The 49,752-nt window shown below is 64.8% G+C and carries 65 protein-coding genes and 1 tRNA gene; 12 read left to right on the forward strand and 54 right to left on the reverse strand.

Features of this window, described 5'->3' with window-relative positions:
* Positions 1–116: 116 nt before the first annotated feature.
* Together ASE59_RS11600 and ASE59_RS11605 are read right to left on the reverse strand one after the other, a co-directional pair.
* The gene (locus ASE59_RS11600; protein WP_056456218.1) at positions 117–902 is read right to left on the reverse strand and encodes a 3-hydroxybutyrate dehydrogenase; all 786 of its coding nucleotides are present in this window, start codon (positions 900–902) and stop codon (positions 117–119) included.
* Positions 903–904: 2 nt separating this feature from the next.
* Complete coding sequence (locus ASE59_RS11605) at positions 905–2,065, reverse strand: patatin-like phospholipase family protein (RefSeq protein WP_056456220.1); 1,161 nt, start codon at positions 2,063–2,065, stop codon at positions 905–907.
* Between the two features lie 128 nt (positions 2,066–2,193).
* On the opposite strand from ASE59_RS11605, the gene ASE59_RS11610 reads away from it, so the two are divergent.
* Genes ASE59_RS11610 through ASE59_RS11625 form a run of 4 tightly spaced genes read left to right on the forward strand, consistent with a single transcriptional unit; the run spans position 2,194 to position 4,172 of the window.
* On the forward strand, positions 2,194–3,066 hold the full coding sequence (locus tag ASE59_RS11610) for a neutral zinc metallopeptidase (protein WP_056456222.1): 873 nt from the start codon (positions 2,194–2,196) through the stop codon (positions 3,064–3,066).
* Positions 3,066–3,533 (forward strand): GreA/GreB family elongation factor, encoded by a 468-nt coding sequence (locus tag ASE59_RS11615; RefSeq protein ID WP_056456224.1) that lies wholly within the window; start codon positions 3,066–3,068, stop codon positions 3,531–3,533. Before ASE59_RS11610 ends, ASE59_RS11615 begins: the two co-directional genes overlap by 1 nt.
* Entirely contained in the window at positions 3,530–3,982 is a 453-nt protein-coding gene (locus ASE59_RS11620; protein WP_056456226.1) for a YaiI/YqxD family protein, read from the forward strand. Before ASE59_RS11615 ends, ASE59_RS11620 begins: the two co-directional genes overlap by 4 nt.
* 10 nt (positions 3,983–3,992) lie before the next feature.
* The gene (locus ASE59_RS11625) at positions 3,993–4,172 is read left to right on the forward strand and encodes a hypothetical protein (protein WP_056456228.1); all 180 of its coding nucleotides are present in this window, start codon (positions 3,993–3,995) and stop codon (positions 4,170–4,172) included.
* A gap of 82 nt (positions 4,173–4,254) precedes the next feature.
* Here the strand turns inward: ASE59_RS11625 and ASE59_RS11630 are convergent, their stop codons facing one another.
* Positions 4,255–5,244, reverse strand: coding sequence for an NADP-dependent oxidoreductase (locus ASE59_RS11630; protein ID WP_082458300.1), 990 nt, complete (start codon positions 5,242–5,244; stop codon positions 4,255–4,257).
* 106 nt (positions 5,245–5,350) lie between these two features.
* Complete coding sequence (locus ASE59_RS11635; protein ID WP_056456230.1) at positions 5,351–6,652, reverse strand: DUF2171 domain-containing protein; 1,302 nt, start codon at positions 6,650–6,652, stop codon at positions 5,351–5,353.
* A gap of 214 nt (positions 6,653–6,866) precedes the next feature.
* Here ASE59_RS11635 and ASE59_RS11640 point away from each other — a divergent pair.
* The 3 genes from ASE59_RS11640 to epsC all read left to right on the forward strand — a co-directional run bounded on the left by ASE59_RS11640 (position 6,867) and on the right by epsC (position 8,432).
* A tRNA-Ala gene (locus ASE59_RS11640) sits at positions 6,867–6,942 on the forward strand.
* Between the two features lie 199 nt (positions 6,943–7,141).
* Positions 7,142–7,405 carry a hypothetical protein gene (locus ASE59_RS11645; protein WP_056456232.1) on the forward strand — a complete coding sequence of 88 codons (264 nt, stop codon included), beginning with the start codon at positions 7,142–7,144 and terminating at the stop codon, positions 7,403–7,405.
* A 109-nt stretch (positions 7,406–7,514) separates the two neighbouring features.
* Positions 7,515–8,432, forward strand: a complete 918-nt coding sequence (gene epsC, locus ASE59_RS11650) for a serine O-acetyltransferase EpsC (protein WP_082458302.1) — start codon at positions 7,515–7,517, stop codon at positions 8,430–8,432.
* A gap of 152 nt (positions 8,433–8,584) precedes the next feature.
* Here the strand turns inward: epsC and guaA are convergent, their stop codons facing one another.
* The 36 genes from guaA to ASE59_RS20710 form a co-directional block, all read right to left on the reverse strand.
* Positions 8,585–10,141, reverse strand: a complete 1,557-nt coding sequence (gene guaA / locus ASE59_RS11655; protein ID WP_056456235.1) for a glutamine-hydrolyzing GMP synthase — start codon at positions 10,139–10,141, stop codon at positions 8,585–8,587.
* 83 nt (positions 10,142–10,224) lie between these two features.
* Positions 10,225–12,348 (reverse strand): prolyl oligopeptidase family serine peptidase, encoded by a 2,124-nt coding sequence (locus ASE59_RS11660; protein WP_056456237.1) that lies wholly within the window; start codon positions 12,346–12,348, stop codon positions 10,225–10,227.
* A 167-nt stretch (positions 12,349–12,515) separates the two neighbouring features.
* Entirely contained in the window at positions 12,516–12,938 is a 423-nt protein-coding gene (gene rplQ / locus ASE59_RS11665) for a 50S ribosomal protein L17 (RefSeq protein WP_056456239.1), read from the reverse strand.
* Positions 12,939–13,169: 231 nt separating this feature from the next.
* On the reverse strand, positions 13,170–14,234 hold the full coding sequence (locus ASE59_RS11670; RefSeq protein WP_056456241.1) for a DNA-directed RNA polymerase subunit alpha: 1,065 nt from the start codon (positions 14,232–14,234) through the stop codon (positions 13,170–13,172).
* A 93-nt stretch (positions 14,235–14,327) separates the two neighbouring features.
* Positions 14,328–14,717, reverse strand: a complete 390-nt coding sequence (gene rpsK, locus ASE59_RS11675) for a 30S ribosomal protein S11 (protein WP_055763349.1) — start codon at positions 14,715–14,717, stop codon at positions 14,328–14,330.
* A 108-nt stretch (positions 14,718–14,825) separates the two neighbouring features.
* Positions 14,826–15,194 carry a 30S ribosomal protein S13 gene (gene rpsM, locus ASE59_RS11680; RefSeq protein WP_056456243.1) on the reverse strand — a complete coding sequence of 123 codons (369 nt, stop codon included), beginning with the start codon at positions 15,192–15,194 and terminating at the stop codon, positions 14,826–14,828.
* 352 nt (positions 15,195–15,546) lie between these two features.
* Positions 15,547–16,188: an adenylate kinase gene (locus ASE59_RS11685; protein WP_056456245.1), complete on the reverse strand. Its 642-nt coding sequence runs from the start codon at positions 16,186–16,188 to the stop codon at positions 15,547–15,549.
* Between the two features lie 30 nt (positions 16,189–16,218).
* Entirely contained in the window at positions 16,219–17,589 is a 1,371-nt protein-coding gene (gene secY, locus ASE59_RS11690; protein ID WP_056456247.1) for a preprotein translocase subunit SecY, read from the reverse strand.
* A gap of 241 nt (positions 17,590–17,830) precedes the next feature.
* Entirely contained in the window at positions 17,831–18,361 is a 531-nt protein-coding gene (gene rplO, locus ASE59_RS11695; protein ID WP_056456249.1) for a 50S ribosomal protein L15, read from the reverse strand.
* Between the two features lie 96 nt (positions 18,362–18,457).
* The gene (gene rpmD / locus ASE59_RS11700; RefSeq protein ID WP_055996081.1) at positions 18,458–18,634 is read right to left on the reverse strand and encodes a 50S ribosomal protein L30; all 177 of its coding nucleotides are present in this window, start codon (positions 18,632–18,634) and stop codon (positions 18,458–18,460) included.
* Positions 18,635–18,639: 5 nt separating this feature from the next.
* On the reverse strand, positions 18,640–19,365 hold the full coding sequence (gene rpsE / locus ASE59_RS11705) for a 30S ribosomal protein S5 (RefSeq protein ID WP_056456251.1): 726 nt from the start codon (positions 19,363–19,365) through the stop codon (positions 18,640–18,642).
* Positions 19,366–19,368: 3 nt separating this feature from the next.
* Positions 19,369–19,725: a 50S ribosomal protein L18 gene (rplR, locus tag ASE59_RS11710; protein WP_056456253.1), complete on the reverse strand. Its 357-nt coding sequence runs from the start codon at positions 19,723–19,725 to the stop codon at positions 19,369–19,371.
* Positions 19,725–20,258 (reverse strand): 50S ribosomal protein L6, encoded by a 534-nt coding sequence (gene rplF, locus ASE59_RS11715; RefSeq protein WP_056394562.1) that lies wholly within the window; start codon positions 20,256–20,258, stop codon positions 19,725–19,727. The genes rplR and rplF overlap by 1 nt, the downstream gene beginning before the upstream one ends.
* Positions 20,258–20,653, reverse strand: a complete 396-nt coding sequence (gene rpsH / locus ASE59_RS11720) for a 30S ribosomal protein S8 (RefSeq protein ID WP_033921102.1) — start codon at positions 20,651–20,653, stop codon at positions 20,258–20,260. Before rpsH ends, rplF begins: the two co-directional genes overlap by 1 nt.
* Before the next feature lie 11 nt (positions 20,654–20,664).
* A complete protein-coding gene (gene rpsN, locus ASE59_RS11725; RefSeq protein ID WP_055756896.1) occupies positions 20,665–20,970 on the reverse strand; it encodes a 30S ribosomal protein S14 in 306 nt (101 codons plus the stop codon).
* Positions 20,971–21,030: 60 nt separating this feature from the next.
* Positions 21,031–21,615: a 50S ribosomal protein L5 gene (gene rplE / locus ASE59_RS11730; protein WP_055996091.1), complete on the reverse strand. Its 585-nt coding sequence runs from the start codon at positions 21,613–21,615 to the stop codon at positions 21,031–21,033.
* Positions 21,608–21,922: a 50S ribosomal protein L24 gene (gene rplX, locus ASE59_RS11735; protein WP_056456256.1), complete on the reverse strand. Its 315-nt coding sequence runs from the start codon at positions 21,920–21,922 to the stop codon at positions 21,608–21,610. The genes rplE and rplX overlap by 8 nt, the downstream gene beginning before the upstream one ends.
* Complete coding sequence (rplN, locus tag ASE59_RS11740) at positions 21,922–22,290, reverse strand: 50S ribosomal protein L14 (RefSeq protein ID WP_055996097.1); 369 nt, start codon at positions 22,288–22,290, stop codon at positions 21,922–21,924. The genes rplX and rplN overlap by 1 nt, the downstream gene beginning before the upstream one ends.
* 360 nt (positions 22,291–22,650) lie before the next feature.
* The gene (gene rpsQ, locus ASE59_RS11745; protein WP_055763313.1) at positions 22,651–22,923 is read right to left on the reverse strand and encodes a 30S ribosomal protein S17; all 273 of its coding nucleotides are present in this window, start codon (positions 22,921–22,923) and stop codon (positions 22,651–22,653) included.
* 11 nt (positions 22,924–22,934) lie between these two features.
* Positions 22,935–23,138, reverse strand: coding sequence for a 50S ribosomal protein L29 (gene rpmC, locus ASE59_RS11750; RefSeq protein WP_056456258.1), 204 nt, complete (start codon positions 23,136–23,138; stop codon positions 22,935–22,937).
* 2 nt (positions 23,139–23,140) lie between these two features.
* Positions 23,141–23,572, reverse strand: coding sequence for a 50S ribosomal protein L16 (rplP, locus tag ASE59_RS11755; RefSeq protein WP_055790394.1), 432 nt, complete (start codon positions 23,570–23,572; stop codon positions 23,141–23,143).
* A gap of 12 nt (positions 23,573–23,584) precedes the next feature.
* Positions 23,585–24,295, reverse strand: a complete 711-nt coding sequence (gene rpsC, locus ASE59_RS11760; RefSeq protein WP_055996103.1) for a 30S ribosomal protein S3 — start codon at positions 24,293–24,295, stop codon at positions 23,585–23,587.
* Positions 24,295–24,672 (reverse strand): 50S ribosomal protein L22, encoded by a 378-nt coding sequence (gene rplV, locus ASE59_RS11765; protein ID WP_056456260.1) that lies wholly within the window; start codon positions 24,670–24,672, stop codon positions 24,295–24,297. The genes rpsC and rplV overlap by 1 nt, the downstream gene beginning before the upstream one ends.
* The gene (gene rpsS / locus ASE59_RS11770) at positions 24,672–24,950 is read right to left on the reverse strand and encodes a 30S ribosomal protein S19 (RefSeq protein ID WP_055996110.1); all 279 of its coding nucleotides are present in this window, start codon (positions 24,948–24,950) and stop codon (positions 24,672–24,674) included. The genes rplV and rpsS overlap by 1 nt, the downstream gene beginning before the upstream one ends.
* Before the next feature lie 3 nt (positions 24,951–24,953).
* The gene (gene rplB, locus ASE59_RS11775) at positions 24,954–25,802 is read right to left on the reverse strand and encodes a 50S ribosomal protein L2 (protein ID WP_056456262.1); all 849 of its coding nucleotides are present in this window, start codon (positions 25,800–25,802) and stop codon (positions 24,954–24,956) included.
* A 1-nt stretch (position 25,803) separates the two neighbouring features.
* The gene (locus tag ASE59_RS11780) at positions 25,804–26,121 is read right to left on the reverse strand and encodes a 50S ribosomal protein L23 (protein ID WP_056456264.1); all 318 of its coding nucleotides are present in this window, start codon (positions 26,119–26,121) and stop codon (positions 25,804–25,806) included.
* Positions 26,114–26,740, reverse strand: coding sequence for a 50S ribosomal protein L4 (gene rplD, locus ASE59_RS11785; protein WP_056456266.1), 627 nt, complete (start codon positions 26,738–26,740; stop codon positions 26,114–26,116). The genes ASE59_RS11780 and rplD overlap by 8 nt, the downstream gene beginning before the upstream one ends.
* A gap of 2 nt (positions 26,741–26,742) precedes the next feature.
* Positions 26,743–27,468, reverse strand: a complete 726-nt coding sequence (gene rplC / locus ASE59_RS11790; protein WP_055763659.1) for a 50S ribosomal protein L3 — start codon at positions 27,466–27,468, stop codon at positions 26,743–26,745.
* 323 nt (positions 27,469–27,791) lie between these two features.
* Complete coding sequence (gene rpsJ / locus ASE59_RS11795; RefSeq protein WP_033921125.1) at positions 27,792–28,100, reverse strand: 30S ribosomal protein S10; 309 nt, start codon at positions 28,098–28,100, stop codon at positions 27,792–27,794.
* A 153-nt stretch (positions 28,101–28,253) separates the two neighbouring features.
* On the reverse strand, positions 28,254–29,447 hold the full coding sequence (gene tuf, locus ASE59_RS11800) for an elongation factor Tu (protein WP_056456268.1): 1,194 nt from the start codon (positions 29,445–29,447) through the stop codon (positions 28,254–28,256).
* Between the two features lie 201 nt (positions 29,448–29,648).
* Entirely contained in the window at positions 29,649–31,742 is a 2,094-nt protein-coding gene (gene fusA / locus ASE59_RS11805) for an elongation factor G (RefSeq protein WP_056456270.1), read from the reverse strand.
* A 95-nt stretch (positions 31,743–31,837) separates the two neighbouring features.
* Entirely contained in the window at positions 31,838–32,308 is a 471-nt protein-coding gene (gene rpsG, locus ASE59_RS11810) for a 30S ribosomal protein S7 (protein WP_055763657.1), read from the reverse strand.
* A 100-nt stretch (positions 32,309–32,408) separates the two neighbouring features.
* On the reverse strand, positions 32,409–32,780 hold the full coding sequence (gene rpsL, locus ASE59_RS11815; protein WP_055757399.1) for a 30S ribosomal protein S12: 372 nt from the start codon (positions 32,778–32,780) through the stop codon (positions 32,409–32,411).
* A 272-nt stretch (positions 32,781–33,052) separates the two neighbouring features.
* On the reverse strand, positions 33,053–33,325 hold the full coding sequence (locus ASE59_RS11820; RefSeq protein ID WP_056456272.1) for a hypothetical protein: 273 nt from the start codon (positions 33,323–33,325) through the stop codon (positions 33,053–33,055).
* A gap of 63 nt (positions 33,326–33,388) precedes the next feature.
* On the reverse strand, positions 33,389–33,814 hold the full coding sequence (locus tag ASE59_RS19210; protein ID WP_162235312.1) for an MAPEG family protein: 426 nt from the start codon (positions 33,812–33,814) through the stop codon (positions 33,389–33,391).
* A gap of 32 nt (positions 33,815–33,846) precedes the next feature.
* Positions 33,847–34,092 (reverse strand): hypothetical protein, encoded by a 246-nt coding sequence (locus ASE59_RS20710; RefSeq protein ID WP_056456275.1) that lies wholly within the window; start codon positions 34,090–34,092, stop codon positions 33,847–33,849.
* On the opposite strand from ASE59_RS20710, the gene ASE59_RS19215 reads away from it, so the two are divergent.
* Both ASE59_RS19215 and ASE59_RS11835 read left to right on the forward strand, forming a co-directional pair.
* Complete coding sequence (locus ASE59_RS19215; RefSeq protein WP_235515743.1) at positions 34,016–34,540, forward strand: GFA family protein; 525 nt, start codon at positions 34,016–34,018, stop codon at positions 34,538–34,540. The genes ASE59_RS20710 and ASE59_RS19215 overlap by 77 nt on opposite strands.
* A complete protein-coding gene (locus tag ASE59_RS11835; RefSeq protein ID WP_235515744.1) occupies positions 34,423–35,049 on the forward strand; it encodes a peptidylprolyl isomerase in 627 nt (208 codons plus the stop codon). The genes ASE59_RS19215 and ASE59_RS11835 overlap by 118 nt, the downstream gene beginning before the upstream one ends.
* A 30-nt stretch (positions 35,050–35,079) precedes the next feature.
* Here ASE59_RS11835 and ASE59_RS11840 read toward each other — a convergent pair whose 3' ends face one another.
* The 4 genes from ASE59_RS11840 to ASE59_RS11855 form a co-directional block, all read right to left on the reverse strand.
* On the reverse strand, positions 35,080–35,706 hold the full coding sequence (locus ASE59_RS11840) for a glutathione S-transferase family protein (protein WP_056456279.1): 627 nt from the start codon (positions 35,704–35,706) through the stop codon (positions 35,080–35,082).
* Between the two features lie 41 nt (positions 35,707–35,747).
* A complete protein-coding gene (locus tag ASE59_RS11845; RefSeq protein WP_056456281.1) occupies positions 35,748–36,626 on the reverse strand; it encodes a dienelactone hydrolase family protein in 879 nt (292 codons plus the stop codon).
* Between the two features lie 111 nt (positions 36,627–36,737).
* Positions 36,738–37,400 (reverse strand): DUF1013 domain-containing protein, encoded by a 663-nt coding sequence (locus tag ASE59_RS11850; protein ID WP_156360055.1) that lies wholly within the window; start codon positions 37,398–37,400, stop codon positions 36,738–36,740.
* A 132-nt stretch (positions 37,401–37,532) separates the two neighbouring features.
* Positions 37,533–38,522 (reverse strand): NAD(P)H-quinone oxidoreductase, encoded by a 990-nt coding sequence (locus ASE59_RS11855; protein WP_056456471.1) that lies wholly within the window; start codon positions 38,520–38,522, stop codon positions 37,533–37,535.
* 83 nt (positions 38,523–38,605) lie between these two features.
* Here ASE59_RS11855 and ASE59_RS11860 point away from each other — a divergent pair, with 83 nt between their 5' ends.
* The 3 genes from ASE59_RS11860 to ASE59_RS11870 all read left to right on the forward strand — a co-directional run bounded on the left by ASE59_RS11860 (position 38,606) and on the right by ASE59_RS11870 (position 42,285).
* Complete coding sequence (locus ASE59_RS11860) at positions 38,606–38,803, forward strand: DUF1192 domain-containing protein (protein WP_056456286.1); 198 nt, start codon at positions 38,606–38,608, stop codon at positions 38,801–38,803.
* 113 nt (positions 38,804–38,916) lie between these two features.
* The gene (clpA, locus tag ASE59_RS11865; RefSeq protein WP_056456288.1) at positions 38,917–41,235 is read left to right on the forward strand and encodes an ATP-dependent Clp protease ATP-binding subunit ClpA; all 2,319 of its coding nucleotides are present in this window, start codon (positions 38,917–38,919) and stop codon (positions 41,233–41,235) included.
* A gap of 399 nt (positions 41,236–41,634) precedes the next feature.
* Positions 41,635–42,285 (forward strand): GGDEF domain-containing protein, encoded by a 651-nt coding sequence (locus tag ASE59_RS11870; RefSeq protein WP_200913250.1) that lies wholly within the window; start codon positions 41,635–41,637, stop codon positions 42,283–42,285.
* Positions 42,286–42,328: 43 nt separating this feature from the next.
* Here ASE59_RS11870 and pal read toward each other — a convergent pair whose 3' ends face one another.
* The 10 genes from pal to ruvC all read right to left on the reverse strand — a co-directional run bounded on the left by pal (position 42,329) and on the right by ruvC (position 49,647).
* Entirely contained in the window at positions 42,329–42,856 is a 528-nt protein-coding gene (gene pal, locus ASE59_RS11875) for a peptidoglycan-associated lipoprotein Pal (protein WP_056456290.1), read from the reverse strand.
* Between the two features lie 72 nt (positions 42,857–42,928).
* Entirely contained in the window at positions 42,929–44,251 is a 1,323-nt protein-coding gene (gene tolB / locus ASE59_RS11880; RefSeq protein WP_056456292.1) for a Tol-Pal system beta propeller repeat protein TolB, read from the reverse strand.
* 13 nt (positions 44,252–44,264) lie between these two features.
* On the reverse strand, positions 44,265–45,245 hold the full coding sequence (locus tag ASE59_RS11885; RefSeq protein WP_056456294.1) for a hypothetical protein: 981 nt from the start codon (positions 45,243–45,245) through the stop codon (positions 44,265–44,267).
* A gap of 4 nt (positions 45,246–45,249) precedes the next feature.
* Positions 45,250–45,681 (reverse strand): protein TolR, encoded by a 432-nt coding sequence (gene tolR / locus ASE59_RS11890; RefSeq protein ID WP_056456296.1) that lies wholly within the window; start codon positions 45,679–45,681, stop codon positions 45,250–45,252.
* Positions 45,682–45,684: 3 nt separating this feature from the next.
* Complete coding sequence (tolQ, locus tag ASE59_RS11895; protein WP_414899179.1) at positions 45,685–46,374, reverse strand: protein TolQ; 690 nt, start codon at positions 46,372–46,374, stop codon at positions 45,685–45,687.
* Entirely contained in the window at positions 46,374–46,832 is a 459-nt protein-coding gene (locus ASE59_RS11900; RefSeq protein WP_056456300.1) for a YbgC/FadM family acyl-CoA thioesterase, read from the reverse strand. Before ASE59_RS11900 ends, tolQ begins: the two co-directional genes overlap by 1 nt.
* Before the next feature lie 60 nt (positions 46,833–46,892).
* Complete coding sequence (locus tag ASE59_RS11905; RefSeq protein WP_056456302.1) at positions 46,893–47,219, reverse strand: hypothetical protein; 327 nt, start codon at positions 47,217–47,219, stop codon at positions 46,893–46,895.
* Between the two features lie 9 nt (positions 47,220–47,228).
* Positions 47,229–48,248, reverse strand: coding sequence for a Holliday junction branch migration DNA helicase RuvB (gene ruvB, locus ASE59_RS11910; RefSeq protein WP_056456304.1), 1,020 nt, complete (start codon positions 48,246–48,248; stop codon positions 47,229–47,231).
* Between the two features lie 168 nt (positions 48,249–48,416).
* Positions 48,417–49,019 (reverse strand): Holliday junction branch migration protein RuvA, encoded by a 603-nt coding sequence (gene ruvA / locus ASE59_RS11915; protein WP_056456306.1) that lies wholly within the window; start codon positions 49,017–49,019, stop codon positions 48,417–48,419.
* A gap of 118 nt (positions 49,020–49,137) precedes the next feature.
* Complete coding sequence (gene ruvC, locus ASE59_RS11920) at positions 49,138–49,647, reverse strand: crossover junction endodeoxyribonuclease RuvC (protein ID WP_056456308.1); 510 nt, start codon at positions 49,645–49,647, stop codon at positions 49,138–49,140.
* Positions 49,648–49,752: the final 105 nt, after the last annotated feature.

The following is a 49,752-nucleotide window of genomic DNA, read 5'->3' on the forward strand; positions in this document are numbered from 1 at the left end:
CGGCGGGGGTCGATGGGGCGGTGCCGGCCGACGCCACGCCCGCCCCGCCGCCACAGCCGCCGGTCGACAGGCCAAGCATCAGCCCGGCGATGCACGCGCTCCGCTTCATGCCGTAATCATGCCGCGGTCCAGCCGCCGTCGATCGACAGGTTGGCGCCGGTGATCGCCTTCGCCTCGTCACGGCAAAGGTACAGCGCGAGGCTGGCGACCTGCTCCGACGTGACGAATTCCTTGGTCGGCTGCGCCGCCAGCAGCACGTCGTTCATCACCTGCTCGCGGGTAAGGCCACGCGACGCCATGGTGTCGGGGATCTGCTGCTCGACCAACGGGGTCCAGACATAGCCGGGCGAGATGCAATTGGCCGTGATGCCGAAGGTAGCGACTTCAAGGGCAACCGTCTTGGTCAGCCCGGCCAGACCGTGCTTGGCGGTTACATAGGCGGATTTGTTGGGGCTGGCGACCAGACTGTGCGCCGAGGCGGTGTTGATGATCCGACCCCAGCCGCCCTTCTTCATATGTGGGACCGCAGCGCGGATCATGTGGAAGGCCGAGGACAGGTTGATCGCGAGGATCGCGTCCCATTTGTCGATCGGAAACTCCTCGATCTTCGCGACATGCTGGATGCCGGCATTGTTGACGACGATGTCGACCGATCCGAACTCCGCCGCCGCCTTGTCGACCATCGCAGCGATCTGGTCGGGCTTGGTCATGTCGGCGGGGTCGTAGCGCGCCTCGGCACCGCTCGCCTGCGCCAGTGCGGCGCGTTCGGCCTCGATCTTCGCTTCGTCGCCGAAGCCGTTGATGACGACGGTCGCGCCCTCGGCGGCGAAAGCCTTGGCATAGGCGAGGCCGATGCCCGAGGTGGAACCGGTGACGATCGCAGTCTTGCCCTTCAGGAACATGGCTATCCTTGGCGTTGATGGAGATGCGGGGTGAGGTCGAACGCGGCGGTCCGACCGTCGAGGATATTTTCGGCGACGACGCGGGCATTGGCGAGCGTGTCGGCGATGGCCGCGCGCCCCGCCGCCCAATGCTCCTGCATCGCGCGTGCCGAAAATTCATAGTCGCGCGCGCCGCCCTCCCAGCGGTTGGCGCGGTAGATCAGGTGCACGAGGCTAAGGGGATGTTCGTCGGCCATCGCCTCCAGCGCGCGGACATCGGCATCGTCGCGCAGTTCGACCGGCAGCTTGGCGACCAACCGCCGGATCATCTCACGCTCCTGCCGCAGGCGCAGCCGTTCGGCGGTCACTTGGCGCGTGCGGCTGGAAAAGCGGATTTCCTTTTCGCGGGCGACGACATCGTCGATCGTGCGGGGCAGGGTTGCTTCGGCGGAGAACAGGTCGACCTGGAACACCAGCATCGGATCGCGCTGATGATCGAGGATGTGGGTCAGCGGCGTATTCGACACCAGTCCGCCATCCCAATACCAACGTCCGTCGATCTCGACCGGCGGCAGGCCCGGCGGAAGTGCCCCCGACGCCATGACGTGCCGCGCATCCAGCCGTTCGCGCGCACTGTCGAAATAGACGAAATTGCCGCTTTCGATATCGACCGCACCGACCGACAGCCGCACCGGCCCGTCATTGACCCGGTCCCAGTCGACCAGCCGGTCGAGCGTGTCGCGCAGCGGCGCGGTATCGTAATAGCTGAGCGCGGCGGGTGTGCCGGGCGCGGCGAATTGCGGTGCCATGCCACGCGGGCGGAAGAAGCCGGGCACGCCGGTCGCCAGCACCACGCCCGCCGACCATTCATGCACCCATTCGCGGACCCGGTCGTCGGGCAGGATCGGGAACCATGGCAGCACGCCCGCCGCCTGTTGCCAGAAGGCGCGGAGACGATCGACGCGGCATTCGGGCGGGTTGCCGGCAAAGATCGCGGCGTTGATCGCGCCGATCGAAATCCCCGCGACCCAATCGACCTCGATCCCGGTTTCGTCGAGCCGCTCGATTACTCCGGCCTGATAGCTGCCAAGCGCGCCGCCCCCCTGCAACACCAGCGCGACACAGTCGGGGAGCGGCAGGCCGGGCGGGGATTGTCGGCGCAGGCAGGGATCGGCTTCGGCCATCAAAGACACTTTGCGCGTTATACGAAGCAGGTTCAACGCCCGTACAACCGATTTCATGCGGACCGGTTGCAACGCAGGTGGCGTTTCGCGCATTTCAATACGCAGCTTCAACGAACGGACCGCCGCCCATGCGCCTCGACGATCTCGATCCATCCAGCAATGTGCGCGACCTCGGTCAGGGCGGCGGCGGTGGCGGCGGGTTGAACCTCTTGGGGTTCCTGCCGCTATTGCTTGGGCGCGGTCTGGGCTGTGGAACGATCGGTGTCATTGCCGTCATCGCCATCGCCTTCATGATGTTCTCTGGCGGCGGCGGATTGCTGACGGGTGGCAGCCAGGCGCCGACCACGCAGCAGGGATCGGCGCAGGGCAATGTCCCATGCGATACTGCCGAAGAGCTTTTCGCCTGTCGCGTGCTGGCATCGACCGAACAGGTCTGGGGCCAGATCTTCCAACAACAGGGCCAACGCTATCCCGCCCCGACGCTGAACTTCTATCAGCGCGGCGCACAGTCGGGCTGCGGCGCGGCGCAGTCGGCAATGGGGCCATTCTATTGCCCGCCCGATCGTGGCGTGTATCTCGACACGAGCTTCTTCCGCGAATTGTCGCAGAAGTTCGGTGCGCGTGGCGACTTCGCGCAGGCTTATGTCGTCGCGCACGAGGTCGGCCATCATATCCAGAACCTGACCGGACAGGCCGAAGCGGTCAGCCGTGCGCAACAGACGCTGCCCAAGGCGCAGGGCAATGCGCAGTCGGTGCGACTGGAGTTGCAGGCGGATTGCTATGCCGGCGTCTGGGGCAAGCGGAGCGGCCGGATGGAACCGGGCGATCTTCAGGAAGGGCTGACCGCCGCCGAAGCGATCGGTGATGATACGCTGCAAGGGAGCAGCGCCTCGCCCGAGACCTTCACCCACGGCACGTCGGCGCAGCGCGCCTATTGGTTGAAGCGCGGTTATGACACCGGCGACCCGGCGCAGTGCGACACCTTCTCGGGGGCGATTTGATGAGCGTTGCGTTCCGCCGCGAAGATGACGACGAACATAAGGAACCGCGCTTCGAACTGCCGCTGCCGCCCGGACCCAATCTGGTCACGCGGCGCGGGCTGGCGGCGATGGCCGGGCAGGTCGAACGGCTGGAGGGCGAACTGGCCGGGGCGGAGGGCGATGCCGAGCGGACGACCGCGATCAAGCGCGACCTGCGCTATTGGCGGACGCGGCATTCGACTGCCGAGATTGCGCCGATCCCCGACGACGAGGTCGCGTTCGGATCGCGCGTTACCTATCGGTTGAACGGACAGGTCAAGACGATCGAACTAGTCGGCAGCGACGAAGCCGATCCGGCGGCGGGGCGCATCCCCTTCACCGCGCCGCTCGCCATGGCGCTGATGGGATTGATGGCGGGCGAGACCGCCGATTTCGGCGGGCGGACCGATGCGATCGAGGTGATCGAGACCGGCCCGATCGAACCATGATCCGCATCCTGGTCGATGCCGATGCCTGCCCGGTGAAGGACGAAGTATATCGTGTCGCCGAACGGCATGGTGCGCAAGTGGCGATCGTCAGCAACAGCCATATGCGCGTGCCGCTGGTACCCTGGGTCGAACGGGTGGTGGTGTCGGACGGGTTCGACGCGGCCGACGACTGGATCGCCGAGGCCGCCGACAAAAGCTGCGTGGTGGTGACCGCCGACATCCTGCTCGCCGATCGCTGTCTGAAGGCCGGGGCGACGGTCATCGCGCCCAATGGCAAGCCGTTCACCGGCGCGTCGATCGGCGGTGCGATCGCGACGCGGGCGATCATGGCCGATCTGCGCGCCGGTGGCGAGCAACTGGGCGGGCCGCCGCCGTTCGCGAAGACCGATCGCTCACGCTTCCTGCAAGCAATCGATGCGGCGCTGGTCCGCTTGGCGCGGGGTCGTTAGGAGAGACGTCATGGCAGAAAAATTCGAACGTCACCGCCAGCCCTGGCGGCCCGATGAAATCCAGAAGCTTCACCAACTCGCCGCCAAGGGCATGGCGTTGAAGGCGCTCGCCAAGGCACTGACGCGCAGCGAGGAATCGATCAAGCAGCGTGCCAAGGAAGACGGACTGAAGATCGCGAAGCTACACTGAGGTTTTCCCCGACGCGTGGAGGGGGCTGACTGCAAATCCGGCGTCACCGTTTGCAGATACCCCCTCCCCGCGCCGGAGGATTTTAAAGCTTCACCAGCATCTTGCCCTTGTTCTGGCCGCTGAACAGGCCGAGGAAGGCGTCGGGTGTCTTTGCCAGCCCCTCGACCACCGTTTCCTCGCGCTGGAAATTGCCGCTGGCGACGATATCGCCCATTCCCTGATGGAACTCGCCGATCCGGCCCATGAAGTCGCTGACGATGAAGCCCTGCATCCGGATCCGCGCCGCAATCACGCGCATCAGATAGCGCAGGCTGGTCGGCTCCGATGCGTTATAGCCATCGATCATCCCGCAAATCGCGAAGCGCGCGCCCTGTCGGGCGTGCGCCAGAGCGGCGTCGAGATGCTCGCCACCGACATTGTCGAAATAGACGTCGATGCCGTCCGGTGCGGCGGCACCCAGCGCCTTCACCAGCGGCACGCCGCCTTTGTAATCGATGACGTGGTCGGCACCGAGCGAGCGGACCCAGTCGGTCTTTTCGCTGCCGCCCGCCGATCCGATGACCGTCATGCCCTTGGCCTTGGCGATCTGGACGACCGAGGAGCCGACCGCGCCCGCCGCTGCCGAGACGAACACCGTCTCGCCCGGCTTGGCATCGGCGACCGCCAGCAGCCCGAACCAAGCCGTCATGCCGGTCAGTCCCAGCGCACCCAGATAGGCTTGTTCGGGAATGTCGCCCTCGGGCAGCTTCTGCACGCCCTTGGTCGGGACGATCGCCTCGTCACGCCACCCCGCCATATGCTGGACACGGGTGCCGACCGGTAGCTCGGGCGCACGGCTCTCGATCACCTCGCCCACCGCACCACCGTCCATCGGCGCATCCAGTGCGAAAGGCGGCACATAGCTTTTCACGTCGTTCATCCGCCCACGCATATAGGGGTCGACCGACAGCCAGCGATTGGCGATACGCACTTCACCCTCGGCCAGTTCGCGTGTCGGCAGGTCGCGGAGTGCGAAATCCTCCGCCACCGGCATTCCGTTCGGCCGCCGCACCAGATGCCACGCGTTCGCCATATCCAGATCTCCATATCAGTTTCGTTGCGCAACTTAGTGCGGATGACGGGCAAAGCAAAGGGGGCCGGTTTCCCGACCCCCTCCGCCTGTCGCCGCTGCGAACCGATCAATAGGTTCCGGGGAAGCTGCGATTGAGGTTCGTGTCGCTGTCGCCGGACGAATTTGCCGTCGTTCCGCTCCCGGTCGTGCCACCGATACCGGTACCGGCCGTCGTCGAGCTGCCCGACCCCAGCGCCTGCCCGGTGGTCGCGGTCGATCCGCTGCCATATTGGCCCGCCGTGCGATTGGTGCCGCTGTTGCGGTCGTTGCCAAACCGGTCGTTGCCGTAGCCGCGCTGGGACGACGACTGGCCGAACATCGCCTGCTGTTCCTCTTCGTCGCGCCAAGCCTTCTTGGCTTCGCTGGCGCTCTTGCGCAGCTTGACCTTGTCATCGATCGAATCGACCCAGCGCGACGGGATCGAGTGGTGATGGCCACCGGCATCGACGTCGTTCTTGGTCAGGATGATGCGGTCGCCGCGCACCTTGTCGACAGTCCCGACATGCTCACCATCGGAACCCAGCACTTCCATATGCTCGGTGACTTTGCTCAGGCTGTCACGCTGCGTCTGGCGTTCGGTGCGGAATGCGGTGAACTCGTTCTGGAAACGCGTCGCGTTTTCCTGCCGATATTCGTCATAGTCCCGGTCGAACGCGCTGACCTGCGTATCGCGCCACGACCGATAGGCGTGGTCGCCGTGACGGTCGTCGTAACGGGCCATGCGCTCGTCATAGCGCTGATCACGCTCGCGGCGGCGCTCCGCTTCGTCGTCGCCGAACCACGAGCGAACCTCGTCTCCGGCACGCGCCAGAAAACCGCGATCTTCGGCATCATAGTCGAGATTGTCGCGATTCTGGTTGCGGTCGGCCCGATAGCGGTCATCGCTGCGGTTGCGTTCGCGATCATTGCCGCCGAAGCGGTTGTCGCCATTGTCACGATAATCGGCGAAGCGGTGCCCGTCGCTGGCATAGCTGCCCTGATAGCGGCCACCCTGCGACCCGTAGCTGCTCGAGCCGCGATCATTCTGTTCGACGTCGCGACTGCCGTAACCCCGGTTGCGGTCTGCGCCATAGGTCGAGCCATAGGAACGACCACCGCCCGACGAACCACCATAATAGTCGCGGCTGCGGCCTTCGTCGCGATCGTCGTGGTCCCATGACGAACCGCCGGAATTCTGCTCACCATAGCCCCGCGACCGGCCCGAACCGTAGCCGCGCGCGCCATAGCCCTGCGAGCCGCCATAGCTGCTGCGCGATTGATCGTCGCGGTTCCGCCAGCGTCCGTCGTCTCCCGACCGGTCGTTCCACGACGAATCGTCGCGTCCCGAATAGCGATCATAGCCCATGAAAATCTCCTGCAGATGGTTCATGTTATCGCGGCGCGGCAGCGCGGGCTGCCATGTCGTACACGAACAAGCACCGACCCTGCGGTTGGTTCCAACACGGGTGATCCCCCGCGACGAAGAGCGTTGCCGACACGATAGGTCGCAGGTCGAGATTTTGTCGGGAGCGGTGCGCGAGACCCGTTGCATCGGCACGAACGGCCAGCTACAGGAGCGACCCCGGCTATGCCGGATGAGGGGCGGGGCTGTAGCTCAGATGGGAGAGCGCTGCAATCGCACTGCAGAGGTCAGGGGTTCGATTCCCCTCAGCTCCACCACCCCGATCAGCTGACACTGGCACCGTCCTTTTATGATCGTCCACGCTGTCGGGGCACACATGCGCCCTCGCCCGTTCGTGCCGCGATGATAGACGAACATTACCCTACTAAAGTAATGGGATTATAGTCTCCCCTTGCCTGCGGCGTACAAGTGGCTTGGCAACGGCCGCCCCGGCGGCGGCGAACAGGGAGATCGGGTTTGACGAAATTCATCGCACCGCTGGCGGCATTCGCGTTGGTCGGGCTTGCCGGCTGCTCAGGCAGCGAACCGGCCAACACCGCCGACGCCAACACCTCGATCGAGACGAACCTGACGTCGGTCGACGAGCCGCTGGCGAACGATGTTGCGTTTGGCAACGATGCTGTCGTGGCTAACGATAGCACGTTCGCGACCGATCCGGCGCTGAACGGCGTGGTCGCCGACCCAACGCTGAACGCGACCGGCAACACCTCCGGCCTTTGAGTTTCGCCGCGCTTCGGCGTGGTGTCCACGACGCTTTGGTAGCTCCCTAAGCGTAACCTCGGCCGGGCGTCGTCATGACTCCCGGCCCTTTTATCGCGAACAGAACCGCATGCCCCAGCCCGACGACGATCGCCGCCGCATCATTGATCACGCGACCCGCGCCCTGTCGAGCGCGCGCATGGCATGGCGACAGGCGCAGCCCAGCCGCCAGCAACCGGCGATCTTTCCATCGCGAGCAACACTGATACGTGCGGTCGAACTGCTGTCGCACGCGCTGTTCCCCGGACGGATCGGGGGATTTTCGGGTGATCCGACAGGCGAGGACCGCTTCGTCGCCGAGCGGCTGGAAGTGGCCTTCACGTTGCTGGACGAAGCGATCCGGGCCGAATTCGCCTATTGGCAGGATGTTTCGGCGATCGATTTCGCACCCGGCCGTCCGGCCGAAATCCTGCGATTGTTCGCCGGCACGCTGTCGCGGGTACGGGCGCTGATCGACACCGATGTCGCTGCGATCTTTCGTGGCGATCCGGCAGCGCGCAGTGTCGACGAGATTTTGATCTGCTATCCGGGTGCGGTCGCGATCCTGCATCACCGGCTGGCGCATGAACTGGACGCGCTCGGCGTGCCGATCGTCGCGCGGATCGTGTCGGAGATCGCGAACGAGCGCACCGGCATCGACATCCATCCCGGTGCGACGATCGGACCGGGCTTCTTCATCGATCACGGTACGGGTGTGGTGATCGGCGAGACCGCCGTCATCGGCGCACGGGTCCGGCTGTATCAGCATGTCACGCTGGGTGCGCGTACCCCCCATCGGTCGCAACCCCGTTCGGCGACCGGGCCGTTCGCCGAGCGCATCGCCCGGCATCCGATCGTCGGCGACGATGTCGTCATCTATGCCGGGGCGACGATCCTCGGGCGGGTGACGATCGGCGACCGGGCGGTGATCGGTGGCAATGTCTGGCTGTTGCAGGATGTGGCCGCGAACAGCGTCATCATGCAGCCGGAGGCGGTGTCGGTCGGCTGAAACCCTCGGCAGGCTTGGCAAGCCTGCGGATTGCCAAGGTCAGATGATCCGGGGCCGATCGTCCCCAGACGATTTGAGTCCGTGTCAGCACCCCGCTTGCGCGGGACGAATAATCCGGGGCCGATCGTCCCCCGGACGATCGTCTCTCCGGATCATTCCCATTCGATCGTGCCGGGCGGCTTGCTGGTATAGTCGTAGGTGACGCGGTTGATGCCCTTCACCTCGTTGATGATCCGGGTCGCGACGCGGGGCAGGAAGTCGCCGGGGAACTGGAACGCCTGCGCGGTCATGCCGTCGGTCGAGGTCACCGCGCGAAGGGCGAGGACGTTGTCATAGGTGCGGCCGTCGCCCATCACCCCGACGCTGCGTACCGGCAGCAGCACGGCGAAAGCCTGCCAGATCGTGTCGTACAGCCCGGCGTTACGAATTTCCTCGAGGTAGATCGCATCGGCCTTGCGGAGAATGTCGCAGCGTTCGCGGGTCACTTCGCCCGGAATACGGATGGCGAGGCCGGGTCCGGGGAACGGATGACGGCCGACGAACACGTCGGGCAGGCCTAACTCGCGACCCAGCGCACGGACCTCGTCCTTGAACAGTTCGCGCAGCGGTTCGACCAGCGCCATGTTCATCCGCTCGGGCAGGCCGCCGACATTGTGGTGACTCTTGATCGTCACCGACGGACCGCCGGTGAAGCTGACGCTTTCGATCACGTCGGGATAGAGCGTGCCTTGCGCAAGGAACTGCGCGCCGCCCAGCTTGTTGGCTTCGGCTTCGAACACGTCGATGAAGGTCTTGCCGATGAACTTGCGCTTGGCCTCCGGGTCGGTGACGCCGGCCAGACCGTCCATGAACAGGTCCTGCGCATCCACATGGACCAGCGGGATGTTGTAATGGCCGCGGAACAGGCTGACGACTTGTTCGGCCTCGCCCGCGCGTAGGATGCCGCCGTCGACGAACACGCAGGTCAGCTGCTCGCCAATCGCTTCGTGGATCAGCAGCGCGGCGACCGACGAATCGACCCCGCCCGACAGGCCACAAATGACCTTGCCATCGCCGACCTGTTCGCGGATCTCGGCGATTTTCGCCTGACGGAACTCGGCCATCGTCCAGTCGCCGGCCAGACCGCAGACGTGGCGGGCGAAGTTGGCGATCAGCTTGCCGCCATCGGGCGTGTGCACGACTTCCGGGTGGAACTGCACGCCGTAATAGCGGCGATCGTCATCGGCAACGACCGCATAGGGCGCGCCGGGGCTGGTCGCGACGGTGCGAAAACCGGGGGCGAGCGCGGTGACCTTGTCGCCATGGCTCATCCACACCTGATGCCGCTCGGCCTTTTCCCACAGGCCGTCGAACATCGCACAGTCGTCGCCGACCTCGATATAGGCTTCGCCGAACTCGCCCGAATGGCCTTTCTCGACATTGCCGCCCAATTGCTGGGTCATGACCTGCTGGCCGTAGCAGATGCCGAACACCGGCACGCCGGAGTCGAAGATGACCTGCGGCGCGCGTGGCGATCCTTCGTCGCAGACCGATGCGGGACCGCCCGACAGGACCACGCCCTTGGGCTGCATCCGTTCGAACGCTTCCTCGGCCTTCTGGAACGGGGCGATTTCGGAATAGACGCCGGCCTCGCGCACGCGACGCGCGATGAGCTGCGTCACCTGGCTGCCGAAGTCGACGATCAGGATGGAGTCGGGGGTCTCGTTCATGCGCGTTCCGATAGCGGGGACATGGACAAGAGGAAAGCGGTTCACGCGGACGGGACGGCCCCGCCCGCGTGAACCGGAACGCGTCAGTTGATCGGCTTGACCTGCATGCCGGTCCATTTGGCGATGAACGCCCACAGATCGGCGGTTTCCTCGATCACCTTGTCGGTCGGCTTGCCAGATCCATGGCCGGCGCGGGTTTCGATGCGGACCAGATGCGGCTTCGGCCCGATGTCCTTCGACTGGATCATCGCGGTGTATTTGAACGTATGGCCGGGCACGACGCGGTCGTCGGTGTCGGCGGTGGTCGCGAGGATAGCCGGATAGGTCACGCCCGATTTGACGTTGTGATAGGGCGAGTAGCTGAGCAGGTTGCGGAAATCGGCTTCCTTGGCCGGCACGCCGTAATCGTCGACCCAGTAGCGACCGGCGGTGAAGCGGTCGAAGCGTAGCATGTCCATCACGCCGACTGCCGGCAAGGCTGCCGCGAACAGGTCGGGACGCTGGTTGACGACGGCGCCGACCAGCAGGCCACCGTTCGACCCGCCCTGGATCGCCAACTGCCCCTTGCCGGTGACGCCCTGCGCGATCAGGTCTTCGCCCGCCGCGATGAAGTCGTCGAACACATTCTGCTTGTTCAGCAGCTTGCCGCCGTCGTGCCATTCCTTGCCATATTCGCTGCCGCCGCGAATGTTCGCGACTGCCAGCACGCCCCCCTGTTCGAGCCATGCGATGCGCCCCGGCGAGAAGCCCGGCAGGATCGGCACGTTGAAGCCGCCATAGGCGTATAGCAGGGTCGGCGCGGGCTTGGTCACGTCCTTGCGCTTGACGATGAACATCGGAACCTTCGTCCCGTCCTTCGACGCATAGAAACGCTGACGGACGTCGTACCGCCCCGGATCGAACGCGACCTTGGGCGTGGCCCAAGGCGTGACCTGCCGCGTAGCGACGTCGTAGCGATAGATGGTGGTCGGGGTGGCGAAGCTGGAAAAGGCGAAGAAGCCTTCATTGTTGTCGAGTTCGCCACCGACGCCACCGACCGTGCCGATGCCGGGCAGTTGGATGCTGCCATCGGGCTTGCCGTCCAGCGTGAAGCGCTTCACCTCTGTCTTGGCGTCGACCAGATAGGCGGCCATGATCCGCCCACCGACCAGCGATGCGCCGTTCAGCACCGCCTTCTCTTCCGCCACCACTTCCTTGGGGCTGGGGTTCGCGGCGGCCATGTCCAGCGTCACGACGCGCAGGCGCGGCGCGCCCTGCGTGGTGGTCAGGTACAGCGTGCTGTCCTTCGATCCGATCGTCGACCAATCGACATTGTCGGTGTTGACGATCATCCGCGGCTTGTCGTCCGGCCTGGTCAGGTCGAGTACCGCGATCTCGGTATGATCGCCGGGGCCGCTGGTCGAGATGATCAGCCAGCGGCCGTCATCGGTGATGCCGGGATAGAAGGTATAGCGCGGCTGGTCAGGCCGTTCGTAGATCAGCCGGTCGGCACTCTGCGGCGTACCGAGCTTATGGAAATAGACCTGCGAGTTCAGGTTCTGGCTCTGGAACTCCTGCCCCTTTTCGGGCGTCGGGAAGCGGGCGTAATAGAAGCCCGATCCGTCCTTCACCCACGACGCCATCAGACCGTATTTGACCCAGTCGATCTGGTCGTCGAGCGTCTTGCCGGTATCGACATCGAGCACCCGCAGCTTGCGCCAGTCGCTACCACCGTCCTGGATCGAATAGAGCAGCTTCTTGCCGTCCTTCGACGGAGCCCATTCGGCAAGCGCGGTCGCGCCGTCCTTCGACCAGCCATTGGGATCGATCAGCACCCGCCCCTGCCCGTTCAGGCTGTCGCGGACATACAGCACCGACTGGTTCTGCAGCCCCGAATTGCGGCTGTAGAAATAGCGGCCACCCTCGCGATACGGAACGCCGAAGCGCTCATAGTCGAACAGCTTGGTCAAGCGCTGCTTGAAGATATCGCGGCCGGGCAGCGTCGCCAGATAGGCGTCGGTCACCTTGTTCTCGGCAGCGACCCAGGCGGCAACCTCGGCATCGTTGCGGACGTCGTTTTCGAGCCAGCGATAGGGATCGGCGACCTTCACCCCGAACTGTTCATCCGACTGATCGACGGCGCGGGTGTGGGGATAGGCGATGCTTTGGGCAAGGGCGGTCGTGCTGGTCATCAGGCAGGCAATCGCGACAAGGGCATGGCGGTACATCGTTGCTCCATGGGCAGGCGGCCGGACCGGTATCCGGTGTTACCGTGCACGATAGGCGCTGCGCCATCACGCGCAACCCCAAGAGACAATGGTACTGGCCGCAACGGAAAAGGGCGACCGTACCGAAGTACGACCGCCCTTCCCTGTCTCTCGAAACGAAACGCCGATCAGGCGGCTTCGTCGAAATCCTCTTCGCTCACGACCGGACCCGAATCCTGGCCCTTTGCCGATACGTCGCGATCGACGAATTCGATGATCGCCATCGGCGAAGCGTCCGACGCGCGGATGCCGGCCTTGATGATGCGGGTGTAGCCGCCGTTGCGATCGGCATAGCGGGTCGCCAGCACGTCGAACAGCTTGGTCAGCTGCGCATCGTCGAGCAGACGAGCGTGCGCGAGACGACGGTTCGACAGGCCACCCTTCTTCGCCAGCGTGATCAGCTTTTCGACATAGGGACGCAGTTCCTTCGCCTTGGCGACGGTGGTGGTGATCTGCTCATGCTTGATCAGTGCGGCCGACATGTTGCGGAACAGCGCAATACGATGGGCCGAGGTACGTTGCAGCTTACGGCCGCCGACGCGATGACGCATGGGTATTTCCTTCGTTCGTTATGGGGCCGTGTCACGGAATCCCCAGAGCAGGTGGCTGTTGGAGGCCGCCACCGGTTCGCCTGTTCGCGGCAAAGTTCACTAAGTTCACACTTGCCGCGTGTTCGGTTGCCGGATTGGACACGGGCGAAGCCCGTGTCGTCGGACGAGCTAAAAGCTCGCCGGCCGGGCCGGTTTTGTCTCCGGGGCAGGCTCGCCTGCCCCGGTGCAAAATCAGCCCATAATCTCCTGCTCGAGCTTCTTCGCCATCTCTTCGATGTTCTCGGGCGGCCATCCGGGGATGTCCATGCCGAGGCGAAGGCCCATCGACGACAGCACTTCCTTGATTTCGTTCAGCGACTTGCGGCCGAAATTCGGGGTGCGCAGCATCTCGGCTTCGGTCTTCTGGACCAGGTCGCCGATATAGATGATGTTGTCGTTCTTGAGACAGTTGGCCGAACGAACCGACAGTTCGAGTTCGTCGACCTTCTTGAGCAGGTAGCGGTTGATCTGCGCGGTATCGCCCTGACCTTCGGCCTGCGGTGCTGCCACCTGCGTGCCGACGGCGGCCGCACGCGGCAGGGCCGAATCGTCGAAGTGGACGAACAGCGCCAGCTGGTCCTGAAGGATGCGACCGGCATAGGCCAGCGCGTCTTCCGGGGTCACGGTGCCGTCGGTCTCGACGGTCAGCGTCAGCTTGTCGTAATCGAGTTCCTGCCCGACGCGGGTGTTCTCGACCTTATAGCTTACCTGACGGACCGGCGAATACAGCGCATCGACCGGGATCAGTCCGATCGGCGCGTCGGCTGGACGGTTGCCGGCGGCGGGCACATAGCCCTTACCGACGTCCGCGGTCAGTTCCATGTTGAGCGTCGCGCCATCGTCGAGGTGGCACAGCACCAGATCGGGGTTCATCACCTCGATATCGCCGGTGACGGCAATGTCGCCGGCCTTCACTTCGGCCGGACCGGTGACGGACAGCTGGAGACGCTTCGGGCCTTCACCCTGCATCTTCAGCGCGATCTGCTTCACGTTCAGCACCATGTCGGTCACGTCCTCGCGGACGCCGGCAAGGCTGGAGAATTCGTGAAGGACATTCTCGATCTTGATCGAGGTTACGGCGGCGCCCTGCAGCGACGACAGCAGCACGCGACGCAGCGCGTTGCCGAGCGTCAGGCCGAACCCGCGCTCGAGCGGTTCCGCGACGAAGGTCGAACGGCGCTTGGGATCGCCGCCCGGCTTCTTCTCGAGGCCGCTCGGCTTCTTGAGTTCCTGCCAGTTCTTAGCGTTGACGGACACGGGCTTCCCCTAGCTTGGCGGCGCGGAAAGGACGGGTCCGCGCCATGAAAGAACGGCCCCGCCGGACGAACCCGGCGAGGCGGCAGGCACGGATCAGACGCGGCGACGCTTCGACGGACGCACGCCGTTGTGCGGGATCGAGGTCACGTCGCGGATCGACGTGATCTGGAAACCGACGGCCTGGAGCGCGCGGAGCGCCGATTCACGACCCGAACCCGGGCCCTTCACTTCGACTTCGAGCGTGCGCACGCCGTGATCGGCAGCCTTGCGGCCGGCGTCCTCGGCAGCGACCTGCGCGGCATACGGGGTCGACTTGCGCGAGCCCTTGAAGCCCATCATGCCGGCCGACGACCACGAGATCGCGTTGCCCTGCGCGTCGGTGATGGTGATCATGGTGTTGTTGAAGCTGGCGTTCACATGGGCGACGCCGGCGGTGATGTTCTTGCGCTCGCGACGGCGAAGGCGCTGCGGTTCACGTGCCATTATTGGTAATCCTGACCTGTATAGCGTGGTACGGAGGCCGGGAGGCGGTCTGCCTCACACCCGCCTCCGGCGGAGAAGAAGTCAAAAACAATCCCCCGGGACTGTTTTTTACTTCTTCTTACCCGCGATCGGCTTAGCCTTACCCTTGCGGGTGCGCGCGTTGGTGTGCGTGCGCTGGCCGCGGACCGGCAGGCCCTTGCGGTGACGCAGGCCGCGATAGCAAGCCAGATCCATCAGACGCTTGATGTTCATCGCGGTCTGGCGACGCAGGTCACCTTCCACGGTGTGGTTCGCGTCGATCGCTTCGCGGATCTGGAGCACTTCCTGATCGCTCAGGTCCTGCACGCGACGCTCGGCGGTGATGCCCAGCTGATCGGTCAACTGCTTGGCCTTGGCCGGACCGATGCCGTGGATATACTGCAGCGCGATGATTACGCGCTTGTTGGTCGGGATATTAACACCCGCGATACGTGCCATGAACTAAATTCTCCCAGCTCCACGAGGCACCGCATGGCAGCGGCCCCTCATCTCGTAGCGTTGCCGCCCGTCACGCACGATCGCGGCGAACGCGCAAAAGCGCCGCCGTAACCGGTATGTCGGGGTAGTGCGCTGATACGGACCGATTCCTACCCTGTCAACCGGTGGGCGGAGCCAAATTCGGGATAGGACGTGCGCGGATCAAAGCGCGCGACTACGTCCTTCCTTACAAACGTCACCCCAGCGCAGACCGGGGTCTCCACGGGATGCACGCTACGCTCGTCCAACGGGGAGACCTCAGCCTTCGCTGGGGTGATGTATATGGCGGAGGAAGCGTGGCGCTTCCCGCCTCTTACTTGTCGAGGATCGCCGCGACCTGCGTCGTCACGTCGTCCATGTCGGCCATGCCGTCGACGCGGTGAACGATACCACGCGCCTCGTAGAGCGGCAGGATCGGCGCCGTCTTTGCCCGGTATTCGACCATGCGGGTACGCACCGTCGCCTCGTTGTCGTCGGGGCGCCGCTTGAATTCGGTCGCGCCGCACGCGTCGCACACGCCGGCCACCGCCGGCTGCTTGAAGCGGTCGTGATAGCCCGCCCCGCAATTGCCGCAGGTGAAGCGGCCGACGATCCGTTCGACCAGCGCATCCTCATCGACGACCAGTTCGATGACATGGGTCAGCTTGCGACCGCGATGTTCGAGCAGCAGGTCGAGCGCATCGGCCTGCGGCGCAGTACGCGGATAGCCGTCGAAGATCGCACCCTGGTCACCGAGCTGATCGAGCCGCTCACCGATCAGCGCCGAGACGATCGCGTCGGATACCAGTTCGCCGGCATCCATCACCGCCTTCGCCTGCAACCCGACCGGGCTGCCCGCCTTCACCGCAGCGCGCAACATGTCGCCGGTCGACAGCTGGACCATGCCGCGCGCTTCCAGACGGGCCGCCTGCGTCCCCTTGCCTGCGCCGGGCGGTCCGAGAAGGATGATATCCATAGCTTGCCCCCTTATGCCCCGATGGACCGATCAACCGCGGATGCGGTTGCCGCCCTTGAGCTTCGCCTTCTTGATGAGGTCGCCATACTGGTGCGCCAGCAAATGCGATTGGATCTGCGTCACCGTGTCCATCGTAACGTTGACCACGATGAGCAGGCTGGTGCCGCCGAGATAGAAGGGAATCGACAGTGCCGAAACCAGATATTCGGGCAACAGGCAGATGATGACCAGATAGGCCGCACCGATGACCGTGATCCGGGTCAGGACATAATCGAAATAATTCTCTGTATTCTTGCCCGGGCGGATGCCGGGGATGAACCCGCCATAGCGCTTCAGGTTGTCGGCGGTCTCTTCGGGATTGAAGACGATCGCGGTGTAGAAGAACGAGAAGAACACGATGCCCGCGCCGTACAGCAGCATGTACAGCGGTTGGCCATGCGCCAGATACTGGTTGAGCGTGATGATGAAGTCGCCCCAGCGGCTTTCCCCCGCCGTCGCCTGCCCGGCGAACTGCGTGATCGTCACCGGCATCAGCAACAGCGACGAGGCGAAGATCGGCGGAATGACGCCCGCGGTGTTGATCTTGAGCGGCAGGTGGCTGCGATCGGCCTGTACGCCGCGCGCCGTCTGACGCTTGGGATACTGGATCAGGATGCGGCGCTGCGCGCGTTCCATGAAGCAGATGAACAGGACGAGGCCGGCGACGGCGGCGATGATGCCGATCAGCGTCAGCGGGTTCATCGTACCCGAACGGCTGCCCTCGAACAGCTGGAGCAGCGTCGTTGGCAGGTGCGCGACGATGCCGGCCATGATGATCAGCGAGATGCCGTTGCCGATGCCGCGGCTGGTGATCTGCTCACCCAGCCACATCAGGAACATGGTGCCGCCGATCAACGAGATGACCGCCGCGATGCGGAAGGTCATGCCCGGCTCGATCACTGCCTGCGCTCCGGCCGAGGCGCCGAACGCTTCGAGGCCGACGGCGATGGTATAGCCCTGGATCGCGGTCAGCGCGACCGTGCCGTAGCGCGTGTACTGGTTGAGCTTCTTGCGGCCCGATTCGCCTTCCTTCTTGATGGCGGCGAGTTGCGGGCTGAGCGAGGTCGCGAGCTGCACCACGATCGACGCGGTGATATAGGGCATGACGCCCAGCGCGACGACCGACATGCGCGTCAGCGCACCGCCAGAGAAAGTGTTGAAGAAGTCGAGAACGCCGCCCTGCGTCTGGTTGGCGAGCAGGCCAAGCTGCGTCGGGTCGATGCCCGGCAGCGGCACATAGCTCAGCATGCGGAACACGATCAGCGCTCCGAGCGTAAACCACAGGCGCTTCTTCAGTTCGGTCGCCTTACCGAATTTCGACAGATTGAGATTGGTCGCAAGACCGTCTGAGGCGGCTGCCATGGATATGTCCCGAATGATGCTGGCGGGCCATCAGCCCACCCCCCGGGCGACCATATAGGGGTTGCGGCCGGGATGTCTAAGGGGTGGTTTACCCTACCCCCTTTAGTTCATCCCGTTCGGTTCGAGTAGCGATCGAGCTTGTCGAGAGCGCGTATCGAGAACGCGGTTCCGCCGGGCGGGAGTTCTCGACGGACGCTTCTCGACGATACTCGAAGCTGCTCGAACCGAGCGGGTGGGAACCTTACGCGTGTGCAGCCTTCTTGGCGGCGAGCGTTTTGCCCTTTTTGGCGGCGGCCTTTTCGTGCGCGGGGACGACTTCGATCACGGACACCGAACCACCGGCCTTTTCGACCGCTTCGATCGCCGACTTCGACGCACCGGCAACGGTGAAGGCCAACTTCACGTTCAGCTCGCCCTTGCCGAGCAGGCGGACGCCGTCCTTGCCGCCGCGGGCCAGGTTCGCTGCCTTCAGCGCGGCGTGATCGAGGGTCGCACCGGCTTCGATCTTGCCGGCGTCGACCGCCTTCTGGATCGCGCCGAGGTTCACTTCGGCATAGTCCTTGGCGAAGATGTTGTTGAAGCCGCGCTTCGGGATCCGCATGTGGAGCGGCATCTGACCGCCCTCGAAGCCGTTGATCGAGACGCCTTCGCGGCTCTTCTGGCCCTTCTGGCCACGGCCGGCGGTCTTGCCCTTGCCCGAGCCGATGCCGCGTCCGACGCGCATCTTGCTCTTGCGGGCGCCTTCGTTGTCGCGGATTTCGTTGAGTTTCATGTGTGCACTCGCTTTCGCTATGTTCGCGCTGAATAAATGAGGAAGGGGGCCGCTTAGCCCCCTTCCCCGCATTTGTCACCGGTAAAGGTAAAGGCCTCAGCCTTCGACCGACACCATGTGATGCACCTTGCGGATCATGCCGCGCACCTCGGGGGTGTCGGTCAGTTCCACGGTCTTGTGCATCTTGTTGAGGCCGAGACCGATCAGCGTTGCGCGCTGATCCTTGGTGCGGCGGATCGGCGAACCGGTCTGGGTGATCTTGACGGTAGCCATGTCGCTTACTCCACGATCGCCGCGGCGTCAGCCTCGGCGGTCTGCGATCCACCACGACCCAGCAGGTCGGCGATCTTCTTGCCGCGACGCTGAGCCACCGCCTTCGGCGACGACTGGTCGTTCAGCGCCTCGAAGGTCGCACGGATCATGTTGTACGGGTTCGACGTGCCCACCGACTTCGTCACGACATCGGCGACGCCGAGCGATTCGAAGATGGCGCGCATCGGACCGCCGGCGATGATGCCGGTACCGGCCGGAGCCGAACGCAGCGTCACGCGACCGGCACCGAAGTGACCGTTGCCGTCATGGTGCAGCGTGCGACCATCCTTGAGCGGAACGCGAACCATCGCCTTCTTGGCAGCGGCGGTCGCCTTCGAAATGGCTTCCGGCACTTCGCGCGCCTTGCCATGTCCGAAACCGACGCGACCCTTGCCGTCACCGACGACAACGAGCGCAGCAAAGCCGAAGCGCTTGCCGCCCTTAACGGTCTTCGACACGCGGTTGATGTGCACGAGCTTTTCGATCAGCTCTTCGCCACCATCGTCCGGACCGCCACGACGGTCGTCGCGCCGACCGCCACGATTGCCGTCACGGCCACCGCGACCGCCACCGGGACCACCGGGGCCGCCACGACCACGACCACCGCGCGGACCACGGCCCTGCGGCTGCTCGCCACCCTGCGTCGACTGCTCGACGGCGGGTGCTTCGGCCTGATTGTTTTCGTCAGCCATGTCTTAGAACTCCAATCCGGCTTCGCGGGCTGCCTCGGCCAGCGCCTTGACGCGGCCGTGGAACAGGAAGCCGCCACGGTCGAACACGACCTGCGTCACGCCGGCGGCCTTGGCCGCTTCCGCAACGCGGGTACCGACGCCCTTGGCGGCATCGATGTTCGCGCCCGAGGTGCCACGCACGTCCTTTTCCAGGGTCGAAGCGGCGGCAACGGTGTGACCCGCTGCGTCGTCGATGACCTGGGCATAGATGTGCTTGCCCGAACGATGGATCGACAGCCGCGCACGGCCGCCCGAACGCGCCTTCAGCGCGGTGCGATTGCGCCGACGGCGCTTCTCGAAGAGGGAGAGACCCTTGGTCATTACTTCTTCTTCCCTTCCTTGCGGAAGATGAACTCGCCGTCGTACTTGATGCCCTTGCCCTTATACGGCTCGGGCTTACGCCAACGACGGATCTCGGCAGCGATCTGACCGACCTTCTGCTTGTCGATCCCGCTGATTTCGATCGTGGTCTGATCGGGCGTCTTGATCTCGATGCCTTCCGGCACGTCGATGTTGACGTCGTGGCTGTAGCCGAGCTGCAGCTTCAGGTTCTTGCCCTGGGCCGCGGCGCGATAGCCGACGCCGGTGATCAGCAGCTTCTTGGTGAAGCCAGTGGTCACGCCGGTGATCAGGTTCTGCACGAGCGTGCGCTGCATGCCCCAGAACGCGCGAGCGCGCTTGGTTTCGTTCGCCGGCTGCACCGAAATGGTGTCGCCTTCGACGGCATAGGCGATGTCGTCGGCCAGCGGCAGCGTCAGCGTTCCCTTCGGACCCTTAACGCTCAGCTCGCGCCCTGCGATGTTGGCGGTCACGCCGGCCGGAACCGGGACTGCCTTCTTACCGATTCGGCTCATCAGAAGACCTCCGCGAGCACTTCGCCACCGACATTCTGTTCGCGCGCTTCGGCGTCGGACAGAACGCCACGCGGCGTCGAGACGATGGTGATGCCAAGGCCGTTGCGCACCTTCGGCAGTTCCTGCGAACCGGAATAGACGCGACGACCAGGCTTCGATACGCGCGCGACGTGCTTGATCGCCGGCTGGCCTTCGAAATACTTCAGCTCGATGCGGATGCCGGCCGCGGGGCCCATCTGCTCTTCGCTGTAGCCACGGATATAGCCCTCGCGCTGCAGCACGTCGAGGACACGGGCCCGCAACTTGCTGGCAGGCGTCAGGACGGAGTCCTTGCGCGCGCGCTGGCCGTTGCGGATGCGGGTGAGCATGTCACCCAAGGGATCGGTCAATGCCATTGCTGTGTTCCTTACCAGCTCGACTTCGTGACGCCGGGGATCAGGCCCTTATTGGCCAGTTCACGCAGCATGACGCGGGCGAGACGGAACTTGCGATAATAGCCGCGGGGACGCCCCGTCAGCTCGCAACGGTTGCGGATGCGGGTCGGATTCCCGTTGCGGGGAATCTCGGCCATCTTCAGCCGCGCGATCAGACGCTCGGTTTCGTCGAGCGACTGGTCGGCTGCGATCGCCTTCAGCTTCGCATATTTGGGTGCGAACTTCTTGACGAGCGCGCGACGGCGCTCGTTCTTGTTCACGGAACTCAGTTTCGCCATGGACTTAAGCTCTCTTCGTTAAAGCGCAAACCGCTCCCCGGCGAAGGGGAGCGGTATTGGTTACGCCGCCTTCTTTTCCTCGGCGCCCTCTTCCTGCGGGAAGGGGAAACCGAACAGACGCAGAAGCTCGCGAGCCTCTTCGTCGGTCTTGGCGGTGGTGGTCACGATCACATCCATGCCGCGCACCTTGTCGATGCGGTCATAGTTGATTTCGGGGAACACGATCTGTTCCTTGATGCCGCAGGCATAGTTGCCACGGCCGTCGAACGACTTCGGGTTCAGACCACGAAAGTCGCGGACGCGGGGAAGCGCGATGGTGATGAAGCGGTCGAGGAATTCGTACATCCGCTCGCGACGCAGCGTGACCTTGCAGCCGATCGCCATGCCTTCACGCAGCTTGAACTGCGCGATCGACTTCTTCGCCTTCGTGACGACAGGCTTCTGGCCGGCGATCAGTTCCATTTCGGAGCTGGCCTGCTCGACCTTCTTCTTGTCCTGCGTCGCTTCGCCAACGCCCATGTTCAGGACGATCTTGTCGAGACGCGGGATTTCCATCACGTTCTTGTAACCGAACTTCTCGGTCATCGCCTTCACGATGCGATCGTCATAGATCGACTTCATGCGCGGCGTGTACTTATCAGCCATTGATGACCTCCCCGCCCTTCACGGCGACCCGGACCTTCTTGCCGTCACGCACTTCGAAGCGCACGCGGCTCGGCTTGCCGTCGACGACATGCGCGACCTTGCTGACATGCAGCGGCGCTTCCGAACGCACCAGACCACCCTGCGGGTCGGCCTGGTTCGGCTTCTTGTGGCGAACGGCGATGTTGACGCCCGAAACGACGACCTTGCCATCCTTGGGCAGCGACTGGGTAACCTGGCCGGTCTTGCCCTTGTCCTTGCCCGACAGGACGATCACGGTGTCGCCCTTCTTGATCTTCGCAGCAGCCATTACAGCACCTCAGGGGCGAGCGAGATGATCTTCATGAAGCCCTTCGAGCGCAGCTCGCGGACCACCGGGCCAAAGATACGGGTGCCGATCGGCTCTTCGTTCTTGTTGACCAGCACGGCGGCGTTGCCGTCGAAGCGGATCACCGAACCGTCGGTGCGACGGATGTCCTTGGCAGTGCGAACGATGACGGCGCGGTGCACGTCACCCTTCTTCACGCGGCCGCGCGGAGCGGCTTCCTTGATGCTGACGACGATGACGTCGCCGACACCGGCCGTGCGGCGCTTCGAGCCGCCCAGCACCTTGATGCACTGCACCCGCTTCGCGCCGCTGTTGTCAGCGACGTCGAGATTGGATTGCATCTGGATCATGGATGCGATTCCTTCCCTATGGGGCCGATTCCGACCGGACCCCGCCTTGAAAAATGAACCCCCGGCTGCGGGCATACCGCGCCGGGGGGAGCGGCCCAATAACCGCCCCATGGCGAAAAGGCAAGCGCCCTTCCGCAGATGTTCGTGACATCCGGGTTTGACCCCGGAATTGCGTCGGGTGGGACAGTTACCCCCTTCCCCGCAGCGCTCCCCTCCCTGACAAAAGAGGGGTTGGGGGTGGGTTGGGTTGCGAGGGAACGTCACTTTCCCCGTCGGGCCTACCCACCCCCTGCCCCTCCCTTGTCAGGGAGGGGAGTATGTTGCGCTGCGCGGGAAGGACGACCACCCCACCCGTGAGGCTTACGCCTCGGCTGCGACTTCCGCCGGCGTCGCGTGGGTGTTCACCCGCTCGATCACCTTCCAGGTCTTCAGCTTCGAGATCGGCGCGGTCTCTTCGATGCGCACGGTCTCGCCTTCACGATACTCATTGCCCTCGTCATGGGCATGATACTTCTTCGAACGGCGGATGATCTTGCCGTAGAGGGGGTGCTTGACCTTCCGCTCTACCTTGACCACCACCGTCTTGTCGGTCTTGTCCGAGACGATCATCCCGGTCAGCACACGCTTCGGCATGTCTCTCGTCCTTACTTGTCGGCCGAGCGCGAACGCTCGCCCTGCAGCGTCTTGATCCGCGCGATGTCGCGACGGACTTCCTTCACGCGGGTCGGCTTTTCCAGCTGGCTGGTCGCCGCCTGGAAACGGAGGTTGAACGCCTCACGCTTCAGGCTCGACAGTTCCTCGACCAGCTGGTCGTCGCTCTTGGCGCGAAGATCGGTTGCCTTCGTCATTTTCAACCCTCCAGGTGCGAGGTGTCGCCCAGACGGGCAACGACCTTGACCGCGATCGGCAGCTTCATCGCGGCGCGCGAGAACGCCTCCGCGGCGAGCGGGCCGGGCACGCCGTCCAGTTCGAACAGGATGCGACCCGGCTTGACGCGGGCGACCCAGAATTCGGGCGAACCCTTGCCCGAGCCCATGCGGACTTCGGCAGGCTTCGACGACACCGGCAGATCCGGAAAAATCCGGATCCACAAGCGGCCTTGGCGCTTGATGTGACGCGTGATCGCGCGGCGAGCCGCCTCGATCTGGCGGGCGGTGATCCGCTCCGGCTCCATCGCCTTCAGGCCATACGACCCGAAGTTCAGCGACGTACCGCCCTTGGCATCGCCATGGATGCGGCCCTTGAAGGCCTTGCGGAACTTGGTGCGCTTTGGTTGCAGCATCTCAAATCATCCTTAGCGGCGGTGATCGTCGCGCGCGGGGCGCACGCCGGAGGTCTGGGCCTCCATCATCAGCCGGTCCTGCGCCATCGGGTCATGGCCGAGGATCTCACCCTTGAAGATCCAGACCTTGACGCCGCACACGCCATACGCGGTGTGCGCCTGTGCCTCGGCATAGTCGAGGTTAGCACGCAGCGTGTGCAGCGGAACGCGACCTTCGCGATAGCCTTCCGAACGGGCGATTTCCGCACCGCCCAGACGACCGCCGCAAGCGACGCGGATGCCGTCGGCACCCAGGCGCATCGCCGACTGCACCGCACGCTTCATGGCGCGGCGGAAAGCGATACGACGCTCGAGCTGATCGGCAATGCCCTGCGCGACGAGCTTCGCATCGATTTCCGGCTTGCGGATCTCGACGATGTTCAGCGACACGTCCGACGACGTCATCGAACCCAGCTTCTTGCGAAGCTTTTCGATGTCGGTGCCCTTCTTGCCGATGATCACACCCGGGCGGGCTGCGAAGATCGAGATGCGGCACAGCTTGGCCGGACGCTCGATCACCACCTTGGAGATCGCCGCCTGCGGCAGCGCCTTCATGATGAACTGGCGGATCTTCAGATCCTCCAGCAGCAGACGGCCATAGTCGGCGCCTTCGGCATACCAACGGCTGTCCCAGGTGCGGTTGATCTGCAGACGCAGACCGATGGGATTGGATTTGTGACCCATTACGCTTCCTCCACCTCGGACACGACGATGCGCACGCGGCTGAACGGCTTCAGGATGCGCGTCGACTTGCCGCGACCGCGGGTCGCGAAACGCTTCATCGTGATCGACTTGCCGACCGAGGCTTCCTTGACGACGAGTGCGTCGACGTCGAGGTTGTGGTTGTTTTCCGCATTCGCGATCGCCGAAGCGAGGCACTTGCGGACATCGACCGCCATCGCCTTCTTCGAGAAGGCGAGGATGTTCATCGCATCGCCGACCGGACGGTTGCGGATCAGTGCGGCGACGAGGTTCAGCTTCTGGGCCGAGCCGCGGACCTGGGTCGCGACCGCCAGAGCTTCCTTGTCACCGACGCGGCGCGGTGCTGCCTGCTTGCTCATCAGCGCTTGCCCTTCTTGTCGGCGGCGTGGCCGGGGAAGAAGCGCGTCGGCGCGAATTCGCCGAGCTTCATGCCCACCATGTCCTCGTTGACCGAAACCGGCACGAACTTGCGGCCGTTATAGACGTTGAACGTCAGGCCGACGAACTGCGGCAGGATGGTCGAACGGCGCGACCAGGTCTTGATCGGACCCGAACGGGTGCCGGCGTCCTGCGCCACTTCCGCCTTCTTCAGCAGATTGAGGTCCACGAACGGACCCTTCCATACGGAACGAGCCATCGCTTAGCCCTTCTTCTTCGCGTGACGGCTACGGATGATCATCTTATCCGTCGCCTTGTTGTGCCGCGTGCGCGCGCCCTTGGTCGGCTTGCCCCACGGGGTGACCGGGTGACGGCCGCCGGAGGTCCGGCCTTCACCACCGCCGTGCGGATGGTCGACCGGGTTCTTGGCGACGCCGCGGGTCAGCGGACGCTTGCCGAGCCAGCGGTTACGACCAGCCTTGCCCAGATTCTGGTTCTGGTTGTCGGGGTTCGACACCGCACCGATCGTCGCCATGCAGGCGGCGTGGATGTAGCGCTGCTCGCCCGAGTTCAGGCGGACGATGACCATGCCCTTGTCGCGGCCGACGACCTGCACATAGGTGCCGGCCGAACGGGCGATCTGACCGCCCTTGCCCGGCTTCATCTCGACGTTGTGGACGATCGTGCCGACCGGCACCTGGCCCAGTTCCATCGCGTTGCCCGGCTTCACGTCGGTCTTCTTGCCGGCGATCACCTTGTCGCCGACGTTCAGACGCTGCGGCGCGATGATGTAGGCGACGTTGGCCTTGCCCTCGGTCTCGCCATAGTTGACGAGCGCGATGAACGCGGTGCGGTTGGGATCATATTCGATCCGCTCCACGGTGCCTTCGACATCCCACAACCGACGCTTGAAGTCGATGATGCGATAGCGCTGCTTGTGACCGCCGGCGATGCCGCGCGAGGTCACATGGCCCTTGTTGTTGCGGCCACCCGACTTGGTCTTGCCTTCGGTCAGCGCCTTGACCGGACGACCCTTGTACAGGGCCGAACGGTCGATCAGGACCAAGCCACGCTGCGACGGCGTGGTCGGATTATATTGCTTGAGTGCCATGTTACTTGGCCCCCTCGGTAATGTCGATCGACTGGCCTTCGGCCAAGGTCACGATCGCCTTCTTGAAGTCCGAGCGAGTGTAGGGCGCGCCCTTCCACTTCTTGGTCTTGCCCTTGGTCACGATCGTGTTCACGCCGGTGACGGTGACGTTGAACAGCGCTTCGACCGCTGCCTTGATCTCCGGCTTCGACGCCTTGTTCGCGACCTTGAAGACGACGGCGTTATGCTCGGAGAGCATCGTCGACTTTTCGGTGATGTGGGGGCTAAGCACCACGTCGTAATGACGGATGTCGATAGCCGACTGCTGCTGCTTAGCCATTGAAGCGGGCCTCCAGCTTTTCGATCGCCGCGCGGGTCAGCACCAGCGTGTCGTGCTTCAGGATGTCATAGACGTTCGCGCCACCGGCGGGCAGGACATTGACCTGGCGCAGGTTGCGGGCGGCCAGCGCGAAGCTGTTCTCGACGGCATCGCCATCGATCACCAGCGACGTCTTGCCGAAGCCGAGCTTCGACAGGTTGCCGAGCAGGACCTGGGTCTTGCCGTCGGCAACCGTCAGCCCGTCGAGAACGACCAGCGAACCCGCCTTGGCATGGCTCGACAGCGCCATCTTCAGACCGAGCGCGCGAACCTTCTTGTTCAGGCCCGGGTTGAAGTCGCGGACGCGGGCGCCATGCGCCTTACCACCGCCGATGAACACCGGAGCGCGACGATCGCCGTGACGGGCGACACCGCCGCCCTTCTGGCGACCCAGCTTCTTGCCCGAACGCGCGACATCGGCGCGCTCGCGGGTGCCGCGAGCGGTGCCGCGACGCTTTTCGAGCTGCCAGGTCACGACCCGGTGCAGGATGTCCGCACGCGGATCGAGGCCGAACACCTCGTCGTTCAGCTCGATATCGCCGTTTTCGACGGCGTCGAGGGTCTGTACCTTGACCTTCATGATCAGCCCTCCTGGCCGTCGGTCGCAGCCGGTGCGGCGGCGTCGTTGCTGTTGGCGCTCTTCAGACCGGCGGGATACGGCGCGTCGGCATGGCGCGCGACCTTCACCGCGTCCTTGACCGTCAGCCAGCTGCCCTTGTGGCCGGGAACCGAACCCTTGATGAAGATCAGCCCACGCTCGACGTCCGTCGACACGACCTGCAGATTCTGCTGCGTGCGGTTACGGTCGCCCATGTGGCCGGCCATCTTCTTGTTCTTGAAGACCTTGCCCGGATCCTGACGCTGACCGGTCGAACCGTGCGAACGGTGCGAGACCGACACGCCGTGCGTCGCGCGCAGACCGCCGAAGTTCCAGCGCTTCATGGCGCCCGCAAAGCCCTTGCCCTGCGTACGGCCCGAAACGTCGACCAGCTGTCCGGCGACATAGTGATCGGCACCGATGGTGGCACCGACATCCAGCAGCGCATCGTCCGCAACCCGGAACTCGACCACGCGCGCCTTCGGGGTCACTTCGGCCTTGCCAAAATGGCCGCGCTGCGGCTTGGCGACGTTCTTCGCCTTGGCGACGCCGGCGCCGAGCTGCACCGCGACGTACCCGTCACGATCCATTTCACGACGGGCGACGACCTGCACGTCTTCCAGCTGCAGGACGGTGACGGGCACGTGGCGCCCATCGTCCTGGAACAGCCGGGTCATACCCATTTTCTTCGCGATCACACCAGTACGCATGACCAACTCCTCCAACAGAGGCTCGTCTTGACGACGAGCTTGCCTAACGAAAAAGGCCCGGCGCGCGGTCACCCGCCTCCGAAGCCCCAGCCCTTGCGATCTGCACGCCCCCGCCAGGGCCAGACATCGCCGATATTCCCCCACCGAAGGGCTGCATCGACGATAGCGGGGACGCGGACAACGGCACCTTGCCCAAGAGCGCGGTGCCGTTCGGTATCCCTGTGGTTGCTTTCCCGGCCTCTACCGCCGCTGTTCAGAACGAACCGGCGGGAAGCGAAAGCGCGACGCAGGGCGGAATCACCCTACGTCGCGGAAGCCGGCTATTACGCCAGCTTGATCTCTACGTCCACCCCTGCCGCGAGGTCGAGCTTCATGAGCGCGTCGACGGTCTGCGGGGTCGGCTGCACGATATCGAGCAGACGCTTGTAGGTGCGGGTCTCGAACTGCTCGCGCGACTTCTTGTCGATGTGCGGGCCACGGTTGACCGTGAACTTGTCGATGTGCGTGGGCAGCGGAATCGGTCCACGGATCAGGGCGCCGGTGCGACGCGCGGTGTCGGCGATGTCGCCGGCCGCCTGGTCGAGCACGCGATGGTCGAACGCCTTCAGGCGAATACGGATATTGTTGTCCATGGTCCTACCGATGCGAAAGAGCGGGCCGTTGGGACGGCTCTTGATTAACAACGAATGGCTTAGTGGAAACCCCAGCTACAAGCGGGGTGCCCTCATTAAATAGCAAATGGCGGCCCCCGTCTCCGGGGACCGCCACCTGATCGAGTCGCTATATTACTTGTCGATGCCGCTGACAACCCCTGCGCCGACGGTACGACCGCCTTCACGGATGGTGAAGCGCTGGCCGACGTCCATGGCGATCGGTGCGATCAGCTTCACGCCCAGCGCGACTTCGTCGCCCGGCATGACCATTTCGGTGCCTTCCGGCAGTTCGATGGTGCCGGTCACGTCGGTCGTGCGGAAGTAGAACTGCGGACGATAGTTGGCGAAGAACGGTGTGTGACGGCCACCTTCGTCCTTCGACAGAACGTACACCGACGACTGGAAGTCGGTGTGCGGGGTGATCGAACCCGGCTTCGCCAGAACCTGACCACGCTCCACTTCGTCACGGGCAACGCCGCGGATCAGCGCGCCGATGTTGTCGCCGGCCTGGCCCTGGTCGAGCAGCTTGCGGAACATTTCGACGCCGGTAACGACGGTCTTGCGGACCGATTCGTGGATGCCGACGATTTCGACTTCTTCGCCGACCTTGACGATGCCGGTTTCGACGCGGCCGGTGACCACGGTGCCACGACCCGAGATCGAGAACACGTCTTCGATCGGCATCATGAACGGCTTGTCCAGCGGACGTTCCGGCTGCGGGATCGACTCGTCGACCGCCTTCATCAGTTCCAGGATGGCTTCCTGGCCCAGCTTGGCGTCCGAACCCGACAGGGCGCAGGTGGCCGAGCCACGGATGATCGGAATGTTGTCGCCGTCGAATTCACGCTTCGACAGTTCTTCGCGGATTTCCATTTCGACGAGTTCGAGGATTTCCTCGTCGTCGACCAGATCAACCTTGTTCAGGAACACGACCATGGTGGGAACGCCGACCTGCTTGGCGAGCAGGATGTGCTCCTTGGTCTGCGGCATCGGGCCGTCGGTGGCCGACACGACCAGGATCGCGCCGTCCATCTGCGCGGCGCCGGTGATCATGTTCTTCACATAATCGGCGTGGCCGGGACAGTCGACGTGCGCATAGTGGCGGTTGGCGGTCTCATACTCGACGTGCGCGGTCGAGATGGTGATGCCGCGCTCGCGCTCTTCCGGGGCCTTGTCGATGTTGGCGAAATCGACGGCGACGCCGCCCATCGTGTCCGCCAGCACCTTCGTGATCGCGGCGGTCAGCGAGGTCTTGCCGTGGTCGACGTGACCGATGGTGCCGATGTTGAGGTGCGGCTTGTTCCGCTCGAATTTTGCCTTAGCCATTTTCCTACCTTCTGATTCGAATTCGGTGCCGCCGGGGCCACGCGAACGCGGCCCTTTAGCGGGTGTTGTTTCGTAATGCCAGCCCCCGAACCGGGGACGGGACGACGAAGTAAATTCGTCGTCGGACGGGACGGTCTGGTGACCGCCCCGCCGGCCGGCCTTTCGGCGTCTCGGAGCTAAGCTGCCTTAGCTCCGTGCGCCTCAGGCCATCTTCGCCTTCACTTCGTCAGCAACATTCTGCGGCACTTCGTCATAGTGCGAGAACTGCATCGAGTATTGCGCGCGGCCCTGCGTGAACGAGCGGAGCTGGTTCACATAGCCGAACATGTTGGCGAGCGGGACCATCGCTTCGACGGTCTGCGCGTTGCCGCGGCTGTCGGTGCCCTGGATCTGGCCACGACGGCTGTTCATGTCGCCGATGACGTCGCCCAGATAGTCTTCCGGGGTCACGACCTCGACCTTCATGATCGGCTCGAGCAGCTTGATGCCGGCCTTCTGGGCCGCTTCGCGCATCGCGCCACGCGCGCAGATTTCGAACGCCAGCGCCGACGAGTCGACGTCATGGTACTTGCCGTCGATCAGGTGCACTTCGAAGTCGATGATCGGGAAGCCGATCAGCGAACCGGTCAGTGCGGTCTCGCGCATGCCCTTTTCCACCGACGGGATATATTCGCGCGGGATGTTGCCGCCCTTGATCTCGTCGAAGAACTGGTAGCCCGTGCCGCGCTCGCCCGGAATGACCTTCACCTTGACTTCGCCGAACTGGCCCGAGCCACCCGACTGCTTCTTGTGGGTGTAGGTCAGCTCGACCGGCTTGGCGAGATATTCGCGATACGCCACCTGCGGCGCACCGACATTTGCCTCGACCTTGAACTCGCGCTTCATGCGATCGACGAGGATTTCGAGGTGAAGTTCACCCATGCCCTTGATGATCGTCTGGCCCGATTCGTGATCAGTCGACACGCGGAACGAGGGATCCTCGGCAGCCAGGCGGTTGAGCGCGATGCCCATCTTTTCCTGGTCGGCCTTGGTCTTCGGTTCCACCGACAGCTCGATGACGGGTTCCGGGAACTCCATCCGCTCAAGGATGATCGGATTGGACGCGTCGCACAGCGTATCGCCGGTCGTCGTTTCCTTCAGACCCGCGATGGCGACGATGTCACCCGCACGCGCCTCGTCGATGTCCTCACGCGAGTTCGCGTGCATGAGGAGCATACGGCCGATCTTTTCCTTCTTGTCCTTCACCGAGTTCAGGTAGCTGCCCTTGGTCAGCGTACCCGAATAGATGCGGGCGAAGGTCAGCGAGCCGACGAACGGATCGTTCATGATCTTGAACGCCAGCAGCGACAGCGGCGCGGTGTCCGACGCCGGACGCGAATCCGGGGTCTCGCCGTCGAGCTTCACGCCCTGCACGTCCGGAATGTCGAGCGGCGAAGGCAGATAGTCGACGACCGCGTCGAGCAGCGGCTGCACGCCCTTGTTCTTGAACGCCGAGCCGCAGACGATCGGCACGAAGTTCATCGCCAGCGTACCCTTGCGGATCAGCTTCTTCAGATCGGCGACCGACGGTTCATTGCCTTCGAGATAGGCTTCCATCAGGTCGTCGTCCTGCTCGACGGCCATTTCGATCAGGTCGCTGCGATACTTCGCGGCCTTTTCCTTCAGATCGTCCGGAATGTCCTGATATTCGAACTTCGCGCCCAGCGACTCTTCGAGCCAGATGATCGCGCGGTTCTCGACCAGGTCGACGAGGCCCTTGAAACCGCCTTCGATACCGATCGGGAGATACAGGACCGCCGGGCGGGCGCCCAGACGTTCGATGATCGAGTCGACGCAGAAGTAGAAGTCGGCGCCGGTGCGGTCGAGCTTGTTGACGAAGCACATGCGCGGCACGCCGTACTTGTCGGCCTGACGCCACACGGTTTCCGACTGCGGCTCAACGCCAGCGACGCCGTCGAAGCAAGCGACCGCGCCGTCGAGCACGCGCAGCGAACGCTCGACTTCGATCGTGAAGTCGACGTGGCCCGGCGTGTCGATGATGTTGATCAGGTGCTCTTCACCCTTGCCCTCTTCCGCGCGCCACTTGCAGGTGGTCGCCGCCGAGGTGATGGTGATGCCGCGTTCCTGCTCCTGCTCCATCCAGTCCATGGTGGCGGTGCCTTCGTGCACTTCGCCGATCTTGTAGGACTTGCCGGTGTAGTAAAGAATACGCTCGGTGGTGGTCGTCTTACCGGCGTCGATGTGCGCCATGATGCCGATGTTGCGATACCGTTCGAGCGGATGGCTGCGGGCCATGATCGTGCTTCCTTAGCAATGTGGGGAGCGAGGCATGACGCCCGCTCCCCACGATATAGTCGGTTGCGTCAGCGGTGAAAAGCCACCGCCGAGACTTACCAGCGGTAGTGCGAGAAGGCGCGGTTCGCTTCCGCCATGCGGTGCGTGTCTTCGCGCTTCTTCACCGCGTTGCCGCGGTTGTTGGCAGCGTCCATCAGTTCGCCCGACAGGCGTGCCGACATGGTGTTCTCGCTGCGATTGCGGGCCGAAGCGATCAGCCAGCGGATGGCGAGCGCCTGGGCGCGTTCGAAGCGGACTTCGACCGGCACCTGATAGGTCGCGCCGCCGACGCGGCGGCTGCGGACTTCGATGTTCGGCTTCACGTTGTTCAGCGCATCGTGGAACACGCCCAGCGGATCGCGCTTCGCGCGGCTCTCGACGGTTTCGAATGCCGAATAGACGATGCCTTCGGCGACGGACTTCTTGCCGTCCAGCATCACCGAATTCATGAACTTGGTCAGAACCTCATCCCCGTATACGGGATCAGGCAGGATTTCCCGCTTTTCGGGACGACGACGACGAGCCATCAGATATTCCTTCAATCTTCAGCCGGTTCCCGAACCCGTCGGGGGCTTACTGGGGGTAGATGGACCTCATGTCCGCACTGGCGATCAGCGCGGCACGGGATCACTTCGGACGCTTGGCGCCGTACTTCGAACGCGACTGGCGGCGATCCTTGACACCCTGCGTATCGAGCACGCCGCGCAGGACGTGGTAGCGAACGCCGGGAAGATCGCGCACACGACCGCCGCGGATCAGCACGACCGAGTGCTCCTGGAGGTTGTGGCCTTCACCCGGGATGTAGCTGATGACTTCGCGCTGGTTGGTCAGGCGAACCTTGGCCACCTTGCGCAGAGCCGAGTTCGGCTTCTTCGGGGTCGTCGTGTAGACGCGGGTGCAGACACCGCGCTTCTGCGGGTTCTGGTCCATCGCAGGGACCTTCGACTTGGCCTTCTGCGGTTCGCGGCCCTTGCGGACCAGCTGGTTGATCGTCGGCATGAAGCCCTTCACCTTATCTTGCGGTTACTTTGCCGGAGCCGTTCCTGTCAGAAATGCGCAAAGGCCACGTGGGCGCTAACCCTCGGGGCCGATGTCTCCAGCAATGTTCAGCTCTTTGAACCCACATGCAGGCCAGTGACGGCTACGACGCCGACCCAGCGGGACGCGCGGCCTATACAGACGCACCCCGGCCCGGTCAATGGGACCGACATGCGAACGGGCGACGCAGGGGATACCCTACGCCGCCCGCCGGTCCGGCCGATGCCGGGCGATCAGTTCGCGGTGTTGCCCATCGTCGCGTTCATTGCGTCGGGGGTGTTGCCCATCATCGCGTCGCCGGCCGTCGTCACCGAATTGGCCTCGGTCTCCATCGGGTTGATCGCGATCATCTCATTCCCCGCCTCGCCATCGTTGCGGAAGGCGGCGTTGGCATAGACGTCGTTCGACACGACGTTCGCGTCGTTGGTGGTCGTAATCTCTTGCCCACCGCAGGCGCCGAGCAGCGCGAGGACGGGCAGAGCGGCAGCGGCGGCGAAGCGGGTCATGGCAGTCTCCGATGGGATTTTCGGGTCAACGTCACAGCCCCCGCCCCGTTCCGCCTGGGTCCGTCAGCGCGCGGAGAAGCCGATATCGATCGCGAACCCGATCCACATTGCCGCCAGAATGCCGGTCGAAACGAGGAACAGCGCGAATCGCAGCCGCACGCGCCCCGCGAGATGCGCGATGCTGTGCCCCGCCCGCAGCGCGACATAGGTCCACGCCAGCACGACCTGCGCCAACCCCGCCAGCCCGGTCATCAACAGCAACGGCACGAGCGCGAAATACATCACCGGCAGTTCGAACAGGTTGGCGAGATTGGCGGCGGGACGTTCGACCGACCGGAAATAGGCGCGACTAGCGTCCGCATCGGCAAAGTCGCGCGCGGTCGGCGGTTGTCGGCGCATGTGCCCGACCCGCGCCCGCAACAGCGTAATGCTGACGATAAAGACGAGCGCGACCAACGCAAAGGTCGGCCATAGGATCGCCCGCGTCATCATCATCGCCATCCCCATGCTTCGTGATCGATTTACCCCAGCGGACCGGCGGCGTACATCGGGTGGCCCGACCCATCCCAGAGGAAGATGATGACCCCTGCCCTGCCGATCGAAGGTGGTTGCCGTTGCGGACAGGTACGGTTCCGGGTCGATACCGCGCCGATGTTCACCATGGCGTGCCATTGTCGCGGATGCCAGCAGATGAGCGGCAGCGCCTTCTCGCTGAACGTCGCGGTGCCGAGCGCCGCACTTACGGTCGTCGCGGGCGAAACCGTCATCGGCGGACTGCACGGCGCGCAGATTCGCCATCATCACTGCGACCATTGCAAAAGCTGGCTGTTCACGCGGATCGAACCCGACCCCGGTTTCGCCAACGTCCGCGTCGGCGCGCTGGATGATCCCACGCCCTTCGCTCCGTTCATCGAGACGTGGACCGACGAAGCGTTGTCATGGGCGACGACCCGCGCGCCATCGCTATCCGCAGTTCCCGCCGCCCGAGGCGTTCGAACCGTTGCTGGCCGAGTTTGCCGCAAGCCAAAGCGGCTGACGCGCTTTCACCGGACGGCGCCGGGCGATAGGAAGCGGCGATGCGTATCCTGCTTGCCCTGTTGCTGCTGGCCTTTGCCGCGCCGGCATCCGCCCAGTCCGCCACCCGTGCCACGCCCGGCTATGTCCGGGTCCGGTTCGACACCTCGGCCGGGCCGATCATCGTCGCGCTCGATGTGAAGCGCACGCCGGCGACGTCGCGGAACTTCCTCGCCTATGTCGATGACGGGCGGTTCGACGGCACGGTCTTCTACCGATCCGCACGGCGCAAGGCCGACCCGTCGCTCGGCTTCGTACAGGGCGGCATCCGCACCGATGCACGACGCATCCTGCCGCCCTTCCCGCACGAGCGCACCGACAAGACCGGCGTCCGCCACGTCGACGGTGCGATCTCGATGGCACGGCGGCCCGAACCCAATTCGGCGGGCGGCAATTTCGTGCTGCTGGTCGGGGCGATGCCAAGCATGGACGCCAAAGGCGATTTTCTCGGCTATGCCGCGTTCGGCCGGGTGGTCGGCGGCATGCCGACGGTCAAACGCATCCTCGCCAAGCCGACCGGCGGCGGATCGGACGCGATGAAGGGGCAGATGATCCTCGACCCGATCCGCATCGTGCGCGCAAGGCGCTTGGACGGGACGCCGAAACCGACCGGCGGGCCGAAACCGTGGCTGATCGACGTTCGGCGCTGAGTTTGCCTCTTCCGTTCGTAAAGCTCGAAATTACCCCGCCGCCTGCATCTCCGCCATCGCCGCATCGTCCAGTTCGCTCGCCCGTTTGTGCGCCGGACGATCGGCGAGCCGCCCGATATAGGCCATGAACGCGTCCAGCTTCGGCAGCGTGCCGAACTGCGCCCCCCACATCACATGCGACCCCACATAGACATCGGCGGCGGTGAAGCGCTCGCCCGCGATATAGGGGTGCGCCGATACTGCGGCTTCGAGTACCGACACCACCCGGTCATAATCGCCATAGCCGACCATACGCTGCTGATCGTCGGTCGGCGTTACCCCCAGCGACCGGTTGGTGATCGCCTGTTCGAGCGGCCCGGCCGCGAAGAACATCCAGCGATAATAATTGGCACGCTCGTCCGCCGCCGGAGCAAGGCCGGCATTGGGAAAGGCGTCGGCGAGATAGGCGCAGATCGCGGCGCATTCGGTGACGGTGCGACCGTCATGGACGATCGCCGGCACCTTCCCCATCGGGTTGATCGCCAGATAGGCGTCGGCCTTCATCGTGCCGCCATAGCCGAGGACTTCGGTCGTATAGTCCGCGCCGACCTCTTCCAGCATCCAGCGCGCGATCCGTCCGCGCGACATCGGGTTGGTGTACAGCGTCAGTCCGGCCATGGCGTATTTCCCCTGCAATTCGATAGGAACAAAGATGGAACCTATCCGCGCTTCGCGTCAAGTTCGCGATGCAGGAAAGTGGTCGTCCGCTCCCATGCCAGCTTCGCCGCCGCCGCATCGTAGCGCATCGCCGAGGTGTCGTTGTTGAAGGCGTGATCGACGCCCGGATAGACATGGGTCGTCGCATCCTTGCCAGCCTTGCGCAGCGCCTCGCCCCACGGCAGCGCGGTCGCATTCACCCGTGCATCCTTTTCGGCGAGTTGCAGCATCAGTGCGGCGCGGACCTTGCCTGCCTCTGCCGGATCGGGCGCCGGACCGTAATAGCTGACCCCGGCGGTCAGCGCCGGATCGGCCACCGCCAGCCGGTTGACGAACGCCCCGCCCCAACAGAAGCCGACCGCGCCGGTACGGGTGCCGCCGCGCTCGCCGCGAGCCTTGGTGAGGAACGACTTCGCCTGCGCCAGCGCGAGGTCATAGTCGATCGTGCCGATCAGTACGCGGGCGCGATCCTCGTCGGTCGGTGTTCCACCCTGCGGCGCGAGGAAATCGGGGGCGATGGCACGGAAGCCCGCCAGTCCGACGCGGCGCGCGACATCCTCGATATGCGCGTTCAGCCCACGATTTTCGTGGATGACCAGCACGATCGGCAACGGCCGCTTCATGTCCTTCGGCGCCGCAAAATAAGCGGTGGCGGGTTTGCCTGCTTCGGTGCCGCTACGCTTCGCGGTGTCGAGCCGCGGATCGGTCGGCGCAATCTGCTGCGCGGCAGCCGGCGAGGCCGCAATGCCCGCGATCAGCGCTTCGGCAGCGGCGGCCGATCCGGCCAGCGCCACCATTTCCGCCATGAAGGCGCGCCGGTCGCGATGGTCGTGGGTAAAGGCGTCGTAAAGCGCGATCGCGCGGGCACGAAGGTCGGACATGGCTGCTCACTCCCGATGGGACAGCGGCAGCCTAACCGATTGACCCCGATACGCAAACGGCCCCGCCGCTCGATGCGAGCGACTGGGCCGTCCAGACCGTTCGGGTGCGGCTTAGCGCTTGAACGGATCGAAGAACGAGGGCGAAACCTCGGGCAGTTCGCCGCGCTCGGCCAGTTCGGCGTCGCGCGCCGCCTGGGTCCGTTCGTTGCGAAGCTGTTCGATCAGCGCCTCGCGGTCACCTTCCAGCCGGGTGTCGGTCGGCGCCTCGATGCCGGCGGCCTTCGCCGCCTTGCCGACCAGCGCGTCGAGTTCGCGCTGCGAGCACAGGCCGAGCGTCACCGGATCCTTCGGCACGATGTTGCCGATGTTCCAATGGGTGCGGTCGCGGATCGCGGCGATGGTCGTACGGGTGGTGCCGATCAGCTTGCCGATCGCGCCGTCACTGATTTCCGGGTGGTTGCGGATGATCCACGCGATGCCGTCCGGCTTGTCCTGCCGCTTGCTGACCGGGGTGTAGCGCGGCCCCTTGGTCCGGCGGACCTGTTCCGGCCCCTTCATCATGATCAGGCGATAGTCGGGGTTCTTCTGCCCCTTCTCGATCTCTTCCATCGTCAGTTCGTGCGCGCGCACCGGATCGCGGCCGGTCAGCTTGGTCGCGGCGGTATCGTCGGCGATCGCCTGCACTTCGAGGACGTGCAGGCCACAGAAATCGGCGATCTGCGGAAAGGACAAGGCGGTGTTGTCGACCAGCCAGGAAGCGGTCGCGTGCGGCATCAGCGGCTGGGCCACGACGGGTCTCCGAAATAGAAAGGGCCGCCCAAACCGGGCGGCCACGTTGGATACGGACTTAGTACCGCTGGCCGCAAAGGGCAAGCGGTCGCAGGATTTGGCGATGTACCGCGCGGTTCAGGCGGCGTCGGCGATGGTCAGCACGATCTTGCCGACATGATCGCCCGCTTCCATCCGGCGATGCGCCTCATCCGCTCGGTCGAGCGGAAAGGTCTTGTCGATCACCGGACGCAGCCGCCCCGCCTCGATATGCGGCCATACGGTGCGCGACAGTTCGTCGGCGACCATTTCCTTGAACGCCGCGTCACGCGCGCGCAGCGTCGACCCGGTCAGGATCAGGCGACGGCGCATGATATCCCACAGCGGCACGGTGGCACTCGCCCCGCCCTGCACCGCGATCGAGACGTGGCGGCCACCCTCGGCCAGACACTTGATGTTTCGGGGCACATAATCGCCACCGACCATGTCGAGCACGACGCTGACGCCCTTGCCACCGGTGATCTCGGCGACGCACTCGACGAAATCCTCGGTGCGGTAATTGATCGCGTGTGCCGCACCCAGGTCGAGTGCCGCCTGCGCCTTCGCATCGCTGCCGACGGTGACGATGACCTCCAGACCGAAGACGCGCCCGAGCAGGATCGCCATCGTGCCGATGCCGCTGGTGCCGCCATGGATCAGCACCGTGTCCCCCTCCGCCGCGTAACCGCGTTCGAACAGGTTGGTCCACACCGTGAACAGGGTTTCGGGCAAGGCCGCCGCTTCGACCATCGACAATGCTTTGGGCACGGGCAGACACTGACCGGCCGGCACCGTGGCATATTCGGCATAGCCCCCGCCCGCCAGCAACGCACAGACCGGCTGGCCCAGCCAGTGCGGCTCGACCCCCTCGCCCAAGCCTACGACCTCGCCCGCAATCTCCAGACCGGGGATGGACGGCGCGCCGGGCGGCGGCGGATAACCGCCGGTCCGTTGCAGGACGTCGGGCCGGTTGACCCCGGCGGCGGCGATCCGGATCAGCACCTCGCCCTGTGCCGGGCGCGGCGTGGGACGCTCGACGATCGTCAGAACCTCCGGACCGCCGGGTTCGGCCGGATCGATCGCACGCATCGCCGCTGGTACATCCATATAGTCGTTCCCCTGCACGGCGGCGTTATTGACATCGACGGCCACAGGGTCAACGCTGCATCGCGATGGAACCCGACGAAAATGTTAACCATGTTCGTGGCAACCTGCTCGCCATGCTGTTGCGCGAGGATCTCGACCCGTTGTCACAAGACGAGCTGACCGCGCGTATCGCCGCGCTGGAGAGCGAAATCGCGCGATGCCGTGCGCGAATCGACGCGGCGCGCAGCCACCGGGCCAGCGCCGATGCGCTGTTCCGGTCATGAGATGGTCCGCTCCCCTGCTTGATGCCGGGCGGCGGCATACCGACATGGTGGAAGACCCGGGGAACCGGGACACAGGGCCGGCGCGTTCTCGTCGGCCGACCGGAGTGAATTGAATGCCATCCTTCGCATCCGCATTGGAATCCACGCTGCACAAGGCGCTCGAGGCCGCATCCTCGCGCCGGCACGAATATGCGACGCTTGAACATCTCCTGTTCGCGCTGACCGACGATGTCGATGCGGCAAAGGTGATGACCGGCTGCGGCGTCGAACTCGACGAATTGCGCGCGACCGTCGCGCATTATCTCGACACCGAACTCGACACGTTCAAGCTGGACGCCGCGACCGATCCATCGCCGACCAGCAGCTTCCAGCGCGTGGTGCAGCGCGCGATCCTGCACGTCCAGTCGTCGGGCCGCGACGAGGTGACCGGCGCGAACGTGCTGGTCGCGATGTTTAGCGAGCGCGAGACCTACGCCGTCTATTTCCTGCAACAGCAGGATATGAGCCGGCTGGATGCGGTCAGCTTCATCAGCCACGGCGTCGGCAAGGGCGGATCGACCGCCACCGAAACCCCGACCCCCAAGGGTGCCGAGGAAAAGGAAACGCCGAAGCCCGCCGAAAAGGGCAAGGGCGAAAGCGCGCTCAAGCAGTTCTGCGTCGACCTCAACGAAAAGGCGAAGACCGGCAAGGTCGATCCGCTGATCGGGCGTTCGGCAGAAGTCGATCGCACCGTGCAGATCCTGTGCCGCCGTTCGAAGAACAACCCGCTCTATGTCGGTGATCCGGGCGTCGGCAAGACCGCGATCGCCGAAGGATTGGCGCGCAAGATCGTCGAGGGCGACGTGCCCGAGGTACTACTGCCTGCGGTCATCTATTCGCTCGACATGGGCGCGCTGCTGGCCGGCACCCGCTATCGCGGCGATTTCGAGGAACGGCTGAAACAGGTCGTGACCGAGCTGGAAAAGTTGCCCCATGCGGTACTTTTCATCGACGAAATCCACACCGTCATCGGCGCCGGCGCGACCAGCGGCGGGGCGATGGATGCGTCGAACCTCTTGAAGCCCGCGCTGTCGGGCGGACAGATCCGGTGCATCGGCTCGACGACCTACAAGGAGTTCCGCAACCACTTCGAAAAGGATCGCGCGCTGCTGCGCCGGTTCCAGAAGATCGACGTGAACGAACCGACGGTCGAGGATACGATCAAGATCCTGACCGGTTTGCGCACCGCGTTCGAGGAACATCACAAGGTCAAATACACCCCCGATTCGATCAAGTCGGCGGTGGAACTGTCGGCACGTTACATCAACGACCGCAAACTGCCCGACAAGGCGATCGACGTGATCGACGAAGTCGGCGCGATGCAGATGCTGGTGCCCGCGCCCAAGCGCAAGAAGACCATCACGTCGAAGGAGATCGAGGCGGTCATCGCAACGATGGCGCGCATCCCGCCCAAGACCGTGTCGACCGACGATACCCGCGCGCTCGCCAATCTCGAACTCGACCTGAAGCGGGTGGTGTTCGGGCAGGATGACGCGATCAAGGCGCTGTCCTCGGCGATCAAGCTGTCGCGTGCCGGCCTGCGTGATCCCGACAAGCCGATCGGCAACTATCTGTTCACCGGCCCAACCGGCGTCGGGAAGACCGAGGTCGCGCGGCAATTGTCGGAGATCATGGGCATTCCGCTTCAGCGCTTCGACATGTCCGAATATATGGAACGCCATTCGGTCAGCCGGCTGATCGGTGCCCCCCCGGGCTATGTCGGATACGATCAGGGCGGTCTGTTGACCGACGCGATCGACCAGCAGCCGCATTGCGTCCTGCTGCTCGACGAGATCGAGAAGGCGCATCCCGACCTGTTCAACATCCTGTTGCAGGTGATGGACAACGGCAAGCTGACCGATCACCACGGCAAGACCGTCGATTTCCGCAACGTCATCCTGATCATGACGACGAATGCGGGTGCGTCGGACATGGCCAAGGAGTCGATCGGTTTCGGCCAGATCGACCGTGAGGACGTGCAGGAAGAGGCGGTGCGCAAGCTCTTCACGCCGGAATTCCGCAACCGGTTGGATGCGATCGTGCCGTTCGGTTACCTGCCGCCGGAAGTCGTCGCGCGGGTGGTGGACAAGTTCATCCTACAGCTCGAACTGCAACTGGCCGATCGCGGCGTTCATATCCGCCTCGACGAGCCGGCAAAGACGTGGCTGACCGAAAAGGGCTATGACAAGCTCTACGGCGCGCGACCGATGGGCCGGCTGATTCAGGACAAGATCAAACAGCCGCTGGCCGAGGAACTGCTGTTCGGCAAGCTGGTCCATGGCGGTGAGGTTAGCGTCACGCTGAAGGACAATGCGCTGGCGTTCGAAATCACGCCGGCCGCGCCCAAGAAGCCGCGCAAGGGCGGCAAGACAAAGGCGTCAGCCGAGGCCTGATCGCATCTGTGTCCGCCGGAACCAGGTTCCGGCGGACACAGATGAACCTTAATCAATATATAACATATTCAATTTAGTTGGCGGTGCGCGGCAGCCGTCGTTCGGGGCGGCTGCTGAGTTCATCACTGCTTTTGGAATAGGGTCTTGGCGCGGATACTCGCGAAGCTCATCGAAGGAATCGGCGAAGCCGAGGCGATGGTCGCGTTGTACGATCCGGCGGGAAAGATCCTGTTCGCCAATCCGTCCTATCGCCGGACGTTTTTCCTCGACCCGATCGAAACGCCCGACTGGCCGACACTGATGCGACGCAACCATGCGTTGCGACGCGGTCCGGTCGTGTCGCACGACGATTTCGAAACATGGCTCAGTTCATCCCTGTCGCGACGGGGCAAGGTACCGATGCTGTCGATCGAAACCGATATGCACGATGGCACCTGGCTGCACATCGTCGAACAGACGTTCCCTGATGGGCACATCTTGTTCACCGCGCTCGATATCACCCGGCTGCGACAACCGGAACGGATGCTGCGGCTTGAACGTGATATCGCGCTGAAAATGGCCTCTACCGATCCGCTGACCGGTATATCGAACCGGGCGCACATCATGCGGTATCTCGACGATCGTATTGCCGCGGTGCGAACCGATTCCGGCACGCCAACCACTGCGGTGGTAATCGACATCGACCATTTCAAACAGATCAACGATCGCTTCGGGCATGTGGCTGGCGACGATGTCTTGCGTTCGTTCGCGCGGACGATCCGCGCCGGGCTACGCACCTGCGACGCCTTTGGCCGCATTGGCGGCGAGGAATTCCTGATCCTGTTCCCGGGGCATGGCAGCGATTGCGCAGAACGTGCACTCGCCCGGATCCGGGACGATATGGCGACCCGATCGCTGATCGCGGACCACCCGGCCTATCGCGTGGACTTTTCGGCGGGACTTACCCAGGTCCGCGGCTGCGATACCGTATCGGCAGTGTATGCGCGCGCCGATCGCGCTTTATATGCAGCGAAATCCGCCGGTCGCGGACGATTGCGGCTGGCAAGTTGATTGCCCACCCGGCCGCGCCCGCGACCGGGCAGGCGTCAGAAAACTACTGCAACACCACCGTCACCGCGCGACGGTTCTGCGCCCATGCGCCTTCGTCCGAACCCAGCGCCAGCGGGCGTTCCTTGCCATAGCTGATCGTGGTGATCCGCGATGGCGAAATGCCGCGTGTCGCCAGATAGCTGGCGGCGGCATTGGCGCGACGATCGCCGAGGGCGAGGTTGTATTCGCGCGTCCCACGCTCGTCGCAATGCCCCTCGATCGTCACGCGGACATTGGGATAGCGTGCCAGCCACTGCGCCTGGCTGTCGAGCACGGCGCGGGCCGAGGCATCGATATCATATTGGTCGAGCCCGAAATTGATCGTGTCGCTGGCCACCGACTGCTGGAAATCGGCTCGCGACCCCGGCACGACGCCGGTGGTCCCGGTGCCCGTCCCGGTCCCGCCGGTACCGGCATTCGGGTCGACGGTCTGGCCCGGTGCCGGCGGCAGCACCTCGGGGCGCTTCTTGGCGCAACCGGCGGTCGCCAGCAGTGCCGCACCGACGATCAGCGTGGTCGAAAACTTGGTCATCAAAACCTCCCTTGGTCGTGTCGCACCCGCTACAATGCCCCTGTAACGGATTTGCCCCCGTTGGTGAAACCGTCAGGGCCGGATCGGCCCCCAACTCGGGTCCGAACCGTCGAGCGCGGTCGGAATGCGGCGGATGTTCGATCCGGTCAGGTCGACCGACCAGACCTGCGTCTTGCCCGACCCCTGCGCGCTGCGGAAGAAGGTCAGCACGCGGCCATTCGGCGACCAGCTCGGCCCCTCATCGCCCCACGCGTCGCTCAGCAGCTTTTCGCCGCCGCCCGAGGGCGACATGATGCCGATGCGGAACGATCCGCCGCCTTGCCGGGTGAACGCGATCAGGTCGCCGCGCGGGCTCCATACCGGCGTCGCATAGCGCCCGCCGCCAAAGCTGATACGCTGCTGGTTCGATCCGTCGGCGTTCATGACATAGAGCTGCTGCGTGCCCGACCGGTCGCTTTCGAACACGATCTTCGACCCGTCTGGCGAATAGCTGCCGCCGGTATCGATGCCGGGTGCGTTGGTCAGCCGCTGCGGACTGCCGCCTGCCGCGGACACGCGATACACATCGGTATTGCCGGCCTGCGCCATCGAGAACAGGACATAGCGGCCATCGGGCGAGAAGCGCGGCGCAAAGGTCAGCGACGCATTTTGCACCAGCAACCGCTGCCGCCCGGTGCCGAGATCGAGAATGTAGATCGCGGGCCGTTCGTTGACATAGCTCATATAGACGATCGACTGCTGGTTCGGCGCGAAGCGCGGCGTCAGCACGATCGATTGGCCATTGGTCAGGAAGCGGTGATTGGCGCCGTCCTGATCCATGATCGCCAGCCGCTTGATCCGCTTGCCCTTCGGCCCGGTCTCGCTGACATAGACGATGCGGCTGTCGAAATACGGCCCCTCGCCCGACAGGCGGGTATAGACCGCATCGGCGCATTTATGCGCGGCGCGACGCCATTCGGCGGGCGGCACGTTGAACCCCTGTCGTGTCAGTTCGGTGCGACCGAACGTGTCGTAGAGATAGCAGCCGATGGTCAGGGTGCCGTTCGCTTCGGCACGGACATAGCCCTGCACCAGCGCCTGCGCGCCGCTCCACACTGCATAATCGGGCGACTGGACCTGTGCCATGGCGACGGCGGGAAGGCCGGCGGGACCGGCGGGCTTGAACAGGCCCGAATTGCGCAGATCGCCCGCGACGATCTCCGCCAATTGCCGACCGAGCGCATCGGTGGATCCGGCCGGCGTGGACGCGACCTGCGGGGTCGGCATCACCGGCACCGCGATCGGCAACGGTTCGGAGATACCGCCCTCGATATCCACCTCGACCTGCGCGAACGCGGCGGGCGTGGCCAGCACACTTGCGAGCGCCGCACCAAGAGCCAGGGTCAGTTTCCGCATATATCCCCTCCGGTCAGCCGGGCAGTTTGTAGTTGATGATAATATCCTTCCAGCCGCCCTCGTACAGGTCCGCCGGGAGTTCATAGGGCGCGCACTGGATCAGCGCGGCGATGGCCAGTTCGGACACGCGCTGCGCATAGCGTTCATTCTCGCCATCGACCCCGGTCTGACCCCGTAACTGCGGGCGCGCGGCAAGGGTACCGTCGGCGCGCATTTGCAGGCGGATCTTCGAACGGATCTGGTTCGCGCCGGGACCGGGATTGGGAATCTTGTTGGCGCAGGGCTGGACCTGTCGCTGGATCGCGCTGGCAAGCCCTGCGACCGACTGCGTGCTGACCGCCGTACCGCGCGGCGTTTCCGCCTTGCCCGGCTTGGGAGTGTCAGCAATTCCCTTCAGGAAATTGTCGCCCAGCCGCCCGCCGCGTGGCCGAGGGGCGGTCGCTTGCGCATTGGTCCCCTGCCCCTTGGTCGCGGCGGGCTTGGCCGGTGCCGGTTTTGCCGGGGCTTTAGCGGCTGGCGCAGGCCGCGCTGGTGCTGGCGTAGGGCGTGCAGGTTGCTTGGCCGGGGCGGGCTTCGGCTCGGGCTTCGGTGCGGGGGCGGGTTTCGGCGCGGGCTTGGGAACCGGCTTCGGCACGGGTTTAGGTGCCGGGACCGGTTTTGGCGCGGGCTTGGGTTCGGGCCGGGGCGCCGGCTGCGGACGCGGGGCCGGTGCGGGGGGCGCGGGTTCGGGTTCCGGGGTCGGCTCCTCGACCGCCTCGGGCGGCGCGGCGTCCTCTGGCGTTCCGGTGTCTGGCGCCTGACTGACCGCCGGCGCTTCGGTCTGCTGCGGCGACGACTGTTCGGCGGCGACGTCTTCGGCGAAGCTGACATCCATCGGCTGGCTCTTCAACTTCACTGGGTTCGGCGTGGCGAGGAAACCGACCGACAGCAGGCCGAACAGGACGGCATGTCCCGCAACCGCAACGCCAAGCCCGATCTTCTCCGCCTTCTGCATGGCGTTACTGCGCCACGCTGATCAGCGATACCCGGTTCAGTCCCGCGCGGTTCAGTTCGCCAAGGACGCCGTTGACCCGGCCGTAATCGAGCGTCCGGTCGGCGCGCAACATCACTTGTCGCGGTTCGGTTGCCCCGGCACCCGCCGCCGCGATCTTTTCCAATTCGCTCGGCAGATTGTCCGCCGACACCTCGGCATCATCGATATAAGTCCGGCCATCGGCGTCGATCGACAGCGTCACCGGCTGCTGCGTCTGTTCGACCGCCTTGGCACGACTGTCGGGCAGGTTCACCGGCACGCCGGCGGTCATGAGCGGGGCGGTGACCATGAAGATGATGAGCAACACCAGCATCACGTCGACCAGCGGCGTGACGTTGATTTCCGCCATCGGCGCGCGACGCCCTTTTCCCTTTGCGGACGGCAGGTTGATGCCCATCGCTCAGACGCCTTCGAGCTGGCGCGATAGGGTTGCGTGGAAGGCGTCGGCAAAGCGGTTCAGCCGCGCCTCGATCCGGTTCACGCTGTGGCTGAACCGGTTATAGGCGATGACGGCGGGAATGGCGGCGAACAGGCCGATCGCGGTCGCGAACAGCGCCTCGGCAATACCCGGCGCGACGACGGCCAGCGACGTATTCTGTTCGGAAGCGATCGCGGTGAACGACCGCATGATCCCCCACACCGTGCCGAACAGCCCGACGAACGGCGCGACCGAGCCGACCGTCGCCAGCACGTTCAGCCGGTCGGCCAGCGTCTCGCTCTCATCCGCGACGCTCGACGCCATGGCGGTAGCAAGGCGTTCGCGCGTGCCGTCGCGGTCGATCTGCTTGGATGCGGTCGAACGACGCCATTCGCGCACCCCCGATGAAAAGACGCGGGCGATGGCGGTATCGCGCGTCCCCTGCAACCGGTGGAAGGCGTCGATATCCTCGGCCTGTTCGAAATCGGTTTCGAACCGGTCGATGTCGCGGCGTACCTTTCGCGCGCGGACGAGGAAGCCGATGATGATCGCCCAGGTCCAGATGCTTGCCAGCAGCAGGCCGAGCATCACCGCCTTCACTACCCAGTCGGCGGCGAGGAAGAGCGCGACGGGCGACATGGTCGCGGCGTCGGTGTTCACGAGTACGTCCATCATGCCCCTTTTTCGGTTGCGACCAGGCTCTGGAAGGTGTCGACCCACGCGGCCGGCTGACGACGCGGACGGCCGTTCGGGGCCACGAACGCGACCTCGACCCGAGCCGACGCGAGTAAGAGCGTGTCGCGGATGACTGTCTGATGAATGTCGACCGCCGCCGCACGGACGCGTTCGACGGTACTGACCACGACCAGCGCATCGTTCAGCCGCGCCGGCGCCCGCCAATCGAGTTGCATCGAACGGACCGCATAGGCCCCCTCGCCGGCTTCAAGCGCGGCACGCTGGTCGATGCCGGCGATCATCAGCATATCGCTGCGCGCGCGTTCGAAATAGCGGAGGTAATTCGCATGATAGACGACACCCGACAGGTCGGTGTCCTCGAAATAGATCCGAACGGGAAAGCGATGCGTGCCGCCCGTGAAGCGGCCGCCGGCCGGCTGGTCGGGGTCGGTCATTTGTCCGCTTTAACCATTGCCGCCGGACGGGGAAAGGGGTGTCGGAACGGTCCGCCCCCTTCATCCGGCGGGCGGTTCGTTCAGGACCGTGATCTGGGTAAAACCCGCCGACTGGGTCAGATACAGGATACCCCCAATCACCCGATACGGTGCGGCGACCTTGCCAAGCACGGCGATCGTGACCGGGCGGCTCTTGTCGGGCAATGCCTGCAATGCCGCCGACATTCGTTCCTGTTCGTCGGGCAGCACAAATTGGTCGCCGTCGATCGCGACCTGCGCCGCAGCCTCACCGGTCATCGTCACGCCGATCATCAGCGGCGCTTCGGCAGCGGCGACCGGCCCGGCCATCAACCCCAGCGCCGCCGACGTCAGCAAAGTCTTCTTCATCACCATTCCTCAGTCGAACAACCCGTCCTGCACCCCGGCCGGCGGTTCGAACCCGAGATGCTTCCACCCGCCGGCATTCAGGCAGCGCCCCCGCGCGGTGCGGGCGATCATGCCGATCTGGATCAGATAGGGTTCGATCACTTCCTCGATCGTGTCGCGCGGTTCGCTCAGGCCCGCCGCCAGCGTCTCGACGCCCACCGGTCCACCGCGATAGACGTCGGCGATCATCGTTAGATAGCGCCGGTCCATCGCGTCTAGCCCCTTGGCATCGACCTCCAGCCGGTTGAGCGCGGCATCGGCGGTGCGCGCGTCGACGATCTCGACGCCCGCGACATTAGCGAAGTCGCGCACCCGGCGCAGCAGGCGACCGGCGATACGCGGCGTGCCGCGCGCGCGGCGGGCGACTTCGGTCGCACCATCCTTGGCAATACCGAGGCCAAGCAGTCCGGCGGCACGGGTAACGACGCGGGTCAATTCGTCAACCGTGTAGAATTGCAGGCGGATCGGGATGCCGAACCGGTCACGCAAGGGGGTGGTCAGCAACCCTTGCCGCGTGGTCGCACCGACCAGCGTGAAGCGCGGCAGGTCGATGCGGACGCTGCGCGCCGACGGCCCCTCCCCGATCATCAGGTCGAGCGCGCGGTCCTCCATCGCCGGGTACAGCACTTCCTCGACCGCCGGATTGAGGCGATGGATTTCGTCGATGAACAGGACGTCGCCATCCTCAAGGTTGGTCAGCAACGCGGCGAGGTCGCCCGACTTCGCGATGACCGGGCCGGACGTGGCGCGGAAGCCGACGCCCATCTCGCGCGCGACGATCTGCGCCAGCGTCGTCTTGCCGAGGCCCGGGGGACCGAAGAACAGAACATGGTCGAGCACATCGCCCCGCCCGCGCGCGGCATCGATGAACACCCGCAGATTTTCGCGCGCCGCCTGCTGCCCGACGAACTCGTCGAGCGCCTTGGGCCGCAATGCGGCATCGACGTCATCGGGGCGGCGGATCGGGGTAGTGATACGGTCGTCGGTCACACGCGTTCCCTAGCTGTTCGCGTGCCGCATTAAAAGCTCCTCCCCGCCTGCCGGGAGGGGGACCGCCGCGCAGCGGTCGTGGAAAGGATGTCCCAGCAGCGCATCGCCATTGGAAGCCCCGCTCCACCAGCCTGCGGCTGGTCCCCGTCCCCGCGCAGCGGGGATGGTTTAGGTTCTGGACGCTTTACGCAGGCCGAGCCGGACCAGCGCATCGAGGCTGGCGCCCGGCCCCAGTTCCTCGGCCGCCTTGCCGACCGCCGTCGCCGCTTCGGCCGGTCGGAAGCCGAGGTTCAGCAGCGCCGACACCGCGTCTCCTTCGATCCCGTCGCCGCTCGCCGCCGGGGCGACAGCGCCCGGACCGATGGCGATGCCGCCGACCTTGTCCTTCAATTCCATCGCGATGCGTTGCGCCAGTTTCGGGCCAACGCCGTTGGCGCGCGCAATGCTGGCCTTGTCGCCACGGGCGATCGCGGTGCGGACTTCCTCGGGCGACAGCGTCGACAGGATACCAAGCGCGACACGCGCGCCGACACCCTGCACCCCGGTCAGCAAACGGAACCAGTCGCGCTCGTCCGCTGTGGCAAAACCAACCAGCCGGATGAAGTCCTCGGCGACCAGCATCTCGGTATGGATCGTCACGTGGCCGCCGACCGGTCCCAGTGCCTGCAACGTCCGCGACGATGCGCCGACCAGATAGCCGACACCGTTCACGTCGATGACCGCATGGTCGATGCCGGATACGGACAGCGTGCCTTTGAGATGGGCGATCATGCGGGACTTCTTTCGATACGGCGTATTCCCGCGCAGGCGGGGATCCAGGGCAAAAGACGATGGCGGTTCTTGGTGGCTCTGGATCCCCGCGTGCGCGGCGATACGAACAACGCCGCGATCACGCCCCGATTCCCGTCGAGCGCCTTGACCGTGCCTGCGCACTGGCGAGGTGATGCGCATGGGTGATCGCCACCGCCAGCGCGTCCGCCGCGTCGGGCCCGGACAGCTTCACGCCCGGCAGCAGATGCCCGACCATCGCCTGAATCTGCTTCTTGTCCGCGCCGCCGGTGCCAACCACCGCCTTCTTGACGATGCTCGGATGATATTCGCCGATCGCAAGCCCGGCGGTCGAGGCGGAGAGCAACACGACCCCGCGCGCCTGCCCCAGCTTCAGCGTCGATTGCGCGTTGCTGTTGCCGAGCACCTCCTCGACCGCCGCGCCATCGGGACACTCGGTGCGGATGACCTCGCCCAGCGCACCGAACAGCAAGGCCAGACGACGGGGAAGCTGCATCGACGGGTCGGTGCGGATCTGGCCGTTGGCAACATGGCTCAGGCGGTTGCCATCGGCGCGGATGATGCCCCAGCCGGTTGTGCCAAGACCGGGGTCGAGACCGAGGATCAGCATGTCCGGATCCTCCCCATCAGCGATGGGGAGGGGGACCACGCGAAGCGTGGTGGAGGGGGCGGCGGTGAAGCCGACGCTGACGCGTCGCCCCCCTCCACCAGCCTG

Source organism: Sphingomonas sp. Leaf10, assembly GCF_001421245.1.
Classification (GTDB): Bacteria; Pseudomonadota; Alphaproteobacteria; order Sphingomonadales; family Sphingomonadaceae; genus Sphingomonas.

Coding starts and splice junctions, on each gene's coding strand:
- ASE59_RS11840 (WP_056456279.1), bottom strand. CDS start 35,706: ATGGCCGGACTGACGCTGTACACCAACCCGATGTCGCGCGGACGGATC.
- rplQ (WP_056456239.1), bottom strand. CDS start 12,938: ATGCGTCATCGCGTCGGCGGCCGTAAGCTGCAACGTACCTCGGCCCAT.
- rpsQ (WP_055763313.1), bottom strand. CDS start 22,923: ATGCCGAAGCGTGTGCTGACCGGGATGATCGTCTCGGACAAGACCGAC.
- secY (WP_056456247.1), bottom strand. CDS start 17,589: ATGGCAGCCGCCTCAGACGGTCTTGCGACCAATCTCAATCTGTCGAAA.
- rpsC (WP_055996103.1), bottom strand. CDS start 24,295: ATGGGTCACAAATCCAATCCCATCGGTCTGCGTCTGCAGATCAACCGC.
- ASE59_RS11850 (WP_156360055.1), bottom strand. CDS start 37,400: ATGCCGCACGCGACCGCTTCCTGGCTGGTCGACAACACCGCCTTGTCC.
- ASE59_RS11855 (WP_056456471.1), bottom strand. CDS start 38,522: ATGCGTGCGATCGATCCGGCCGAACCCGGCGGTCCGGAGGTTCTGACG.
- rpmD (WP_055996081.1), bottom strand. CDS start 18,634: ATGGCTACCGTCAAGATCACCCAGACCGGTTCGCCGATCCGCCGCACC.
- tolQ (WP_414899179.1), bottom strand. CDS start 46,374: ATGGACGTACTCGTGAACACCGACGCCGCGACCATGTCGCCCGTCGCG.
- ASE59_RS11660 (WP_056456237.1), bottom strand. CDS start 12,348: ATGTACCGCCATGCCCTTGTCGCGATTGCCTGCCTGATGACCAGCACG.
- ruvA (WP_056456306.1), bottom strand. CDS start 49,019: ATGATCGCCCATCTCAAAGGCACGCTGTCCGTATCCGGCATCGACCAT.
- epsC (WP_082458302.1), top strand. CDS start 7,515: ATGCCCCAGCCCGACGACGATCGCCGCCGCATCATTGATCACGCGACC.
- rplP (WP_055790394.1), bottom strand. CDS start 23,572: ATGCTGCAACCAAAGCGCACCAAGTTCCGCAAGGCCTTCAAGGGCCGC.
- rplB (WP_056456262.1), bottom strand. CDS start 25,802: ATGGCACTCAAGCAATATAATCCGACCACGCCGTCGCAGCGTGGCTTG.
- ASE59_RS11620 (WP_056456226.1), top strand. CDS start 3,530: ATGATCCGCATCCTGGTCGATGCCGATGCCTGCCCGGTGAAGGACGAA.
- rplC (WP_055763659.1), bottom strand. CDS start 27,468: ATGCGTACTGGTGTGATCGCGAAGAAAATGGGTATGACCCGGCTGTTC.
- rpmC (WP_056456258.1), bottom strand. CDS start 23,138: ATGACGAAGGCAACCGATCTTCGCGCCAAGAGCGACGACCAGCTGGTC.
- ASE59_RS11610 (WP_056456222.1), top strand. CDS start 2,194: ATGCGCCTCGACGATCTCGATCCATCCAGCAATGTGCGCGACCTCGGT.
- ASE59_RS11885 (WP_056456294.1), bottom strand. CDS start 45,245: ATGCAGAAGGCGGAGAAGATCGGGCTTGGCGTTGCGGTTGCGGGACAT.
- ASE59_RS19215 (WP_235515743.1), top strand. CDS start 34,016: ATGAGCGGCAGCGCCTTCTCGCTGAACGTCGCGGTGCCGAGCGCCGCA.
- ASE59_RS11780 (WP_056456264.1), bottom strand. CDS start 26,121: ATGGCTAAGCAGCAGCAGTCGGCTATCGACATCCGTCATTACGACGTG.
- clpA (WP_056456288.1), top strand. CDS start 38,917: ATGCCATCCTTCGCATCCGCATTGGAATCCACGCTGCACAAGGCGCTC.
- tolR (WP_056456296.1), bottom strand. CDS start 45,681: ATGGGCATCAACCTGCCGTCCGCAAAGGGAAAAGGGCGTCGCGCGCCG.
- rpsG (WP_055763657.1), bottom strand. CDS start 32,308: ATGGCTCGTCGTCGTCGTCCCGAAAAGCGGGAAATCCTGCCTGATCCC.
- guaA (WP_056456235.1), bottom strand. CDS start 10,141: ATGAACGAGACCCCCGACTCCATCCTGATCGTCGACTTCGGCAGCCAG.
- ASE59_RS11845 (WP_056456281.1), bottom strand. CDS start 36,626: ATGTCCGACCTTCGTGCCCGCGCGATCGCGCTTTACGACGCCTTTACC.
- ASE59_RS11870 (WP_200913250.1), top strand. CDS start 41,635: ATGCTGTCGATCGAAACCGATATGCACGATGGCACCTGGCTGCACATC.
- ruvC (WP_056456308.1), bottom strand. CDS start 49,647: ATGCTGATCCTCGGTCTCGACCCCGGTCTTGGCACAACCGGCTGGGGC.
- rplE (WP_055996091.1), bottom strand. CDS start 21,615: ATGGCTGATAAGTACACGCCGCGCATGAAGTCGATCTATGACGATCGC.
- rplX (WP_056456256.1), bottom strand. CDS start 21,922: ATGGCTGCTGCGAAGATCAAGAAGGGCGACACCGTGATCGTCCTGTCG.
- ASE59_RS11625 (WP_056456228.1), top strand. CDS start 3,993: ATGGCAGAAAAATTCGAACGTCACCGCCAGCCCTGGCGGCCCGATGAA.
- rpsL (WP_055757399.1), bottom strand. CDS start 32,780: ATGCCGACGATCAACCAGCTGGTCCGCAAGGGCCGCGAACCGCAGAAG.
- ASE59_RS11900 (WP_056456300.1), bottom strand. CDS start 46,832: ATGACCGACCCCGACCAGCCGGCCGGCGGCCGCTTCACGGGCGGCACG.
- rpsK (WP_055763349.1), bottom strand. CDS start 14,717: ATGGCACGTGAACCGCAGCGCCTTCGCCGTCGCGAGCGCAAGAACATC.
- rplR (WP_056456253.1), bottom strand. CDS start 19,725: ATGACCAAGGGTCTCTCCCTCTTCGAGAAGCGCCGTCGGCGCAATCGC.
- tuf (WP_056456268.1), bottom strand. CDS start 29,447: ATGGCTAAGGCAAAATTCGAGCGGAACAAGCCGCACCTCAACATCGGC.
- ASE59_RS11820 (WP_056456272.1), bottom strand. CDS start 33,325: ATGACCCGCTTCGCCGCCGCTGCCGCTCTGCCCGTCCTCGCGCTGCTC.
- rplV (WP_056456260.1), bottom strand. CDS start 24,672: ATGAGCAAGCAGGCAGCACCGCGCCGCGTCGGTGACAAGGAAGCTCTG.
- rpsE (WP_056456251.1), bottom strand. CDS start 19,365: ATGGCTGACGAAAACAATCAGGCCGAAGCACCCGCCGTCGAGCAGTCG.
- pal (WP_056456290.1), bottom strand. CDS start 42,856: ATGACCAAGTTTTCGACCACGCTGATCGTCGGTGCGGCACTGCTGGCG.
- ASE59_RS11635 (WP_056456230.1), bottom strand. CDS start 6,652: ATGAACCATCTGCAGGAGATTTTCATGGGCTATGATCGCTATTCGGGA.
- ASE59_RS11685 (WP_056456245.1), bottom strand. CDS start 16,188: ATGGATATCATCCTTCTCGGACCGCCCGGCGCAGGCAAGGGGACGCAG.
- rplN (WP_055996097.1), bottom strand. CDS start 22,290: ATGATCCAGATGCAATCCAATCTCGACGTCGCTGACAACAGCGGCGCG.
- rpsM (WP_056456243.1), bottom strand. CDS start 15,194: ATGGCACGTATCGCGGGTGTTAATATCCCGACCAACAAGCGCGTAATC.
- ASE59_RS11630 (WP_082458300.1), bottom strand. CDS start 5,244: ATGGCGAACGCGTGGCATCTGGTGCGGCGGCCGAACGGAATGCCGGTG.
- rpsS (WP_055996110.1), bottom strand. CDS start 24,950: ATGGCTCGTTCCGTATGGAAGGGTCCGTTCGTGGACCTCAATCTGCTG.
- ASE59_RS11605 (WP_056456220.1), bottom strand. CDS start 2,065: ATGGCCGAAGCCGATCCCTGCCTGCGCCGACAATCCCCGCCCGGCCTG.
- ASE59_RS11600 (WP_056456218.1), bottom strand. CDS start 902: ATGTTCCTGAAGGGCAAGACTGCGATCGTCACCGGTTCCACCTCGGGC.
- rplF (WP_056394562.1), bottom strand. CDS start 20,258: ATGAGCCGAATCGGTAAGAAGGCAGTCCCGGTTCCGGCCGGCGTGACC.
- rpsN (WP_055756896.1), bottom strand. CDS start 20,970: ATGGCGAAACTGAGTTCCGTGAACAAGAACGAGCGCCGTCGCGCGCTC.
- ASE59_RS19210 (WP_162235312.1), bottom strand. CDS start 33,814: ATGACGCGGGCGATCCTATGGCCGACCTTTGCGTTGGTCGCGCTCGTC.
- ASE59_RS11860 (WP_056456286.1), top strand. CDS start 38,606: ATGGAACCCGACGAAAATGTTAACCATGTTCGTGGCAACCTGCTCGCC.
- fusA (WP_056456270.1), bottom strand. CDS start 31,742: ATGGCCCGCAGCCATCCGCTCGAACGGTATCGCAACATCGGCATCATG.
- tolB (WP_056456292.1), bottom strand. CDS start 44,251: ATGCGGAAACTGACCCTGGCTCTTGGTGCGGCGCTCGCAAGTGTGCTG.
- ASE59_RS20710 (WP_056456275.1), bottom strand. CDS start 34,092: ATGACGGTTTCGCCCGCGACGACCGTAAGTGCGGCGCTCGGCACCGCG.
- rpsH (WP_033921102.1), bottom strand. CDS start 20,653: ATGGCATTGACCGATCCCTTGGGTGACATGCTCACCCGCATCCGCAAC.
- ASE59_RS11905 (WP_056456302.1), bottom strand. CDS start 47,219: ATGAAGAAGACTTTGCTGACGTCGGCGGCGCTGGGGTTGATGGCCGGG.
- rpsJ (WP_033921125.1), bottom strand. CDS start 28,100: ATGGACAACAATATCCGTATTCGCCTGAAGGCGTTCGACCATCGCGTG.
- ASE59_RS11615 (WP_056456224.1), top strand. CDS start 3,066: ATGAGCGTTGCGTTCCGCCGCGAAGATGACGACGAACATAAGGAACCG.
- rplO (WP_056456249.1), bottom strand. CDS start 18,361: ATGAAACTCAACGAAATCCGCGACAACGAAGGCGCCCGCAAGAGCAAG.
- rplD (WP_056456266.1), bottom strand. CDS start 26,740: ATGAAGGTCAAGGTACAGACCCTCGACGCCGTCGAAAACGGCGATATC.